The sequence below is a fragment of the Caballeronia humi genome, from assembly GCF_001544475.1.
GTDB classification, from domain to species: Bacteria; Pseudomonadota; Gammaproteobacteria; order Burkholderiales; family Burkholderiaceae; genus Caballeronia; species Caballeronia humi.
Genome location: NZ_FCNW02000002.1, coordinates 1 through 55445 on the forward strand (window position 1 = coordinate 1; position 55445 = coordinate 55445).

A 55445-nucleotide genomic window follows, 5' to 3' on the forward strand; every position below is an offset into this window, starting at 1 on the left:
AGGAACGGGGCTTGGCTCGCGGACCCACTGTGGCAACGCGCGGTACACCGGACCGGTGCAGCAGTCATACATCCGTCTTCGCGCTACGCGCTCAGACGTTGGGTGCACCGCGCAGGGAATCCAAGGTAACAGGAAGCGCAAGCACAAGATGGTTTTGGTGAACCCGACGTCGGAGCGAAGCGAGGACGGAGCCAGACGGAGTGCATACCACTCAGAGGAAGTGCGCGTTGTCACAGTGGGTCCGCGAGCCAAGCCCGGTTCTACCATGAGGGCGACACTTACTCTCCAGCGCCAATCCCAATCAAATGCTAGTGGTGGATTGTTAGTTTTGGCGGTTGGAAGCTGCTTTCTTTGCTTACTTTCTTTGCAGCAGCAAAGAAAGTGAGTCCCGCCCCGGACAGGGGCAGAGCCAATAGACCGAAAATAAAACAAGCTCCATAGGAGCCTAAGCGCATCAAATGAATTCAAGCCCTAACGCGCCAGCGTCGAACGGTCCAAACTAACTCGCCCCAAGCGCCAGCGAAATACGCCCTATGGTAGCCCCCACGCCCCCGCCCACGCCTACGCCTACGCCCTCGAGCGCCAGCGAATCCCTCACCTTCGATATCGAGCTGAAGCTCGTGCTAGAGGCGATCTACCTGCGTTACCAGCACGATTTCCGGCACTATTCGGTGAGTTCGCTGCGGCGCCGCCTGACGCAAGCCCTCTCGGACCTGTCGATCCCGACGCTCTCGCAGCTACAAGAGCGCATCCTCCGCGACCCGGCCCTGTTCGCGCGCCTGTTCCAGTACCTCACCGTACAAGTGAGCGAAATGTTCCGCGACCCGCAGTACTTCCGCGCGATCCGCGAGCAGGTCGTGCCGATCCTGCAGACGTATCCGTCGATCAAGGTCTGGATCGCGGGCTGCAGCAGCGGCGAGGAACTCTGGTCGCTGGCGGTCCTCTTCGCCGAGGAAAAGATCGCCGATCGCACCGTCCTCTATGCGACCGACATCAACGCCGATGCCCTGCGCCAGGCCGAAAACGGCATCTATTCGCTCGACCGCATGGCGAGCTTCAGCCAGAACTACCTCGCGGCGGGCGGCAAGCGCTCGCTTTCGGACTACTATCACGCAGCCTACGGCGCGGCGAAGTTCTCGCAGACGCTCAAGTCGCGCGTCGTGTTCGCCGACCACAGCCTCGCCACCGACAGCGTGTTCCTCGAAGCGCACCTCGTCTCGTGCCGCAACGTGCTGATCTATTTCGATCGCGCGCTGCAAGACCGCGCGCTCGGGCTCTTCAGCGATTCGCTCGTGCGGCGCGGCTTTCTCGGTCTTGGCAGCAAGGAAAGCCTGCGCTTTTCGAAACACGCGGGCAGCTTCACGGAATTCAACGCCCGCGAACGTCTCTACCAGAAGGTGTAGCAATGAGCACCGCGCCCGAAATACCTGACTTTGATGCCGCCTCGATCGAGGCGGTCGTGATCGGCGCGTCGGCGGGCGGCATCGAGGCGCTCAACCGGCTGCTGCCCGAACTGCCCGACGACTTCGGCGCCGCCGTGCTGATCGTCGTCCACATGCGCCCGGACGTGCCGAGCCTCCTGCCGGAACTCTTCGGCGCGCGCTGCCGGCTGCCCGTCGTCGAGCCGAACGACAAGGACGAGATCACGCACGGTACGATCTATCTCGCGCCGCCCGGCTATCACATGCTGGTCGAGCCGGACCGGTCGATCGCGCTGTCGATCGATCCGCCCGTACGCTTTTCGCGGCCGTCGGTGGACGTGCTGTTCGAATCGGCGGCGCTCGCGTATCGCAAGACGCTGCTCGGCGTCGTGCTCTCGGGTGCGAACGACGACGGCGCGCGCGGCGCGCTCGCGATCCGCGAGGCGGGCGGCCACTGCTGGGTGCAGGACCCCGCGACGGCGGGCGCCACCGCGATGCCGCGCGGCGCCATTGCAAACGGCGCCGCACACGAAATACTGACGCTCGATGACATGGCGGCGCGCTTCGCCGCCGGCATCGGACGCAAGCGAATTGGAGCCAACAGATGACGCAACCCATTCATGTTCTGATCGTCGACGACATCCGGAACAACATCACCGCGCTGGAAGCGTCGCTGGCACGGCCGGATTTGTCGGTGCTGAAGGCCGAATCGGGGCCGGCCGCGCTCGAGCTGCTGCTGAAGCACGAAGTGGCGCTCGCGATTCTCGACGTGAACATGCCTGGCATGGACGGCTTCGAACTCGCCGAGCTCATGCGCGGCAGCCCGCGCACGGCGCACGTGCCGATCATCTTCCTGACGGCGACCGCGCAGGACACCGGCCGCACGTTTCGCGGCTACGAAGCGGGCGCGGTGGACTTTCTCTACAAGCCGTTCGATTCGCGCATTCTCAATTCGAAGGTCGATGTCTTCATCCAGATCGAGCGCCAGAAACAGCAGCTCGCGACGCAACTCGCCACCGTGCAGCAACTGCTCGATGCCAACGAAATGCTGATGGCCGTGCTGGGCCACGACCTGCGCACGCCGCTTTCGGCGGTAATCGCATCGGCGGAATATCTGTCGCGCTTCGTGCAGGACGAGAACGTCGCGAACATCGGCACGCGCATCAAGTCGAGCGGCATGCGCATGGTGCGCATGGTCGATCAGTTGCTGAACCTCGCGCGGCTGCGCGGCGGGCGTGTGACGTTGCAGCCGCGCTCGGTGGAAATGATGACGCTCGCGCGCAATATCGTCGATGAATATGAGGCGCGTGTCGGCAAGGGACGCATCTACATCTTCCGAGACGGCGATACGGTTCTGCAAGGCGATGGCGATCTGCTCTCGCAGGTGCTGTCGAACCTGATCGGCAACGCGCTGCAGCACGGCCGCGAAGGCTCGGCGATCCAGGTGCGGCTCGACGGCGCCTCCGCCGACGAAGTCGCGATCTGCGTGCAGAACGCGGGCGAAATCCCGCCCGACGTGCTGCCGACGATCTTCGCGCCGTATCGCTCGGGACGTCCGCCGCAGGAATCGGGAGGCTTGGGTCTCGGTCTCTACATCACGCACGAGATCGCGCAGATGCACGGCGGCAACGTGCAGGTGCGCTCGACGGTCGAAGCCGGCACGACGTTCGAAGTCCGGTTGCCGCGCGCATTGCGACCGCGACCGGGACGCGCGGAGCCGGCGCAGCCTTTTCGTCTCAGTTGAAAGCGGGGGCGTTGCGCGCGGATCGCCGACCTTGACTAGAATGCGCGCTGAAAGCGATCAAGCAACGACTGAGGAGAAGCAAGATGCCCGGCCCCGATCTGGATGAAAAAATCGAAACGTATTACGTGCGCGTGCGAGGTGTCGTGCAGGGCGTCGGCTTCCGGCATTACACCGTGCGGCGCGCGCACGAGCTGGGCGTGCGCGGCTGGGTCGCGAATCTCGACGACGGCTCCGTCGAAGTAATGGTGCAGGGCGCGGCGAATCAGGTCGACCGGATGCTCGAATGGCTGCGCCGCGGGCCGCCGCACGCCCGCGTCACCGATTTCTTCAGCGAGGAGCGCTTCCTCGACAAGCGCTTTGAGCGCTTCGAGCAGCACTGAGCCTGCTGCGATAACGCCGTTAACGCGCTACGAGAAGGCTCTCCGCGAATCCCCAGGTATCGTCGCGCCATTGATGCGTGCAGCCGAAGCCCGCGTCGGCGGCAATCGGCGCGACTTCTTCCGCCGCGTACTTGTGGCTGCTCTCCGTCCAGATCGTCTCGCCTTCCCTGAACTCCACGCGCAAATCTGTCGCGCGCACGGTTACTGTCAGCGGGCGTTTCGCGCGCAAATGCATCTCGATGCTGCGCGCGTCCGGATTGAAGCGCGCGACGTGCTCGAACGCGTCGATCGGGAAGTCGCCGCCCAGTTCGCGATTGATCCGCGCGAGCAGATTCAGATTGAACGCGGCCGTGACGCCGATCGCGTCGTCGTAGGCGGCAATCAGCGTCGGCAGCGGCTTCAGCAGGTCAGTGCCGAGCAGGAGCGCGTCGCCGGGCTTGAGCATGCCGCGGATCGACTGCAGGAATTTCGTCGCCGCGAGCCGCGAGAAATTACCGATCGTGCTGCCGAGAAAGAGCACGAGCAGCACTTCGCCGTCGCGCCGCCTTGCGCTCACTTCGGCGAGGCCGGCCAGATAATCGCGCTCGTAGCCGACGATCGAAATCCGCTCGATATCGCCGAGTTCGCGGCGGCACAACTGCAAGGCGGTGCGCGAAATTTCAATCGGGTAGTAATCGGTGGGCTGCTTTTTACAAAGCGCTTCGAGGATGCGGCGCGTCTTGCGCCCGCTGCCGCTGCCGAGTTCGGCGACCTGTACATGTTTTGGCAAGGCCGCGACGATGTCGGCGGCGTGCGCCGTCAGCACGCGTTCCTCGGCGCGCGTGACGCCGTATTCGGGCAGTGCGGTGATCACTTCGAAGAGCGCGGAACCGACTTCGTCGTACAGATACATCGACGGCAGTTCCTTCTGCGGACGATGCGACAGACCGGCGTGAACGGCTTCGGCAAAGGCGTTGGTAAAGCGGGGAGAAAGTGCGGGCTGGGTCATGACGTCTCCATCGGGGCAGCGTTTTTATTCGGCCGGCGGGACACAGCGTGCGGCGCGACGAATTCGGGTGTTCGGACGCAAGCGCTCTTGCGTAGAGCGGTATCTGCCACGACGGCAGGCGGCAAAAGACAACCGATGAAGCAAGAAGCGGGCACGACTCTAAGTGTTCGAATGAAGAGAACGTTTAAAATGACGCACCCTCCGACCTTATTTCGGCCTCGCAACGCGCCATGAATCAACACGTCCTCGGGCGCGGCATCGCCTTGTCGGTGGCCGCTTCCGCGCTCTTCGCCCTGATGTCGGGCTATACGACCTGGCTAACGCCGCTCGACGGCCTCGACATCTTCGCGTGGCGCATCGTCTGGACCATGCCCGGCGCGGTTGCGCTCGTCGCGTGGCGAAGCCGCTGGCCGCAACTATGCACGCTTCTCGCCAAGCTTGCCCAAACGCCGCGCCTGCTCGCCGGCTTCGCCGTCGCGGCGGCGCTGCTCGGCGTGCAACTGTGGATTTTCCTCTGGGCGCCGTTGCATGGCCGCGCGCTCGACGTCTCGCTCGGCTATTTCCTGCTGCCGCTCGTGATGGTGCTGATCGGCCGCTTTCACTATCGCGAGCCGCTCGACGGGTTGCAGTGGGCAGGCGTCGCGTTCGCTACTGTCGGCGTTCTGCATGAACTTCTCGTGACGCGCGCGTTTTCGTGGCCGACGCTCGTCGTCGCGCTTGGTTATCCGCCGTACTTCATGCTGCGCAGGCGCTTGAACGCCGATCCGCTCGTGTCGTTCGCCGTCGAGATGATGCTGATCGCGCCGTTCGCGGTCGCGATGCTCGTCATGCGCGATTCGCTCGCGGTTGTCGAGGCGCGGCCGGTGCTGTGGCTGCTGCTGCCCGGCCTCGGCGCGCTGAGCACGGTCGCGCTCGGCTCATACCTGCGTTCGAGCCGTTATCTGCCGCTCGCGCTTTTCGGCATCCTCGGTTACGTGGAGCCGGTGTTGCTGGTAGGTGTCGCGGTGCTGCTGCTCGGTGAGCCGTTTTCGATGCAGCAGATCGGCACTTACGTGCCGATCTGGATCTCCGTCGCGCTGACGGCCGTGCATAGCGTGCGACTCGTCAAGCGCGAACGGCTTGAGCGCGCGGAGCGGCGCGTCTTGCCGATGACAGAGCAGCACGCAAGCGCCGAACACGAGAGCGGCGTTGCGCAAGTCGAGAAGGTGGATTGAATACAGCGCGTTTTTACATTCCGCTTCCGGCTTTTCCCCACATCGCTCGTGCTCAGTGCGTGTTGATAATGCCTCAGCCCCTCGCTGCGCATACGTTTGAGGCGTCTGGCTCGATGATTGCTTGAACCAGCGGTCACGTCCGTCGCGGGCGATCGTAAAAGTCGCGCGCGGCATGCCGTCTCACCTTGCTTCAGCCGATTAGATGACCGACTCGTCCACTCCCGAACCCGCGATGGCGCGTCTCGACGACGCGGACTCGCTCGATTTTCCACTGCCCGCGCTGCATCTGGACGAAGGCGTCGTGACCCGCCTGTCTCCGGTCGACGCTCGCTCTCCCGCGCCGCATCCCGCTTTCGACGCGTTCTTCCGCAGCCTGCTCGACGGCAGCACCGACTGCATCGAAGTGCTATGGCATGACGGCACGGTTGACTTCATCAACGCCCACGGCATCGAGCTGAGGGAAATCGACGACTCCACGCCGATGCGCGGCAAATCATGGATTTCGCTCTGGCCCGAGGAGGCGCGTGAGCGGGCGACGCATGCCGTCGATGCCGCGCTCGCCGGCCAGCACGCGCATTTCGAAGCGGCCTGCCCGACGTCGCGCGGCACGGTCAAGCACTGGGAAGTAACGGTGTCGCCGGTGCAGGATGCAGCGGATGGCGTCGAATGGATGGTGTCGGTATCGCGTGACATCACGCCGCGCGTGGTTGCCGAGCGCTCGCTCGACGCCGCACGGCAGAAGCGCGCGACGCGCGGCGGCGCGCATGCAGCGCTCGCGCAATCGGAGAAGATGGACGCGATCGGCAAGCTGACGGGCGGCGTCGCGCACGACTTCAACAACGTGCTGCAAGTGATCGGCGGCAATCTGCAACTCGCCTCGCAGCACGCTCACGACGACGAAACGCTGCTGCGGCGTCTCGAAAGCGCTCATGAGGCGGTCGAGCGCGGTGCGATGCTGTCGTCGCAATTGCTCGCGTTCGCGCGCCGGCAACCGCTGGAACCCGTCGCCATCGATGTCGGCAAGCTCCTCCATGCGAGCGCCGATGCGTTGAAGCGCACGCTCGGCGAGGCGATCGAACTCGACCTCGTGATCGCCGAAGGGCTTTGGAACGCGCTCGTCGACCGGCATCATTTGCAGAGCGTGCTCGTCAATCTCGTGGTCAACGCGCGCGAAGCAATGGACAGCGCCGGACGGCTCACTATCGAAGCTGCGAACTCGCTGCTCACCGTCGATTACTCGCGCGACGACGAACTCGTCGCGGGTGGCGAATACGTGCGCATCACCGTGTCGGACACTGGCAGCGGCATGACACCCGCCGTACTCGATCGCGCGTTCGAACCTTTTTTCACGACCAAGTCCGACGGACGCGGCACGGGCCTCGGCCTCAGCATGGCGTACGGTTTCCTGCGGCAGACGGGCGGCGCGATCAGCCTGCAAAGCGAGATCGAGCGTGGCACGACGGTCACGCTGCACCTGCCGCGCACGCTCGACGAAGAGGCGCCATGCACCGATACCGCGAGCGAGCCCGTGACCGGCGGCGACGAAACGATTCTCGTCGTCGAGGACGATCCGGACGTGCGCGCGACCGTCGTCGAGATGCTGGCGCAACTCGGCTATCGCGTGTTGCAGGCCGCCGACGCACAAAGCGCGCTGATCGTGCTGGACAGCGGTGCGCACGTCGACATGCTCTTTACCGACGTCGTAATGCCGGGGCCGGTGCGCAGTGTCGAACTGGCGCGGCGCGCGAAAGAGATGATTCCGTCGATCGAGGTGCTCTTCACGTCGGGCTATACCGAGGACGTGATCGTGCACAAGGGGCGGCTCGATCCAGGGCTCGCGCTGATCAGCAAGCCGTATCGGCGCGATGCGCTCGCGCGCAAGATCCGCGCGATGTTCCGCGACAAGATAGCGCCGCGCATCGAGATGCAAGAGGCAAAGGCGCTGCGCGTGCTGATCGTCGAAGACGACGTGAACACGCGCGACGCCACGCGCGAGCTGCTGCAACTGCTCGGCGCGGAGGTATCGGCGGCGGATCACGGGAAGGCCGCGCTCGCGCTCTTCGATACCCACGCGTTCGACGTCCTTCTCACCGATGTGCGGATGCCCGGTATGTCCGGCATCGAACTCGCGCGCGAGGCCAAGCGTTTGCGGCCTGAGTTGCGTGTGGTGTTCGCGTCGGGCTATGGGTTGAACATCGCGTCTGAAATCGATGCCGATATGGCTAACGTCGCGTTGTTGCCCAAGCCATTCGATCTCGATTCTTTAGAGAAAGCGGTATTTGCAAAGACCAACGACGCTTAAAGAAATCGCTAAAGCAAAAAGGGCAAGTCCGAAGACTCACCCTGACAAGCGCACATCAGCAATCGATGTGCGCGATGCGCGTGACGCTTGCTTTATTGCTTCTTTGCAGCGTCGATCTTCGCATCGGCGGCCGTCTTGTTAGCATCGTTCTGAGCCTCGACTTTCTGCTTGTCGGCCTTCGCTTGCGCTACGTTGGCATCTTCGGCGGCATCGTGCTTCTTCTTGTCGGCCTTGACCTGAGCGTCGTGCTTCTTCTTGTTGGCCTTGGTTTGCGCTTTAGCGGCATCGCCGCGAGCGTCGGATGCTTCCGCAGGCGTGGTCGCCTTCGCTACCTTTGCAGCTTTCTTGTCGGCGTCGGACTGTGCCGATGCCTTGTCTTCATTGGCCGACGCCTGCGCCTTGACGGCGTCGCTGTGTGCTTCGGCCTTCTTCTTGTTGGCCGTGGCTTGTGCTTCCTGACTTTCGCTGTTCGCCTTCAACTGAGCCTTGGTGGCATCCGTCGCGGGCGCGGCTGTTTGAGCGAATACCGTGGTAACGAGCATTGCGGATGCGAGAGCGGCGACGATTTTCTTCATGGTTATAGACTCCTTTGAAAGTGCACTGCATGGGTCAGTGCTGCCCGTAACAACGCTGCCCGGATGACAGGCGTTGACGCTTATCTGGTGACAAACAGTAACTAGTCGCGACCAAATGAAACCCTCGCAGGAGTGAAAGGGTTTCCTGTCTTTTTAGCGCGTCATAAGTACCGTATTTGCTGCAATGCGATGGGTACTTCAGGAAATAGTTTGGATGGCAAAGATATTTGGCTAGGGCTTAATGCTTTAAAGCGTGCCGACAACTAAAGGCATTGGTGCCGGACATCCAAATGTTTCCGCTGAAATGTGCCGTTACCAACTGCAGCAGATATTTCTTCGCGAGCCGCTTAACATCCGCTCCATGTCCCGGCGATCGATCGGGATCTGGAGAAGCTCATGAAACGCGCAGCACTTGTGGTGGTGATGGCCGGCAGCCTGGCGATGGCAGGACAAGCGTCCGCGCACGGCCACGGTGGCGGGGGCGGCGGCGACGGCGGCGCGATCGTGGGCGCGCTCATCGGCGGCGCGGTGCTGGGAGCGCTCGTCGGGTCGGTGGCGAACTCGGCGCCTGTGTATGCCGAACCGGCTCCTGTCTATGCGCAGCCCGTCTACGCCGCGCCGGCTTATGCGCAGCCGGTATATACCCAGCCGGTGTATGCGCAACCCGCGCCGCCGCCGCCGGGATATTGTTTCGATAACTATCGTCGCGCGTATGTGGCTTGTGGTCCGGCACCGCAACCGGGCTATGCGCCGGGCTGGTGACCGCCCTTACTTCAAGAGTGTGCGATGCGGCACGCTGATTGCGATCTAGTCGATACGGGCGTTGCGACGGCTTGGTTGCCACGCGCGATCGGCACACTCTGATGGAGACTGCAATGAAAGCGACCACAAAGAACATTCTGATTACAGCGATGGTGTTGGGCCTGTCCGGCGGTGCGTATGCGCAGGCGGGCGGCGGAGGAGCGGGCATGGGTGGGGCCGGCGGTGGCAATTCGGGCAGCACAGCCGCGCCGGCCGCGGGCATGGGTCAGGGCGGCGGCATGAACTCGGGCGGCGGCGGTTTGAATCAAGGCACTGGCAAGAACCAGGGAATGGGCGGCGCACCCGATGGATCGGCCGGGATGGGTTCGGGCAAGAGCGGGATGTCCAATGACATGAACAACGATTCATCGCAAGGGACGATGCAGCGGAAAGCGCCGAATGACTCGGGCACAAGCTCCGGCAGCGGCATGAAGAAGGCTTATTAGACGCCTGAAGTTTTCGCGCCTTGAAACGGGCGCGCCCGGATCGTTCGATCCGGGCGCGCTTTTTTTGGGCCTGCGCCAGGCTATTTGCCGTCGCCGGAAGGCGCGATCGGTTCGAAGCTCTTTGCGCGCAAGCTGACCTTCTCCGCGTAAGCCGACGATCCGCCATAATTTTTCAGCGCGACGTCGACATCGCCTTGCGCGGACTTGAGATAGCCGTGCAGGATCGCTGATCCCGTTTCGATGTTCGCCTCCGGGTCCGTCAAATCGACATTGTGCACAAGCCGCTTGTGCGCGGCCGGCACGACCTGCATCAGGCCAGTCGCGCCGTTGGCGCCCTTGGCCCTTTCCTTGAAGCGCGATTCGATGGAGATGATCGCGAGCAGCAGCGCGGGAGGCAGAGAATACTTCGATGCCGACGACATGACCGCCGCCGAAATCTGCTCGGCCTTCTCCCGCGCGACGCCGAACTTCTGCGAAATGACGCGCGAGATCTGATGACCGGTCTGCTCGTCCGCCGAGGGGCTTTGCGCGGCCTCCTGCGCGCCCGCGCCCTGCGTGAGGGCGAGCGAAAGAAGCGGCAGAAGGAGGATTCGGCGCATGTCGGTGAGCGGTTTTAGCAAAAACCGCATTGTACAGACAATAAAAATTCCTTGCAAATCATGAGTTTGCCGCTAATCGCCGCAATATGTTGAAGTAAGCGGACAACGGGTATGCGCGATGCTCAAGGTGAGTTCACCACACATCCCCGGAGAGTCACCATGTCGAACATCCGCCTTGCGGCCACCCGTTTGTCGATGGCCGCCTTGCTCGCCGCGAGCGCCGTCTGCGCTCAGGCGCAAACGGCCGGTACACCGTCGAACGGAAGCACCACCACGCGCGCCGCAACCAAAGCCGACTTAAAGAATCTCGAACAGAACGGCTACAAGCCGAAGGCATCCGATCCGCAATATCCGAACGACGTGCAGGCCGCCGAGAAGAAAGCGCAAGGCGGAGCGAGCGCGCCCGCGGCATCGAAATAAAGGATCGATGTAGCTAGCGCGCTTCGGTCCGACTCGCGGCCTTGCGTCCCGAGGCCGAGATGCCAGCTCCCGCTTCCGGCGAGAGACGGGCGAACATCGGCCAGGAGCAGAGCACGACCGCCGCCGTCACGAGAAACGCACACGCGAGTTGCCAGCGTTCGGCGTGCGCGCTGCCGGATAGCAGCATGGTGATCTGGATCGTTCCCGCCGCGACCGTCACGCCGACCGCCTTCATTAACTGCTGCGCCGTGCCCTGAAACGACGTCGCGGCGGCGAGTCTCGGGCGCGGTACGTCGGCGAAGGCAAGCGCGCCCATCGTCGCGAAGGAAAGCGAGCGGCTGAGGCCGCCGAGAAGCAGCAGCAGGAAAATCGCGGCGGCGGGCCACGCCTGCGACATCGTCGAGCAGACCGTGAGCACCACCGCGAACGACACGCTTCCCCCACACAACACCGCGCCCACCGAGAAGTGGCGCAGCGCGAGCGATGTCATCGGCCGCATGCAGAACGAGCCGAGCGCGCTCGCGAACGTGATGAGGCCGCTCGACGTCGCGCTGTAGCCGAAGCCCGCCTGCAAGGTCAGCGGCACGAGAAACGGCAGCGCTCCGGCGCCCGCGCGAAACAGGCTGCCGGCGATCGTCGCGGCATGGAAGGTAGGAATCGCGAGCAGCGAAAAGTCGACGGCCGGATTCTCCACGCGCTGGCAATGCCGCACCGCGAGCCAGAAGAGCAGCGCGCCGCACGCGACGCTCACCCACGGCAGCCCATCGGGCAGCACACCGCGTCCGGCGCTTTCGATGCCGATCATGAAGAGACTCAGCGACACGCCGACGAGCAGCATGCCGTGCACGTCGGGCGGTATCGCGGGCTCGGGCTCCGAGGGCGGCAGCAGGCGCCACGTCAGCAGCATCCCGAAGATGCCGACCGGCACGTTGACCCAGAAGATCGCGCGCCATGAGAGCGCGTCGGTCAGAAAACCGCCGAGCGGCGGGCCGAGCAATGGGCCGATCAGCGCGGGCATCGTGAGCCAGGTCGTCGCCTGGAGCAACTCTTCGCGCCGCACGCCGCGAAAGAGGATCAGCCGCCCGACGGGCACCATCATCGCGCCGCCCAACCCTTGCACGATGCGCGCGGCGATCAGCGTCGCGAGACTCGTCGATGCCGCGCACGCGATCGATGCGAGCGTGAATGTCGCGATCGCCCACATGAAGACGCGCCGCGCGCCGAAGCGGTCGGCGACCCAGCCGCTCGCCGGGATGAACACCGTCAGCGCGACGAGGTACGCGGTGATCGCGCTGCTCAGATGCACGGGATCGACGCCGAGATCGCGTGCCATCGACGGGATGGCCGTCGCGACGATCGTGCCGTCCATGTTCTGCATGAAGAGCGCGCTCGCGACGACGGCGGCGGTGAGGCGAAAGTTTCCTTGGGTTTTCACGCGTCTGGTCTTTGCGGGAAGACGGCCAGTCTAAAGCGAGCCGTACTAGAATGCCTGAACCTTTTTGCCTGAACGACACGACATGACACGTCCCGCCGTGCCGCGAGCGCCCGACACCCCGCCGACCGCCGATGGCATGCACGACCTGCGTGTGACGCGCTACGGCTTTCTGTTGCTCAACGACTTCTCGCTGATCGCGCTCGCAGCCGCCGTCGATCCGTTGCGCATCGCGAACATGATCATCGGACGCAAGGTGTACGAGTACGAGCTGATCGGCGTCGATCATGAAGTCACGCGGTCGAGCGACGGCATCCGCGTCGTTCCCGATACCGCGATGGCCGATGGCGGCGCGTACGATGCGGTCTTCGTCGTCGGTCCGAATCCGATTCCGAAGAAGGGCATCGGCGCGTTGCTCGACTGGCTGCGCTTGCAGGCGCGACACGGCGTGGCGCTCGGCGGACTGGATACGGGCAGTTACTTTCTCGCGCGCGCGGGGCTCCTGAACGGCTATCGATGCACGATTCACTGGGAAGATCAGGACGCCCTCGTCGAGCAGTTTCCGCGCCTGACGGTATCGAACCGTTTATACGAAGCCGATCGCGACCGCTATACGTGCAGCGGCGGCATAGCGCCGCTTGATCTGATGGTGCATCTGCTCGGCGCCGCGCCCGGCAGCCGGTCGCTCGCGGCGCGCGTGCTCGAACTGCTCGTCGCCGAACGGCGCAGTCACGAGCAGCGCCAGCGCACGTCGCTGCGCCAGTACATGGGCGCCGAGCACGCGAAGCTCGAAGAAGCGCTGCAGTACATGGAGAGCAACGTCGAAGAGGCATTGTCCGTGGCCGAGATCGCCGCGTATCTGGAGGTATCGCAGCGGCAGCTCGAACGCTGGTTCCAGGAGCGGCTCGGCAAGACGCCCGCGCAGGCGTACATCGAAATCCGGTTGCTGCGCGCGCGACAGTTGCTGTATCGCACGTCGAAGCCGCTCGAAGAGGTGTGCGCGCGCACCGGCTTCGCATCGACGACGCATTTCGCCACGCGCTATAAAGCGCAGTTCCAGATCTCCCCCAGCGCCGATCGCCGGCGCTATCAAAACGCGCTTTAGACGCTCCTCGGTAAAAACCCTCGCCGACGAATTCGCAAAGGACGGCGTCGAATCCGGAAATGTTCGGATTCGCCGAACTCCTACCATGGGCTCCAGTGAAATCACTTTCCAACAAGGAGCGAGCGAATGAAACTGGAAAACCTGATCCGCATCGAGAACGGCGAAAAAGTGCAGCACACGTTCTCGGATGCCGAATACGCGAATCGTCAGGCGAAGCTGCGCGATTTGATGGCGCGCGAGAACATCGACGCTGTGCTGTTCACGTCGTATCACAACATCAACTACTACGCGGACTTCCTGTACTGCTCGTTCGGGCGCAAGTACGGGGTCGTCGTGACGCAGAAGAAGGTGGTGTCGATCAGCGCGAATATCGATGGCGGGCAGCCGTGGCGGCGCACGGTCGGTGACTACAACGTCGTCTACACCGACTGGCAGCGCGACAATTTCTTTCGCGCTGTGCAGGGCGAGATCGAGAACAAAGGGCGCGTGGGTGTCGAGTTCGACCAGATGCCGGTCGACGTGCTCGCCAAGCTGAAGGCAGCGCTGCCCGACGCAGAGTTCGTCGATATCAGCGGAGAGACGATGCGCATGCGCATGATCAAGTCGGCGGAAGAGATCGAGGTCATCAAAAACGGCGCGGCTGTGTGCGATGTGGGCGGCGCAGCGCTTGCGGCTGCGGTGCACGAAGGCGTGCCGGAGCACGAGGTCGCGCTGGCCTCCACGCAGGCGATGGTGCGCGAGATCGCTCGCCGCTATCCGCATTCGGAACTGATGGACACGTGGACGTGGTTCCAGTCCGGCATCAACACCGACGGCGCGCACAACCCCGTCACGACGCGCAAGGTGCAAAAGGGCGACATCCTGAGCCTCAACTGCTTCTCGATGATCGCGGGCTACTACACGGCGCTCGAACGCACGATGTTCTTCGATCATTGTTCCGATGAGCATCTGCGCCTGTGGAAGATCAACGTGGAAGTGCACGAGGCGGGGCTCAAGCTGATCAAGCCGGGCGCGCGTTGCAGCGACATCGCGCACGAGCTGAACAAGATCTACGCCGAGTACGGCCTGCTGAAATACCGCACGTTCGGCTACGGCCATTCGTTCGGCGTGCTCTCGCATTACTACGGCCGCGAGGCGGGGCTCGAACTGCGCGAGGATATCGATACGGTGCTGGAAGAGAACATGGTCGTTTCGATGGAACCGATGATCATGCTGCCCCAAGGCCTGCCCGGTGCGGGCGGCTATCGCGAACACGACATCCTCGTGATCGGCAAGAAGGACGCGACCAACATCACGGGCTTTCCATACGGTCCTGAGAAAAACATCATTGCGGCCTGACGCTTCTCGAACGAACCAGTCTTGCGGCCGCGTAGGTCGCAAGACGAAACACACGCAGGAGAATCCATGTTTTCAGCGGCACAAACCATCGCGGGCTTCGACCCCGAACTCGCCGATGCGATGCGCCAGGAGCGGCATCGACAGGAGGAGCACATCGAGCTGATCGCGTCCGAGAACTACGCGAGTCCGCGCGTGCTCGAAGCGCAGGGCTCGGTGCTGACCAACAAGTACGCGGAAGGCTATCCGGGCAAGCGCTACTACGGCGGCTGCGAGCATGTGGACGTGGTCGAATCGCTCGCGATCGCGCGTGCGAAGCGCCTCTTCGCCGCCGATTACGCCAACGTCCAGCCGCACAGCGGATCGCAGGCGAACGCGGCGGTCTACATGGCGCTGCTCGCACCGGGCGACACGATCCTCGGCATGAGCCTCGCGCACGGCGGGCATTTGACGCACGGTGCGAAGGTATCGTTTTCCGGCAAGCTGTATCGCGCGGTGCAGTATGGCGTCGATACGGCGAGCGGGCTGATCGATTACGACGAAGTCCAGCGGCTTGCGCACGAACACAAGCCGAAGATGATCGTCGCGGGCTTCTCGGCGTATTCACGCGTGCTCGACTTCGCGCGCTTTCGGGCGATTGCGGATAGCGTCGGCGCGTATTTGTTCGTCGATATGGCGCACGTCGCGGGGCTCGTCGCGGCAGGGCTGTATCCGAACCCGGTGCCGTTCGCCGACGTCGTCACGACGACAACGCACAAGACCTTGCGCGGTCCGCGCGGCGGGTTGATCCTCGCGCGGTCGAACGAGGAGATCGAGAAGAAACTGAATGCGATGGTCTTCCCCGGCACCCAAGGCGGACCGTTGATGCACGTGATCGCGGCGAAGGCTGTCGCGTTCAAGGAAGCGCTCGGCGCGGAGTTCGTCGATTACCAGAAGGCGACGCTCGCGAACGCGCGCGCGATGGTGAAGGTGTTCATCGAGCACGGATACGACGTCGTATCGGGCGGCACGGACGATCACCTGTTCCTCGTGAGCCTGGTCGCGCGCGGCATCACGGGCAAGGATGCGGATGCCGCGCTCGGCCGTTCGCACATCACGGTCAACAAGAACACGGTGCCGAACGATCCGCAGTCGCCGTTCGTGACGAGCGGCATCCGCATCGGCACGCCGGCGATTACGACGCGCGGCTTCACAGAGGCCGATGCATCGCTTACGGCAAGGCTCATCTGCGACGTGCTCGACGATATCGGCAATGAGCATGTGCAGGCGCGCGTGCGGGAGGAGGTGTCGAGGCTGTGCGCGCGGTATCCGGTGTACGCGGGGGTTTAAGACTTACCGGCGGCGAAGGCTCGCGATACCATACGCCGATGCTCCGCTGCACGATGCGGCGGAGCGCCACCGCCGCTCAATAAAACGATGACGGACGACACAGGAACGGGGACACCATCGCTTACCCGCGCGCAGACGCTCACGCTCGCGGCAAGTCTATCCTTAGGCAGCGCGATCGCGCTGGGCCTGACGCGCTTCGCGTACGCGTTGCTCCTTCCCTCGATGAAGGCCGATCTCGGCTGGACCTTCGCCCAGGCGGGCGCGATGAATACAGCGAACGCGCTCGGGTATCTGCTCGGCGCGCTCGTGTTTCCGCTGTGCGCGCGACGCTGGCCGGCGGGAACGTGCTTCGTCGCGGGATGCGTGGTGACTGCGCTCGTGATGGCGGTGAGCGGCGTGATCTCCGATACGAGTGCGTTGCTTGCACAGCGCGTCGCGACCGGGGTCAGCAGCGCGTTCATCTTCATCGGCGGAGGTGTACTGGCGGCGCGGCTGGCCTCCTCGCATCCGCGCGATGCCGGGCTCGTGCTCGGCTTGTACTACGGCGGCGCGGGGTGGGGCATCGTGGTGTCGGCGTTGCTCGTGCCTTTCAGCATTGGTGGCGGCGTGCACGGGTGGCAGTGGGCGTGGTTTGCGCTGGCTGCGGCGTGTGCGGTGCTTTCGGTCGTGGCGATTGTCGCTGCGCGGCGGATCGAACGTGGTGGCGCGCAGATGCAGGCGAGTGCAGAACCCGCGCGAGGCGGTGCGGTGGACGCTCCGACGTGGCCGCGTTTCGCCTTTGCGCTCGGCGGGTACTTCTTCTTTGGCGTCGGCTATATCGGCTACATGACGTTCATCATCGCGCTCTTGCGCAACGGCGGGATGAGCGCTTCGGTCGTGACGGCGTTCTATGTGCTGCTCGGACTCGCAACGGTGGTCTCGGCGCGGCTCTGGTCTGGGCTGCTAAACCGCATGCGCGGCGGACAGGCGCTGGCCGTGCTCAACGGACTGCTCGCGTTCGCGACGGTAATGCCGGTGGTGTTCGCGTCGACGATGGTTGCGTTTCTTTCCGGAGCACTTTTCGGGGCGACGTTTTTGTCTGCGGTGGCATCGACCACAGCATTTGTGCGGCACAACTTTCCGCCCGCGCGGTGGGCTCAAGGGATCAGCGCTTTTACGATCGTGTTCGCGTTCGGGCAGATCGTCGGGCCGATGGTCATCGGGTATATCTCCGATGGCGCAGGGCTCGCGCGCGGGCTTCTGTATTCGTCGATATTGCTCGCGGTGGGGGCGGCGCTGGCGGGGGTGCAGAAAGGGTTGGCCGGGCGGTGAGGGGAAGGTAATCAATTCCTCCCAACGAATTAGGAGTTTTCCAGTACAACACGGCAGGTCAAGTCAATAGTCTCTCGGGCATTCCAAAGTCAGCCACGAGAGACATTGCGTGGGCGCATCAATGAAGCATTCCGGCAATGCGCAAGAATCGCGATCAAAAGAAAAAGAATGAAAGCCTCGTCCACGTCGAAAGCAAGTACTCTGGTTGTCCCCGCTGTTTGGTTCGTCGTGCGCGCATCATGCGCTGCGGCTGAGGCGGATACTCTAAAGCCCAACAGCATGCGGGGACAAGCCCACGCGCCCGGCGATGTCTCGCACATGGGATGCCGTATCGAGCCGCCTATGTATCCCGTAACAGAGCGCAAACGCGGCATCGGCGGGACGGTGGTCGTGAAGTTCGTCATTGATACGTCGGGCCGGCCCGATTCCATCACGATCGCCAAGAGCAGCGACAGTTTCGCACTCGACGAGGCAGCTCGAGACGCGGTCGCAAAAAGCGAATGCCGCCCCTATATCGAAGACGGTGTCGTGAAGCGAATAACGACGCAGGTGCCGTTCGTGTTCCAGCCGAACGACTCGGGACCTCCACTCTCGCCGGCACTTTCCGCGTCATCGATGAAAAACAAGATCGATGCGGCGGCGATGCAGAATGCCGGCATTGAACCGGGGTCCGCGAAGGCGGCCACGTTCGCGCGCTGGACGCAACGCGCGGACACCGACCCCGATATCGGCACGCTGCTCGGCGATGGCCCGGATCGTGCCGGCGCCATCATGCTCGATGCCTCACAGCGTGCGACATTCTTTGCGGGAGGCGTGCTGAGTATTTCGCCGGAAGGGCGCAGCATGCTTCTGGCGCTGACATTGAGGATGCGCGACACGACTCCGCCCGATTGCGGCCGAACGAAGACTGCACCGCTCGTGATGGCGGGCAACCTGCCGCTAGCCAAGATGTCCGACGCCGATTTCGCCAGCTATCTCGACATCACGTTCGATATCCTGAAGCAAGCAGCGTTACGCACGGGACCTGCGACCGTCACGGTCGAGCAGCGCGCTCGTGCGGACGAAGCCGTCGCGCAAACGCTGCGAGCACGGACGAAGAAGGAAAGCATTTCGGCGTCATGGGCCGATGCCGTGAAGGGTTCGGCTGAAGCGCAGTGCAAAAACGTCGGCGTCCATGCTCGCGCGCTGCTCGAAACACCGCAGCCGTTTCGCGACTGGTCATTAGTCGCTGAAACGCGCAAGGCGCAGGGCCTGCCGCCATCGGCGATGACGACTGCCGCGTGGGAGGGCTACGCCACCAAGGTTCAAAGGCGCGTGCGGCCGAATATCGTGTGGTCGGGCCCGTCGGCGGGCCGTGAGACATCTATCGCGGTAAGCTGCGCTCCGAATGGCACGGTGCTTTCTACGAGCATCGTGCGCAGCAGTGGCAATGCGGACTGGGATGCGGCTGCCCTGCGGGCGGTGCAACGGTCCAGCCCCATGCCGCTCGATATTGACGGGAAGGCGCCGCCTAAATTCACCATCAGCATGCGCCCCTCGCCATGAGCCACGATCGAACGAGGAGCCCTTTCTTGCGCTCCCCGCACCCTCACCCCAATCCCCCCAAAATCCGCGCCATCTCCTCCTCTCCGAACGCCCGCATCGTCACCGTGCGCACATTGCCCTGCTGCGCGAGCATCAGCCCCATACGCGTGACGGTCTCATCATCAGGTGCATCGACGGTGATCACGAGGTCATACGCACCGAGCGTCCACTTCAAGCTCGAAACGGTAATACCCATCGACTGCGCGGTTTCCGCGAACGCCTTCGCGCGCTTGATCGTGTCCTTCGCCGTGCGCGCACCTTGATCGGTCCAGTTCACCAGCTCGATATACGTAGCCATGCTGCCCTCCTCCTGACAAGCTTGATCCGTGCAACATCGCGTGATGCACGGGCCGCACTGCATTGCGTTCGCCACGTCGACGCGCTCGCGCAAGTCCTGGCTTGCGTCGTACGAATGAAACTCGGCCTACGCGATGAGACGCCAACCGGGCGCCGTCGACGACATGGCGACTTAAAGTATAGGAAGCGCAGTGGCGGGGCGCATCGTGATTTGCGCGCACGATGCACTCGCGAACCCAGGGAGCGAATCGTGCCTGCAATGACCGAATACCGCTTCTCCACCATCTGGTGCATCGACGCGCCGATAGACCGCGTCTGGAACGCCATCCACGATGCAAGAACGTGGCCCGAATGGTGGAAGAACGTCGAGCGCACCGTCGAACTGAGCAAAGGCGATCGCGATGGCATCGGCGCCGTGCATCGCTACGTGTGGAAGGGCGTGCTGCCGTATCGCGTCGTGCTCGACATGCGCGTCACGCGCGTCGAGCCGATGACCACGCTCGAAGGCGAGGCGAGCGGCATGGTCGAAGGCATCGGCCGGTGGCACTTCACGCCGCTCGAAAGCGGCACGCAGGTCCGCTACGACTGGCACGTTCGCACGCGACGCTGGTGGATGAACCTCCTTGCGCCGCTCGCGCGTCCGCTCTTTCGCTGGAATCACGACGCGATCATGCACGAAGGCGGCCTCGCGCTCGCGCGTCGCCTGAACGCGCGGCTCGTTTCGATCGAGCAGCGGTAGTTGGCTTCGCGGCAGCAAGTGGAGTAACGTTGACTCACACGCGTTCGATCCTCACATCACGAAAAAGGAGGCGGCCATGCCCGGCGAACCCGCAGAGTCTCAATGGCACGTGTTTGAATACGAAGGCTTCGAAATCCACGTGCTGCCGCAGATCAAGACGGCGCCCGAGCATGCCCCGCCGCGCACGAGCGAGCGCTTCGTGTATATCGGACACGTCTGCCGGCACGGCGCGAACGCCCGCGCCCCCGGCGAAGCGGTCCATTTTCACGCCGACGGCGACGACGAGTTCAAAACCGCCGCCGATGCCGTCGACGACGCTCGGCACGTCGGACGAAGCATCATCGACGGAACGCATCCGGATCTTTCGGTGCTGCCGCTCGTGTCGGCTCATCACCACCACGGCTGACACCCAAGCGATGAACCCGCTGACCGAACCGAGCTTCGAAAGCCTGAGCGCGATCACGCTTGCCACCCACGACATGCAGCGCGCAGTGCGTTTCTATCAGACGCTCGGCTTCAGGCTGCTGCACGGCGGTGCGCACGAGGCGTTCACGTCGTTCGCGGTGGGCGGGTCGTTCCTCAACATCATCGCGGAGACGCGCGGTCCTATCGAGTGGTGGGGGCGCGTGATCATCTACGTGTCAGACGTGGACGCGCTGTATCGCAACATGCTGGCGGCCGGCATCACGCCCGAATTCGCCCCGCGCGACGCACCCTGGCACGAGCGCTATTTCCACGTCACCGACCCCGACGGACACGAACTCAGCTTCGCGCATCCAATTTCTGACGACGCATAACGCCGGCACGAGTTTCGCTTGAGTCTCCTGTACGGGTAGTGCAAGGCATCGATCGCGATTCATATGACCGATGCCGCACAGACCCGAAACGCGACCGCGTCCATTCTTGAAGCACGCCTGAACCAACTGTTGCTATTTCGCCAAAGCGCACACAGCGGGTTCGATCAGGGCGTAGAGTTAAAGTGCTTTCTGAAGAGTGTGATGCGTCGCGGTAGGCGGTTCCGATCGGCGGAGCGCTGTTCTCCGCCATACCGCAGAACCGGCGAGATGGAGAGTTGAAATGAAAAGCACGAGCGAGCGGTCCCTTCGATACCAGGTCGAGAAATGGCTGTCACCTGGATCGGCCGCACGGGTTCACGTCACCGAATTCAGCCGTACGCGCTCGGGGCACAGGCGTTATGTGCGCGTCGAGACGTCGCAACCGGATGGTCGTCGAGCGCTTTTCTTCTTCCGTCACGACGACGGTTACTGGTGTGTGTTCCCGCCTGCGACCGACCGCGCGAAGATACGCGTCGAAAGGTTGGCCGCCTGATTTAAAACTTCAGGCCGTTGAGAAACTGAAACCACAACGCGCCCAGATGATGCCCATGCGGAGAAGCGGAAGTCTCACCCGCTTCTTTCGACGCAAGAGGCTCCTCCTTCTCTTCCTCCACTTCCGCATCCCTCGCGAGTTCCGCTTGCCGTGACGTGTGCAGCGCGATCGCGCTGTCGGCGATCTGACCGGCGGTCAGCGCATCGCATTGCTGTCCAAGCAGCACCCCGAAAACTACATCGCGGTTGTAGCCTTGCGTCGCAAAACGCATCGCGAGCGCGACACGTTGCGCATATTCAGCCTCTGCCGCCGCGCGAGCCGCAGCTTCGCGCTCCGCTTCCTTGGCAGCTTCCTGCTGCCTGCGCTCTTCGAAGCGACGCATCTCTTCAGCGAAGATCGAATCGTAGACGTGGCGCTGCTCCGGGTCGGAAAGGATCGCGTACGCCTCCTTGATCTCCAGGAACGCGGCGCGCGCGCTGTCTTCGCGGCCGACGTTGCGGTCAGGATGAGACCGCATCGCAGCTTTGCGGTAGGCGCGTTTGATTTCTTCGTCGGTGGCGTGCTCGTGCACGCCCAGCGTTTCGTATAGCGTTGCCATCGTTGCGTCGGACCCATGTTGACATCGCGGGTCATCGTAACACGCGAAAAATGCAGTTCCGCGACAGCCCTAGCGGCCGGTCATGCGTCGCACGCCGTCGATACCGAGCCGATCGAACACAGCGCGTGCCGCGGGCAACTGTCGCCGGATATGCAGCCGGATAGTGACGACCGCGATCACGAACAGCAAGACCGTGGCGGCGAGATATTCGCGGCGGTCGGGCAGCACGCCATAGCGCGTATGGACGAACACGAGCACGATCCACACGACAGCCGGCAAATGCAGCCCCCAGTGACGCTGCGCGAAGTGCCACGCGAGGCGCCGCACGGCGCGCCTCGATGCGCGGTCGAGCCGATCGTCGCTGCTCACTCGCCGCCGCCGTACAGGTCGAGGAATTTGAGCGTCACGCCGTTGGTCCAGCCGAAGCCGTCCTGCAGCGGATATTCGCCGCCGCCTCCGCCGCCCGTTCCCGTGCCTTCCACGATGTACTTCTCGACGAGCTTCTGCTGTTTCGCGTAGACGTTCTTCACATCGGCGAGGAAGCGCGTGCCGATCGGCTGCGCGAGTTCGGCGCGGCCATAGCGCTTGAGCCCCTCGACCGCGATCCAGTGCAGCGGCGCCCAGCCGTTAGGCGCGTCCCACTGCTGCGTCGTGTTGAACGTGGTCGTCGCGAGGCCGCCGGGCTTGAGCAGTTGCGCCTCGATCGTGCGCGCCGTCCGATGCGCGCGCTCGGGCCACGCCGCATTCGCGAAGAGCGGATAGAGCGCCGCCGCCGATACGTTGTCGCGCGGCTTGCCAAGCTGCCAGTCGTAGTCGCCGTAGTAGCCGTTCTTGTTCCAGAGATACTTGTTGATGCCATAGGCGCGCTTCGCCGCGCGTCCGATGTACTCGGCGACGCAGCCGAAGTCGCGCGCCTCGCCGCAGCCGCGCGCGATCGTCGTTTCGAGGTGGAACAAGAGGCTGTTCAGATCGACGGGGATGATCGACGTCGTGCGGATCGACGCGAGCGTCTGGTTGTCGCCGAACCAGCGCGAACTGAAGTCCCAGCCGCTTTCCGCGGCCGCGCGCAGGTCGCGATAGACCTCGTTCGGCGCACGGTTCGGCACGAGCTTCGCCGTGTTGACGTCTTCCAGATACGACTCGTCGCGCGGCGTGTCCGATGCGTCCCAGTAGCGGTTGAGCACCGTGCGGTCCGGCAGCATCACTGAGTTGCGAACGGCGTCGCCGGGCTTGAGCGTTCCTGCGCCCTGCATCCAGTACGCGTGTTCGCGGCGCATTTGCGGCAGGTACTTCTGATAGACACGTCCGCCTTCCTTTTGCGCCGCGAGTTCGACCATGTAGGAAAAGAACGGCGGCTGCGAACGGCTCACGTAATACGTGCGGTTGCCGTTTGGAATGTGGCCGATGGTATCGATCAGATAGGCGAAGTTGTCGAGCATGTTATCGACGAGATCTTCGCGGCCCGCTTCCTGAAGACCCAGCATCGTGAAATAGGTGTCCCAGTAGTAACCCTCGCGAAAACGTCCGCCCGGCACGACGTAGGGCTTCGGCATCGGGATCAGCGAGCTGTTGGGCGGCACGCTCATGCTCATGCGCGTGAGTTTCGGCCAGAGCCAGTCGATGTGCTCGCGCAGCGACTGGTTCGGCGGCGGCGTGATGACCTGATCGACCGGTGGCGTGAACCAGCGCGCGACGAAGTTCTTGAGCGAGAAACCCGGGTTGTTCTTCTGCTGCTCGTATAGCTGGAGGATGGCGGCGGGCTCGGCGTTGGGCGTCGCATCGACGAAGGTCTTCTGGTCGGGATAGATCTGCCCCGTCTGCACGGCGACGAAGAGATCCTTGTAGAGCACGCTCGGTGGCGGCGGTAACGTCTGGCCGACCTGGATGTCGGCATAAGCGGCGCTCGTGGCGGCGCCGATGAGCAGCAGTGCGCCAAGCGCGCGGGCAACGGCCCGCAGATTCACTTGATGATTCGTCGACACGACCATGTCTCCTCCTCTTCCTCGCAAAGGGGTTGATGAACCGGACTGGTCTCGCTCACGTCGACGCCTCGATCGGGCGGTCTGTGCAGCATCGCGCGCAAGCTTCGCACGAGCTCGATGCCCTGCGCAACCATTCGCTTCGGGCACGAGTCCTGCGCCGCTGCGGCGCATCAAAACGCCTACTGGAGCGCAAGCGTCTTGTGTGCCTCGGTCTGGAAGTCGGTCGGCGTGACGCCAGTCTGCTTGCGGAAATAGCGGCTGAAATACGCGATGTCGGAGAAGCCGAGCCCGTGCGCAATCTGCTTGATCGACATGCCTGAATACACGAGATCGCGCTGCGCCTCGCGCACGAGATGCTCGTTGATGATCGCAAGCGGCGAACTCGCCAGTTCCTCGCGACAGATGCGCCCGAGTTGCGCGGCCGTCGTCCCGAGCTTTTCCGCATAGAACTCGACCGGTCGATGCTCGCGGAAATGCGCGGCCACGAGTTCGCGAAAGCGCTTGATCTGCGCGCCGCGCCGCTCGGTCGTGGCGACGGCGGGCGTTCTGTCCGCGCGTTCGCTGAAGCGCGCGACATGCACGAAAAGTGCAATCAGCAGCGACATTCCCGCCGCGATGTGACCGCGATCGCTTGTGCGGAATTCGCGTTCCAGCAAGCCGAAAAGCGACATGAGCGCGCTCTCGTCGACGGCTTGCGCGGTAAGAGGAATGACCGCCGCGCGCTGCAAGACAGGAATCAGGCCGGGCGAAACGACGCTCGATATCGATTCGAGCGAACGCTGCGCCGCCGTGATCACAAGGCCGTCGACGTCTGGCGAAAACACGAAGCCATGCACCGTCTGCGCGGGCAAAAGCACGATACAGGGCGGCTCGATCGCGACCTTCGCGTTCTCGATCACCACCTGTCCGCTGCCGCCGCGAATATATAAAAACTGAAGCAGGGCGTCGTGGCGGTGCGCGTCGATGTGCCAGTCGTTCGGACGGCTGCGCTCGGGAATCCATTCGAAGTTGAACGCGTCGTACCAGGGCGGCCGCGCCGACTCGCCATACAGGCTGTAGTTAGGGATTTTCCTCATGTCGTCGCGCCTCCTCGCGTACAAATTGTCCTGTCGTCTGCGGTCTTTGTCCAATTTTTCGTGTGGCTCCGTCGATAGACTGGCTTTACATCAGGAGACGACACATGACTCAAGAAAACACTCACTGGCTCAACCTCGAATCGCGCGTTTGCGTCGTGACGGGCGCGGCGGGCGGCATCGGACGGGCGATCGGCGAGACGTTCGCGGCAGCCGGTGCGCGGCTCGCGCTGCTCGATCGCGATGAAGCGGGCTGCCACGACGCCGCTCAAGCGCTGCGCGCACGCGGCATTGAAGCGATCGCCATCGTTTGCGACATCAGCGATCCGCTGAGCGTGAACCAAGCGGTCGCGCAAGTGGAGCGCAAGCTCGGCCCCGCCGACGTGCTCGTCAACAACGCGGGCCTCCTGCGCGCGGGCGGCATCGAAGACATCGGACTCGATGCCTGGAATGCGATGCTCGCCGTCAATCTCACCGGTTACATGCTCTGCTCGCAGGCGTTCGCGCGCGGCATGCTCGCGCGCGGCTCGGGCAGCATCGTGCACGTGGCATCGGTGGCGGCGCACCATCCGCAAACCTACAGCGGCGCCTACAGCCCGAGCAAGGCCGCCATCGCGATGCTCTCGCGCCAGATCGCCGCCGAATGGGGCCCGCGCGGCGTGCGCAGCAACACGGTGTGCCCCGGCATGATCCGCACGCCGCTCTCGCAGGCGTTCTACGCGCAAGGCGATGTCGAAGCACGCCGCAGCGCGATGACGGCGAGCCGCCGCATCGGTCGCCCGGACGATATCGCCAACGTCGCAGCGTTCCTCGCGAGCGAGCGCGCCGCGTACGTGAACGGCGCGGAAATCGTGGTCGACGGCGGGCTCGAAAGCATGCTGATGGACCTTGTCCCGCGCCCCGGTTTCGGAGCGCCCGCCAAGGCCGCCTGAGGCTTTTTCAAGCCTTTCAAAAGCTCAAAGGAGTTTCACCATGACTACCGTAACGCGGTCGTCCGATGTCGCTTGCGATCTGCTCGTGATCGGTTCGGGAGCAGGCGGTTTATCGACTGCCGTCACAGCGAAGAAACAGGGGCTCGACGTGATCGTCGTCGAGAAGGAAGCGTTTTTTGGCGGCACGACCGCGTTCTCGGGCGGCGTGCTGTGGATTCCGGGCAACCGGCATGCGAAGGACGCGGGCATCGCCGATGACCACGAAGCCGCGCGCACCTACCTGCTCCACGAAACCGGCGCGCAATACGATGCGGCTGCCGTCGATGCGTTCCTCGATGCCGGCCCGCGGATGGTCGATTTCTTCGAGCGCGAGACCGACGTCAAATTCCTGCCTACGCTCTATCCCGACTATCACCCGGACGCGCCGGGCGGCGTCGATGTAGGCCGGTCGATCGTCGCCGCGCCGTTCGATGCGACCGCGCTCGGCGCCGATCTCGCGCGACTTCGCCCGCCGCTCAAGACGATCACGTTCATCGGCATGATGTTCAACTCGTCGAGCGCGGATCTCAAGCACTTCTTCAACGCGACGAAGTCGGTCGCTTCCGCGTGGTACGTCGCGAAGCGCCTCGCGAGTCATCTCAGGGAACTCGCGCTTTATCGTCGCGGCGTGCAGGTGACGAGCGGCAACGCACTCGCCGCGCGCCTCGCGAAATCCGCGCTCGATCTCGGCATCCCGATTCACACGAATTTCGGCGCGAAGGAACTGATCGTCGAGAAAGGGCGCGTGTGCGGCGCCATCGTAAGCGGCGCGCAAGGCGAGATGCGCATCACGGCGCGCCGTGCGGTGGTGCTCGCATGCGGCGGCTTCTCGCACGATGTCGCGCGCATCACGGCGGCGTATCCGCATCTGCAACGCGGCGGCGAGCACGCTTCGCCGGTGCCTCCCGGCAACACGGGCGACGGCGCGAAGATGGCCGAGCGCGTCGGCGGCCGTGTGTCGATCCGCTATCCGCAGCCTGCCGCGTGGATGCCGGTCTCGCGCGTGCCATTCAAGGACGGCAGGTTCGGCGTGTTCCCGCATCTGCTCGACCGCTACAAGCCGGGGATCATCGGCGTGACGCGCAACGGCCGCCGCTTCACCAACGAAGCGAACTCGTATCACGACGTGGGCGCGGCGATGATCGAAGCGTGCAAGCACGAACGCGAAACGGCGATGTGGCTAGTCTGCGATCACGCGACGATCCGCAAGTACGGCCTCGGCTTCGCGAAGCCCGCACCGTTGCCGCTCGGCGCTCATCTGCGCAGCGGGTATCTCGTGAAGGGCCGCACGCTCGCGGAACTTGCGCGCCACGCAGGAATCGATGCGGCCGCGCTCGAAGCCACCGTGCGCGAGTACAACGCAGGCGCGCAACGCAACGAAGACGCCCAGTTCGGACGCGGCACGACCTCATTCAACCGCTATCTCGGCGATGCATCGCACAAACCGAATCCGTGCGTCGCGCCGATCGGCAATGGCCCGTACTACGCGCTGAAAGTGGTGATGGGCGATCTCGGCACGTTCGACGGCATCGCGACCAACACCGCCGGTCAAGTGCTCAAGGGCGACGATCCGGTGCCCGGCCTCTACGCCGTCGGCAACGACCGCGCCAGCATCATGGGCGGCAACTATCCGGGCGCGGGCATCACGCTCGGGCCGATCATGACCTTCGGCTATCTCACCGCGCTGCATATCGCCGGGAAGGCACAGAAGCAAACGCATGTCGAATTGAGGAGCGCAGCATGAGCACGAAACCCTTCGTCGATCACCGCATCTACACGATCCGTCCGCGCGGCATGGCCGAGTTCATCGACGTGTTCGATCGCCTCGCGATGCCGATCCAGCTCAAGTATCTCGGCGCGCCGGTCGGCTTCTACATGAGTGATATCGGCGCGCTCAATCAGGTGGTGCATTTGTGGGGCTACGAGAGCATCGCCGATTACGACGAACGCCGCACCGCCCGCGATGCCGATCCCGAATGGCCCGCGTATTTGCAGGCATCGGCGCATCTGATCACAGCGCAGGAGAGCCGGATCATCAGGCGCGTGACGTTCAAGAGCCTTTCGGCTGCCGTGCGATAGACGCAGAAGCTATTGCCAGCACACCTCAAACACACGGAGACAACCGACATGAACCCGCTTGCCCGCACGCTCGACGTGCAGACTTTCATCGACGAACAGCGCTTCTCGCCGTATCAATGGACGATTTTGGTGCTGTGCTTTCTGGTCGTCGCGGCCGATGGCTTCGATACCGCCGCCGTCGGTTTCATCGCGCCATCGCTGATTGGCGACTGGGGCGTGAGCCGCGCGGCGCTCGGTCCTGTGATGAGCGCCGCGCTCGTCGGGCTCGGCATCGGCGCGCTTGCGGCGGGGCCTGTCGCGGACCGGCTCGGTCGCAAGACGGTGCTCGTGCTGTCGGTGTTTTTTTTCGGCGCGTGGAGCCTCGCGTCGGCGTATGCGGGATCGATCGAATCGCTGACCGCGCTGCGCTTTCTCACTGGACTCGGTCTCGGCGCCGCGATGCCCAACGCCGTCACGCTGATGTCGGAATATGCCCCGTCGCGCATCCGCTCGGTCGTGGTGAACACGATGTTCTGCGGGTTCTCGGTCGGCCTCTCGATCGGCGGATTGTGCGCGGCGTGGATGATCCCGCACTTTGGCTGGCCGAGCGTGCTGGTTGCAGGCGGCGTCGGGCCGCTCGTTTTGAGCGTGCTGCTCGTCTTGCTGCTGCCGGAGTCGGCGCAATTCATGGTGGTGCGAAGGCGCGCCGGGGATCGCATTGCGCGGGTTCTGCGCCGTATCGCCGCTGATCCGCGCCTTGCGAACTGCGCATTCACCGCCGCCGATCCGCGCGACAGCGTAGCCGATAAATCCGCGCTGTCGCTGGTCGTGTCGCGGCCCTACCGGTTCGGCACGGCGATGCTGTGGCTCGCGTATTTCATGGGCCTGATGATCTTCTACCTGCTCACAAATTGGCTGCCGACGCTCTTCAAGGACGCCGGCTTCAGCGCCGAACGCGCGGCGCTCACGACGTCGCTCTTTCCGCTCGGCGGCATCCTCGGCAACCTGTGTCTCGGCTGGATCATGGACCGCTTCAACGCGCGGCGCGTCAATGCGTGCGCTTACGTGCTCGCAGCGGCGCTCGTGCTGACCATCGGACGCGGTATCGGCGATCAGGTGTGGTTGAGCGTGCTGATCTTCCTCACCGGGACGGCGGTCACGAGCGCCGTTACCTCGATGTCCGCGCTCGCCGCCGCGTTCTATCCGACGCGCAGCCGTGCGACCGGCGTCGCGTGGATGCTCGGAATCGGACGGATGGGCGCGGTGGCCGGTGCGATGACGGGCGGCTTGATGATGAGCATGGGCTTGCAGTTCGGCGCGGTGTTCACGTTTCTCGCCGTACCCGCGTTGGTCGCTGCGTTCGCTTTGGGCGCTTTGAGCCGGCATGGCGCGGTTGCGCAGTCTGCAACAACTGTGATCGCTGCTGAGTAAAAAAAGAAGCCGGTCGCGAGACCGGCTTCGTCAGGTTTAACTATTGTCGAGCGGCTTGCGCGCCGTCTCCCTACTAGCGAGCATCGCCACCAGCGCAACCGCCGATGCTCCAACGAGATACCACGCCGGCGCCAGCTTGTTTCCGGTCGCCCCGATCAGCCACGTCGCGATGAACGGCGCCGTGCCGCCGAAGATCGCGTTCGCCGCGTTGAAGCAGAACGCGAAGCCGCTATAGCGAACGCGCGTCGGAAATATTTCCGAGAGGAAGCACGGCAGCGTGCCGTCGTTCATCGTGAGGAGCGCGCCGAACGCGATCTGGATCAGCACGATCGTCATGAAGCTCGCGCCCACCAGTCCCTTGAAGAGCGGCACGGTCAGCGCGGCAAAGAGGATCGATGCGCCGATCAGCATCGTCTTGCGCCCGACGCGGTCCGACAGCGCGCCCATGATGAACACGAAGCCGATGTACGCGGTGAGCGAGATAGTCGCCGCGATGAACGACATCGTTTCGCTCACGCCCATTTCGGTCGACAGATACGTCGGCATGTAGCTCAGGACGAGATAGAACGCGACCGCGTTGAGGCACGTGACGCCGAACGCGATCAGCATCTTGCCGCGATGCATCGAGAGCAGTTCACGGACCGGTGCGCGTGCCACCTGATGCGACGATTCGAGCGCCTTGAAGGTCGGCGACTCTTCGAGACGCACACGGATATAGCGGCCGATCAAACCGAACGGCGCGGCAAGCAGAAAGGGCAGGCGCCAGCCGAACGAGTGGAGCTGGTCGGACGTGAGCACCGCATGCATCACGGCGACGAAGATCGAGCCAAACAGCAGACCCGCTGCCGTGCTCGCCGGCACGATGCTCGTATAGATGCCGCGCTTGCCTTCCGGCGCGTACTCCGCGAGAAAGGCCGACGCGCCCGCATATTCTCCCGAGGCCGAGAAGCCCTGCACGAGCCGCACGACCAGCAGCAGGATCGGCGCGACGATGCCGACTTGCGCGTAGGTCGGCAGGAACGCGATGAGGAACGTCGAGCACGACATGATCAAAATCGACAGCGAGAGCGCGGTGCGTCGTCCGATCTTGTCGCCGAAATGTCCCCACACGATCCCGCCGAGCGGCCGCACGATGAACGAGATCGCGAACACGGCGTAAGCGGCGAGGAGGCCGGTGGCGGCATCGGATTGAGGAAAGAAGACGACGGCGATGATCGTCGCGAGATAGCCGTACGACGCATAGTCGAACCACTCGACGAAGTTGCCGATGAAACTCGCCATCGCGGCACGCTTCAAGATGCGCGGGTCGGTGGCGGACTGGGCTGCGTGATGCGGCGGCGCGATGCCGCCCGCCTGAATGCCAGCGCCCGAGGCGTGGCCGGAAACCGCTTTCGTTGAACTCATTCGTGCTCTCCAAACATGAATCGTGCGATTGCTACAGATTCGGCGGCGGCTCTTGGGCCACTTCGTCGGCCTGGCTGGGTGCCCTGCGGGTCGGGATCTAATGCGATTTGATACGGCTCATTTCATTTGCTCCTGTCGATTGGCGGATTCGATGGAGCAAATGGTAGAAGTTCGCAGGATCGGAAAATTTCCAGATTCGACGTGCGGCTTAAGGAAATCGTCGCGGAGGGTTTACCACGGGGGATTTGCTGGAGAAGCGGTGATCGCGGCCCTTCGGGTGCTCGGCCGAAGGGCTCGACGTTGAGTGAAGCGTCAAACGATATACGGCCCGTTGATCCGGCCTTCGAAAATGGCGATGTTCATCTGCCAGTCGTCGACGGTGCCGGGGCGCTGTCCGTCGACCGTCACCTGCACAGCGCGGCCGCCTCGCAGCAGTTTCATTTTCTCGGGCGCGAGCGTGGCTTCTTCGGCGGTGACGGGGAGGTCCTTGATGGTGAGGGCGCGTTCCATGACGATTCTCCTGAGATCGGTTGCGAGCACCACGTGTGCTCATCAAGGTTTTTGCAAGCCCTGTGCCAATCGTGCGGTTGCGCCAGAGGTCCGTGCGACAAGGCTCGGGCTCACGCGCTCGGACGTGGCCTCGTTTTAGTGTTGGATTCGATCGAACACGCCGCGCGATTGAGTTGGCCCCGGGACGACGCAATAGCGTTGTGTTCCGCGCAGCGTTGGTCTAACTTCGGTCGCTAACGAGGAGCAATCCATGAATCGGCAGAACGTGTTTTACGCGATAGCTGTTTGTGCTTGTCTGGCTGCATCGCAGGTACAGGCGGCGCAGAAATCGATCGCGGTCGTCAACTGCGCGCTGATCGACGATAACGCCGCTTACAACGACGCCGATGTCACGCGCATCCAGAACGCGCGTCTTGGCATGATCAGCGACGAACTGCGTGACCAGTTGAGCGCGCGCGACCTCTTTCGCGTTGCCGACAATGCGCCCGCCAGCGACCTGATCGCGGGGCTGCAGGCGTCGCAGGACTTCAATACGTGCAACGGCTGCGAGCTTCAGGTGGGACGCAAGCTCAACGTCGAGCGAATTGCCGTGTGCTGGGTGCAGAAGATCAGCAACCTGATTCTCAACATCAACTTGCGCGTCGAGGATGTCGCGACCGGAAAGGCCGTGTTCCAGCGCTCCGTCGATATTCGCGGCAACACGGATCTTTCGTGGCAGCGCGGCGTGAAGTCGCTCGTCGATCTGCTCGCCGCCGATGCCGACGCCACGCGTTGATCAGACCGAATTCGGGAGATTCTCCCGCCGTGCGCCATTGTCAAGCGAACGCCTGATGGGCTAACTTGGCTGTCGGGGCGCGCATCGCGGGACACGGCGCGAGCGTCGCCAGAAAAACGGCAAAAACAATACGCGGGAGACGAACATGCGTTTCAGACACAAGGCGGCCTGCATCGCTTCGATGACGGTCATTGCGAGCGTCGCGCAGGCGGCGACGCCGACGGCTTACGTAACGAGCGAAACGGCGGGCGTGGGCGTAATCGACCTCGACCAGATGACGCTCAAGCAGACCATTTCGCTCGGCAAGGACGGCCCGCGCGGGCTAAGCCTGAACGCGGACGGCACGAAGCTCTATGTGGCGAACAAGGCGACGGGCGACCTCTCGGAAATCGATACGTCCACGGGGAAGATCGTGCGGCGCGCGAAGATCGGCCAGAACCCCGAGTTCGTGCGTGTGTTCAAGGGCTACGCCTATGTGACGTACGAGCCGGGTGAGAGCGGCGGCCCTCCGGGCGCGCCGGGCGAGCCGCCGAAGGAGGAGCACGAGGACGAGAATTCGCCGCCGGCGGAGATCGCTATCGTCGATTTGAAGAGCCTGAAGGTCGTGCATTCGGTGAAGAGCGGGCATGAAACCGAGGGCGTCGAATTTTCTCCGGACGGCAAGGAACTGCTCGTGACCAATGAAGGCGACGATACGGTGTCGGTGTATCGCGTCGGGACCGGCAAGCCGTTGCGCACGGTGAAGCTTCTGAAAGGATCACGGCCGCGCGGGATCAAGGTTTCGCCTGATGGCAAGCAGTATGTGGTGACGCTCGAGAACGCGAACAAGTTCGTCGTGTTGAACGGGCGCGATTTGAAGACCGTCAAGACAGTAGATACGAAGACGGGGCCGTATGGCGTCGCGTTCGATCCGCAAGGGAAGCAGCTTCTGGTTGCGGCGTCACGCGACAAGACGCTGCAGGTGTTCGATGCCAAGACGTATGAGCATGTGAGCGACGTGCCCGTCGGGCAGCGGTGCTGGCACTTCAGCTTTACGCCCGATGGGTCGAAGTTGCTGCTCGCCTGCGGTCGGTCGAATGCCGTCTATGTGCTCGATGCCGCGAACTATCAAACGATCAAGCAGATCGGGGATTTGCCGCTGGCCTGGGGGATTGTCACTTATCCGGCTAGTGCGGGGTCGATTGGGAGTAAGTGACGGGTGGCGCCAGGGCTTCGATGAGACCTGAAGCCCTGGCGCATTGAATTCACAGCCAGGAATACCGCATCCCCACCCAAACCCCTCTTGGCGCCCCGAGACCCAAAAACTGCTCATTGGTCGTCGCCCCGCTATCGAACGTGTGATTCGGCCCGTTGAAGAAATTCTCCCCAAGAATGCCGAACGTCGAATACTTCTTGTTGAGCAGATTCTTCACCGTCCCGAACACTTGCAACTGCTTGGTCACGTTGTAGGTCGTATCGAGGTCGATCAAGAAGTACCCAGCGATCTTGCCGTTCGAATCCTGATTGTCCTCATCGCCGCGAGCAAAAATACTGTTCCGATAGGTCAGGTTCGTGCCGACATTCCACTTGGGCGTAGCCGCATAATCCAGCCGCAATTTGATCGTGTTGGACGGAATGCCAGGAATTCGATCGCCCGAATGCACGGTGATATTGCCGTCCGCATCGGCGCTCGAATTGCTCGCGCTGCTTTCCGTCCACGTCGATCGATACGTTGCGTTCACGTAGCTATAGCTCGCCGCAATCCCCAGCGGCCCATACTGCGTGCGCCCTGCGAGTTCCAGCCCCTGCCGTCGCGTCTTCCCTACGTTCTGAAAATACCCCAGCGTGCTGGCCGCGCCCTGACTGCTGACGAACTGAATGTCGTTGCTGAGATTCGTGCTGTAGACCGCCGCGCTCCACGTCGTCGCGTTGCCGATCCGTCCGCGCGCACCCACTTCGAATGTCTTCGAGATTACCGGCTGGAGATCCGGGTCCGCGATGAAATCGTTCGGCAGCGAGCACGGCGCGGCAGGATCGGCGCACGCGAGTTCGATCGCCGTCGGTGAGCGCATCCCTTCGTTATAAGTTGCGTAGGCGGTGAAGGCGGGCGTCGGATTCCAGTTGAAGCCGATCGCCGGGTTGAAGCGCGAGAACGTATGGTTGCCGTCGAGCAGCGGTTGCACGCCGCTCTCGTCGCCGATCACGGCCTTCGACCAGTTGTAGCGCCCCGCGAGCGTCATCGACCATTGCTCGTTGAACGAGAACGTGTTCTCGAAGTAGATGCCCCAGTTTTCGTTGCGCGTCTTCGCGTCGGTCTGTGGCTCGAATCCTCCGATGCCGACCGTCGCGCGCGTATCGGTAAAGAACGCCTGCTGCGCGGCCTGCGTGAAGTGCGAGTTCGCGAAGTCGCCGGCCGCGCCGATCACGAGCTGGTTGTCGTGCCCGAGGAGCTTGTTGAGCAGCGTGAGTTGCAGGCTGCCGCCGTAGCTGTCGGTCACGATCACCGACTGGTCGTTGAACGCCTGGATGTCGTCAATGACGCCATCGTCCCCGACTTCGCCGAAATTGTCGTTGACGTTGCTGCTCGTGTTCTTGTTGCGATAGTGGCGGTAGTACAGGTTGCCGCTCAGTTGCACGTTCGGCGAGAAGTAGTGGTCGCCGGAAAGCGTCAGATAGCCGACCTGGTTCTCGTTCGTATCGGGGAACGTGTACGCCTGATGGCGATTGTCGAGGAACGATCGCGGGATCGTCTGCGAGCCGTCGAGCGTGTTGTCGGCGGCGCCCATCGAAAGGGAAATCGTGGTGTCGGCGTCGGTGTAGCGCAGCTTGCCGAACGCCTGGCGCAGCTTGCTCGCGTTGTGGTCGGCCCAGCCGTTGTCGTTCGAGACGTTGGCGGTGAAGTAGTAATCGAGATTGCTGCCGATCACGCCGCCCTGTTCGATCTGCGCCGTCTTGCGCCCGAACGAACCGAAGCTCACTTCGGCATTGCCGCCCGGATTGCTGCGGCCGTTCTTCGTCGATACGACGACCGCGCCGCCGAGCGTATTGAGGCCGAACGTCGGATTCGAGCCGGGGATCAGCTGGATCGTGTTGATCGCGGCCTGTGGAATCAGGTCCCAGTTCACGACGTCGCCGAATGGCTCGTTCACGCGCACGCCATCGAGAAACACCGACAGCCCCTGCGGCGTACCGAGCAACGGCGACGCCGTGAAGCCGCGATAGTTGATGTCGGTCTGCGAGGAATTGCCCTGCGCGTCGTTGGTCGTGATGCTGACCGTGTTGTTCGACATGAAGTCGGTGATCGTCGGTGAATGCTGCTGCTCAATGTCGCGTCCGCGGATCGTCTGCACGTTCGCGGGCACTTTTTCGAGCGGCGTGCCGACGCCCAGCAGCGGCGTCGTGCCGACGACGATGATCGACGGCAACTCCTTCGTCACCACCGCTTCGGATGCGGGCTCCGCCTGCGCCCACGCGCTCGCCGTCAGACCCGCGAGCGCGCTGCCGAAGCAAAGCCGCAGCGCGGATCGGGGTTTGAACGGATGCGCGGGTGGCGCTTTGCGCGTCATGCTCTTCATCGTCGTCTCCAATGTCTTTTTTTTACGGCCTTGGGCCTTTGCTGTAAGCGTCGCACAAGCAAGCGCGCCGCGCCCCGGGAAGTTCTCCCGATCGCGCGGGGAAGCCTTCCCAAATGCGGTTCGATGAGCCCAATGCACCCGAGGCACCTGCGTAAAATGTATTCCGTGATGCCACCCGACTCCCTCCCATTGCGCGCGAAGCACCCGACGCGGCACGCCACCATTCGGCGCGATCTGCTGTGCGTTCTCGCGGTCACCGCGCTTGCGGGCGTGCTTTTCGCGCGCTTCGACTTCAGCGAATTCGCGTATCACTGGACGCGCAGCGCCGAGCGCTTTCAGCTCGACGAACTGCCCGGCACGCTCTTCGTGCTCGCGACCGGTTTCGCGTGGTTCGCGTGGCGGCGTTATCGCGAGTCGCAGCAGGAACTCGCGCGGCGGCGCACGCTGGAAGAGGAAGCCGAGCGGTTGCTTGCCGACAACCGCCGTCTTTCGATGCAGGCCCTCGACGCGCAGGAGGCAGAGCGCCGCCACCTTGCGCGCGAGTTGCACGATGAACTCGGCCAGTACCTGAACGCGATCTCGCTCGATGCGGGGCGTATCCGCGATCTCTCCGCGCAACGCGAGCCCGAGGTGCATCGCCTCGCGCTCGCGCTGATGCAAAGCGCGAATCATGTGTATCGCGAGATCGGAGGGATGATCCGGCGGCTGCGGCCAATCGGGCTCGACGAGTTCGGCTTGCCGACCGCGCTCGAACATTGCGTCGAAAGCTGGCGCGAGCGCTTGCCTCAGGCGAGCTTCACGCTGACCGTCGACGGCGATTTCTCGGAACTGACCGATGCGCTGAACATCACACTCTATCGGCTGGTGCAAGAGGGGCTGACGAACGTATCGAAGTTCGCGCGCGGGTCACGCGTGGAGATCTACTTGGTACGCGCGCCGGGCGATAAAGGCAGGGCAGGCGAAATCGTCGTGACGATGGCCGACGATGGTCCCGGCATGGACCTCGCGAAGCCGCGCCGGGGCCTGGGTTTGATCGGCATGCGCGAACGCGTCGAGGCGCTCGGCGGCGAGTTTCACATCTCGAGCACGCCGGGCGATGGCTTTCTCTTTTGCGCGCGCGTGTCCTCTCAGGCCGGCGATCCCGAGCCGAGCGAGCCGGCGAAGTCGGAGAACTGAAGGCCGAGGCGGGTCGCCATCTGCGCGAGTTGCACGCCGTTGTCGGCTCCAAATTTTTGCCGGATTACCGATTGATGATTCGCCACCGTCTTCTGGCTCAAGCCTAGCCTCTCCGCGATGCTCGGCAGCGTGTAGCCCTGCACGAGCAGACGCAGCACTTCGAACTCACGCGCGGAGAGTTGTCGTCCGGGCGGGCCTTCCTGGAATGTCGCACGCAACGCGAGCGCTTGTGAGATATCGGCACTGAGATAACACACGCGCCGCGCCACGGAGCGCACTGCTTCGACCAGCACATCGGGCGCGCTCGCCTTGGTCACATAGCCGCGCGCGCCGGCATCGAGCGCGCGTCGCACGAAGATCGCTTCCTCATGGACGCTGAAGATCAGCACGTGCGCATCGGGCTCGCGCGCGAGCATGCGCCGCATCGCTTCGATGCCGCTCGCGCCCGGCAACGCGAGATCCATCACGACGACGTCGGGCTGCAGCGCGCAGAAGCGCTGATACGCCTCGCCCGCGTTCGCGGCTTCACCGGCGACGCGCACATCGGGGCTCAATTCGAGCAGCCGCCGATAGCCCTCGCGCACGACGGCGTGATCGTCGACCAGCAGGACGGAGATATCGGCGGTCGTCATGTCGGGGCTCCTTGCGTGGGAGGATCGTCGTCGCCCGATGTCGCGAGGCGGCGCGAATTGGCATCGTTGCGAAAGAGGACGGGGTGCTCGTCGGGTGCGCGCGCGGCCGCTGCGTGCACGACCTTGATCACACTCTCGTGATGCGGTGACTTGTCGCAAACCGGATCGGCGTTCGCGGGGTCTTGCGTGAGCAGATACGCCTGGCAGCGGCAGCCGCCGAGGTCGATCGTCTTCTCGTCGCAACTGCGGCACGGCTCCTTCATCCAGTCGAAGCCGCGAAAGCGGTTGAACGCATCGCTCTCGTACCAGATGTCCTTGATCGGTGTATCGGTGACGTTCGGAAACGTGAGGCCCGGCAGCGAGCGTGCCGTGTGGCATGGCAGCGCGGCACCATCGGGCGCGATACCGAGGAACACCGAGCCCCAGCCGTTCATGCAGCGCTTCGGACGCCGTTCGAAATAATCGGGCACGACGAAGAAGATCTTGCACTTGTCGCCGATCTCGCGCCGATAGCGCTCGACCACCGCTTCCGCTTCTTTCAGTTGCTCGGCGGTCGGCATCAGTTGCGCGCGATTCGCATGCGCCCAGCCGTAGTACTGCGTGTTCGCGAGTTCGAGATATTCGGCCCCCATCGCGAGCGCCATGTCGATGATCCTGTCCACGTGCGGCAGGTTGTAGCGATGCAGCACGCAGTTGAGCACCATCGGAAAACCGTGCGCCTTGATCGCCTGCGCGACGCGGTTCTTCAGTTCGAACGTGCGCGTGCTGCTCAGAAAATCGTTGAGTTCCTGCGTCGAGTCCTGAAACGATAGCTGAATGTGATCGAGGCCCGCATCTTTGAGCGCATCGAGCCGCTTGTCGGTCAGGCCGATGCCCGACGTGATGAGGTTCGTATAGAACCCGAGCTTGCGCGCCTCGCCGACGAGTTCTTCCAGATCATCGCGTAATAGCGGCTCTCCGCCCGAGAAGCCGAGTTGCGCGGCACCGAGCGCACGCGCCTGGCGCAGCACATCCACCCATTGCGCGGTGCTCAATTCGCTCTTGTGATCGGTGTAATTCACCGGGTTGTAGCAGAACACGCAGTGCAGCGGACAGCGGTACGTCAGTTCCGCGAGCAGCCACAACGGCGGCGCGATGGCAGCAGGCTTCGCTTCGGCCAGCGGTTGCGATAAGTCGGTCATGCTCTCACTCCAGCCAGCCGCGCGATTGCGCGCCGGCAATGAACGCGCGCACGTCGGCATCGAGGCCGGTCGTGTTGAACGCCTGTTCGAGATCGGCCACGAGCGCGGGCACATCGCGCGTGCCGTCGCAGCGCAAGAGAATCTGCGCGGCGCTCTGGTTCAGCTTCACCATGCCTTCGGGATACAGCAGGACGTGCGCGTCCTGCGCCGGTTCCCATTGCAGGCGAAACAGGCCCTTCAGTTTCGGGCGGAGCGCGTTGTCGTCGGTCATTCCGGGAACGCCTTTTCGATGGAGTCGAGCATGGTCCAGAGGATGTCGAGCTTGAATTGCAGGATCTCCAGCGCGCGCTCCTGCTGCTCGCGTCGCTTGAAATGATCGAGCGTCACTTCGAGGCCGTGTTCGACGTCGCGTTGCGCAAGCGTGATGCGCGAGCGGAAATACGCGAGGCCGACGGGCTCGATCCAGGGATAGTGCTCGGGCCACGTCGATAGCCGGTCCTTGTGGATTTGCGGCGCGAACATCTCGGTCAGCGACGAGCAAACCGCTTCCTGCCACGGCGCGCGGCGCGCGAAGTTCACGTAAGCATCGACAGCGAAGCGCACGCCGGGCGCAACGTGTTTGAGCGACCACAGTTCGTCACGCGTGAGGCCGACCGCATCGCCCAGTCGCGCCCACGCTTCGATGCCGCCTTCCTGATCGCCGTAGCCGTCGTGATCGAGAATGCGCAGCACCCAGCGGCGGCGCGTCTCGCGATCGGGACAGTTCGAGATGACCGCGCCGTCTTTTAGCGGAATGTTGATCTGATAGTAGAAGCGGTTCGCGACCCAGCCGCGGATTTGTTCGCGCGAACAGCCGCCGCTATTCATCTTCACGTTGAACGGATGATGAATGTGGTACGCGGTGCCCTTCGCGCGCAGTTGCGCCTCGAATTCTTCGCGGGTCCAGGCGGGTTTCGCATCGTCCTTCATCGATAAATCTCCGTGCATGCTCATAGTTCGAACGCCATGCCGTCGCAGGCGACCTCGATGCCGTGCTCCGCCAGCACGCGCCGCTCGGGGCCATCCTCGACGAGGATCGGGTTCGTGTTGTTGATATGGATCAGGACTTTGCGCGCACCGGGCCGGTCGATCGAATCGAGCACTTCGATCATGCCGCCCGCGCCGCTTTGCGCGAGGTGGCCCATGTCGGCGCCGGTCTTCTTCGAGAGGCCCAAGCGGATCATTTCATCGTCGGTCCAGAGCGTGCCGTCGACGAGAATCAGGTCCGCGTTCGCCATCGCTTCATAGACGTGCGGCTCGATTGCGCCCAAACCTGGCGCATAGAACACGCGCTTGTTCGTCGTGGTATCCGTGAAGACGAGGCCGATGTTGTCGCCGCGTTCCGGCGCCTCGCGATGCGGCGAATACGGTGGCGCCTTGCTCGTGAGCGGCAGCGCTTCGATGCGCGTTTTTGGCAGCGCGGGGATCGCGAGCGGCCCGTCATCGAGTGCGATGCGGTGGCGTTCCACCTTGCAGTAGTGCGCGAGGATCGACGTGATCGGAAAACCGGTCGATAGGTCTTGCCAAACCGGATCGGTCACGTAGAGCGGCAAGGGTGTATCACGCTCGCGTAACATCAAAAGGCCGGTGACGTGGTCGATTTGCGCGTCGATCGTGAGTACGGCGGCGATGCCGGAATCGCGCGGCCGACGAGCGGGCTGGAGTTCGCGGTTCGCGGCGATCTGCGTGAGGATATCGGGGGAGGCGTTCACCAGAAGCCAGTCCGTGCCGTTGTCGCTGACGGCAATCGACGACTGCGTGCGTGGCGTCGCGTTCAGCGTGCCATTGCGCACGCCATCGCAATTGCGGCAGTTGCAGTTCCATTGCGGGAAGCCGCCGCCGGCCGATGAGCCCAGGACCTTGATTTTCATCATGGCAGCATCCTCCGCAACAACCCATCGCGATCGATGAACTGATGCTTCATCGCGCCAGCGAAATGCAGCGCGATCAGCACGATCATCGTCCACGCAATCACCTCATGAGCGGTGAAGAACAGGTGTCGCAACTGTGCATCCTCCCAGCCCCATTTAGGCAAATCGATTCCCCAAAAGCGCGTCCCGTACTTGTTGAATGACGATCCGAGATACCCGGTCAACGGCATCCCGACCATGCACACATATAAAAGAGCCTGCGTAGTGCTCGCGGCGGCGCGTTGCCACGTTTGCATCGGCGGCAGAGGCGGTCTACCGTAAGCCATGCGTACCATGATGCGGATCAGCACCAGCAGGAAAACCGTCAGTCCCAGCGACTTGTGGAAGTTGATCACCGTCGCCTTGAAGGGCAGTCCCTTCGGCAGCCCGACCATGTACAAGCCGATGCCCAGCATGGAGATGATGCAAAGCGCGATCAGCCAGTGCAGTACGATCAGCGGCAGCGCGAAGCGCGTTCCCGGCGCGGCGCTTTCCCGCGCATTGCGGATGGCGTCGGGCGACTGCGCAGCATTCATGTCAGGCTCCTTTGAAGGGGGTCCTTAAATCTGACGCCTGTTCCATTCTTCTCCCGCCGCTAGCTTTGCGCGATCAGCAATTCCCCTCGTCCGTCCACCGCCAGATCGCCCGCGTGTCGGTGCGGGAGCACGTGGGCATCGAGCGTCGAGAAGGGTGCGATTTCGCTTGCGAGCGAGCGAACGAGCAGCGACCAGAAGACCTGGAAGCCGTGACCGCCTGCTACGAACGTCGGCGGCAAGTGGTCTGGTTCGCGCGCGAGCAGCAGCGTGCCGCGCCGCATCCCGTACGCATAGTGTGCGCCGACGCGCCCCGCCACGCAGACCGTCCCCGCGACGATCCGCGATGCCGCGAAATCGCCCGCATCGCCGCCCACGATGACGAGGCCCCGCCGCATTCTGTCCGCAAGGCGCGCGCCAGCGTGGCCGTGGATCGTAAGCGTGCCGCCCGTCATGCCTTCCATGTCGCCGGGCAGGGCGCCGGCAGCGAAATCGCCCGCGTTGCCGGCGATGGTCAGCCGCCCGCCGCGCATCTCGCAGCCGGCGAAGCGGCTCGCGTCGCCATTAATGTGCAACTCGCCGCCCGACATGCCGAGGCCCGCGTAGTCGCCGCCCGCGCCTTGCACCGCAATTCGGCCTTCGGTCATGTACGCGCCGATGCGGTCCAGCCAGCGCGTCTCGCCTTCGATGACGAGTTTCAGGGCATCGCCATCCGAGCGCGTGATGTCGAAGAGATCACCGGCTTCGCACGTTTCGTTGCCTGCGAGAAGACGCAGTCGCGCGATATCGTCAGTCGATAGCGCGGCAAGTGCCGCAGGCAGCAATTTCGACGCATCCACGCGAAAGCCCGGCGCATTTTTTACCCGCAGCGTGGTCGTGCTCATGCGCGCCCCCCGCGGATACCCGCCGCCAGTTCGCGCAGATGGAAGTGATACGGCCCGAGCTTGCCGCCATAGTTGCCCGCCGAAATGCGCAGCACGCCCGCCGCGCGCCCGAGTGCGCACGCGGCCGCGATGCCCGCTGTCATCGCGGCGCCGATGTCGGCGTCAGTGAGGCCATCGATTACGATTTCCAGCACGCATGCGACGTCCGCCGTCAGTTCGCTCTTGCGCGACAAGCCGACGAGCGTCGGGCAGAACGCGTCGTTGGTCGAAGCCGTCGCGCCTTTGTACTTGGAGCCGATCTTCGACCCCGAGCGCACGACACCGCCCGGAAACGGCGTGATCACGTTCGGCAACGCGTGCATCGCGGTGACGGCGGCTTCGGCCGCGGCGAGCGCCGCGTCGATGCCTGTCGCGAGAAAGAGCAGGTTGCCGCCGCCGACCGCCTTCACCGTGACCGTGCTTTCCTCGCAAAGGAACTCGCCGTCCATCACCGGGACGCGCCAGTAGCGCGTGTCGCCGATCATCTTCGAGATCTGCCAGCCGTCGCCGAAAAAGCGCAGGCCGCCGCCGAGCGGCGCGTTGTCCGAAAGCGGCGCGCGACTCGTCGCCGGGTCGATGCCGCTGTAGACGGCGGTCGTCGGGCATGTGAGCACGCACTGGCCCACGCGCCGGATGACCTGCTTCGCCAGCTCCTTCGACGAAACCGCGAACATCAGCACCGAAATCCCAGGCCGTCCGTCGGGCGTTTCATCGGCGGAAAGATCGCGTTCGATGCCCGCCTCGCAGCCGCAGTCGATCACCGAGGTCGCGAAGCCGGTCAGCGAGAGCGCCGCGTTGCGCGCCCACTTCGGCGTGTGCGCGGTGATGACGAGGCGCGTCGCCTTCATCGCGAAGGCTTCCGCGAAGGTGTCGTCGATGAGCGTGCCGTTGATCTGCATGGCGCTCATGTCGTCGTCAGGCATTCGACCGGCAGCAGACGGCCGCCCCGGCAGCACGCGCAGATTTCGTCGTCGCTGATGGCGGCGTGCGCGAAGTTGCCGGTGAGATTCGCGTCGCTGTAGGCGCGCAGCGTCTTCTCGATGCCGCGATCGAAGTCGGGCGAGACGAAATGGATGCCGCCTGTGGGCGTGGCGACGAGCGTCCCGTCGCGCGCGACGAGTTGTCCGTCCTTGAACACGTAAGCGGGCGACGTGAACATGCGCTCGCGATCCGGCTCGTTGCGATATACGGCGATATCCGCCGCCGCGCCCGCGCCCAACTGCCCGCGATCCTTCAGGCCGAGCAGGCGCGCGGGCCCGGCGCGCGTGATGATCGCGATCTCGTAGAGCGACAGTTCGCGTTTCAGTTCAGGCAGCGCGCTCGCGACCTTCGCTTCCGGATGCAGGCAGTCGAGCTGCTCGTCGCGAAAAGTCTTGTCCATCAGCAGCCGAATCAGATGCGGATAACTCGTGAACGGGCCGCCGTTCGGATGATCGGTCGTCATCGAGACGCGCCACGGATCGTCGACGAGCAGGAAGATTTCGAGCCCGATGATCCATTGCAGCGCGTTCACGTAACTCTGCTCGCGATAGCGGAACGGCACGACGCCGCAACCCGCATCGCATTCGATATCGCCGACGATCCACTTGCGCGGATTGCCGAGCGGCGCGTTCTTGAACTGCATCATCGTGTCGCCGGACGCAGTCACGGTCTGCCCGAAGATGATCTGCCCGACGTCGATCGAGACGTTTGGCCGCGCGTTCACTGCCTCGGCAATCGCGCGTGCGCCCGACGAAAACTTGCGTGGGCCTTCGGTGCCGTAGCTGTGGAACTGGATGTGCGTGAGGTGGATCGGGAGACCGTCGGCGGCGTCCATCGTCGCGATCGTCGAGTCGATGTTGCCGGGTACGCCGAGGTTGCTCGCGTGAACGTGCAGCGGATGCGGCACGCGCAGTTCGGTCAGCGCGCGCGACAACGTGCGCAGCACATCGCGCGGCGTGATGCCGTAGTGAACGTGCGCTTCGTCCACGTCGAGCGAGCGCTGGTTGAACTTGAACGCCGAGATGCCGCCGGGATTCACCACCTTCACGCCGAGCGCCTTGCTCGCGTTGATCGTCCAGCCGACGTAGTCGCGCAGCCGCTCGAAGCCGTCGCGCGCGGCGAGCATCTGCAGCAGCAGTTCGTCGTTGCCGAGCATGACGTACGCGCCGTGATCGATGATCGGCGTGTCGCCCATTTCGAGGTGCGTGTGGCGCGCGTTGGACGGCATCATCGCGGGCTCGAAGGCGGCCGTGTAGCCCATCTCGGCGTAACGGTAGCCGGTGGCGAGCGTGCCCGGCGTGCAGACGCCGCACGACGGCAGCCGCAGATAGCTGCCTTCGGACTCGCGTTCGCGTGCGGGATCGTTGCGGTGATCTTCGGGCAGCAGCAAGCGCGAGAGATTGGTCTTGCCGCCGCCGATGTGCGAATGCAGGTCGATGCCGCCCGCCATCACGATCATGCCGGTGGCGTCGTAATCGTCGTCGACGGGGGCGTTCTGCGCGTTATCGACGATGCGGCCGTCGCGAAAATGCACGTCGCGGCGCTCGCCGTTCACGCCGTTCGCGGGATCGTAGACGATGCCGCCCCTGAGCCGCGCGAGGCTCATCGCTGGCTCCTTTTGCCGAGCGCTTCGGCTATCGATGCGACCGTCGGCAACGCAACGTTGCGCGCGGCGCGCAAGGGCGCGACCACCGTCGCGTCGACGCGAAAAAGATGACCGCCGCTGTCGATGCCGGGCGTCGCCACGGGAATAAACACGGTCGGCGCGGTGCGTGTGCCGAGAGATTCGGCCAGCGCGGGATGGCCGAGCACGATCGCTGGAACGTCGTCGGAAAGCGCCGAGGGCAGCGGCTCCGGCCCGAAGCTCGCGACCCATAGCAGCGCGTCGGCTTCGACATGCTCGAGCAACGTAGCCGTGCGATAGCGGTACGGATCGTGATCGAGCGGCGCGGTCATCGATACATGCGTGCGCAGCGGAAAGCCCGAAAGCCATGTCACCGCCTGGTTGACGGTGAGCGCGCCGTCGTCGCCGGTGAGCGCGAGACTGCCCGCGCGCGTCGTGCGGTTTACGGCCTTGACGATGCGGTTCAGCGCCTCGATCAGCAAAGCGGCATGCGGCCCCGGAAGCGCCGAAGGCTCATAGACGAACACCGTGTAACGCGCGGCGGCCACGCGGTCCGCGAGTACCGAGAGCGCGTCATTGCCGATGGCGCGTCCATCGAGCAGCGCGGACCATTGCGCGAGGACATCGAACGGATCTGCGTCTTCCAGCACTGACTCGACGCTCGCTGTCGGCAAGGCGTGCGCGGCCGGATCGACTTCGCACGCGAGAAAGCTCAACGAAACGGAACGCTCGATCCCGCCGAGCGCGCGCTCGTAAAACCGCGGATACCGCCGCGACGGCTCGCAGCCGAACACCACGAGCAAATCGGCGCGCGAGCGCACTTCGGAGAGCGTCGTGAAAAACGAGCCGCGATCCTGCAGCGCGAGCGTCGATGCCGCCAGCGCGTCGCCGTGCAGGTGATCGACGATCGCCCCGCAACGCGCGGCCAGCTCATACAGTGCGCGGGCGCCGGCTACGTCGGTCGCGAGGCCGCCGAACAAGGGCCGCCGCGCGCGCGACAGGATCTCCGCGGCACGCGCGAGCGCCGACTCTTGATCGGTGGCCGCGCCGTCGATCGTCGGCGGGCACGTTGCATCCGCGGCGCCGAAGCGCGCAATCGAGTGCGTGAGACGCGGGCAGTCGGTGTTCGGTGCGGCGAGGCTGTCGTCGCCTTGCAAGTCTATCGAGATGTCGTCGCATAGTAGCGGACAGAACGGGCAGGTCCAGTCTCCGGTGGTTGAACCGCGCGTCGAGGCGGATGAAAGAGGCGACGCGGGCGCGACAGCGGCGCCCGGGTGGCTGGCACTCGGCGAGAGGGATGACGGATCATGCATGGCGCCCCTTTGAGCAAGGTCCGTGCCGATTCGTAGACCGCCGTCGTTGCGCGATATGAACGACCATTCATACGAAAAGCCGCACAGGTTGTGCGTTGTTCTGGAACACAGTGTCACCCGGCGGACACGTGTGCAACACCGCCTTGCAGACGCATGACAGCCATGACGCGCCGCACCACTTGGCACGGATATTGTGTGAGCCGCCGGTGACCGATAAACCTGCAGCATCTCCGACGGCGACCTTCTCTTGACCAAAATCTTCGTATTCGAGTATCTGACCGGCGGCGGCATCGACCCGGAACTGGCGGGCGCGGGCAGCCTCGCGGATCTGAGCGCGCTGGTCGTCGAGGGCCGCGTGATGCGCGATGCGCTCGTCGCGGACCTGCGCGACATCGACGGCGTGGAGGTCTCGTTCGCGAGCTCGCGCTTTGAAAAAGTCGACGCGAACCACGCGCACCACGTCGCCGAACCGAACGAGCCGATGACACGCTTCGTCGCGCGCGTGGCCCGCGAGCACGACTACGCCTGGATCGTCGCGCCGGAATGCGACGGCCTGCTGCTGCGTCTTTACGATGCGGTCGGCGCGGCGCGCTGGCTCGGCTGCGCGAAGGAGTCGATCCGCGTTACGTCGAGCAAGGGCGCGACGGCCGCGTGCCTCGCGGCGCGCGGCATCGCGGCGACACCCGCACTGGAGCCGCACGGCGACGATGCGCCGCCGGGCGCGCGCTGGGTCGTCAAGCCCGACGACGGCGCGGGCGGCCTCGACACCTACGTCTACGACGACCTCGGCCACGCATCCGCCGAATACGATGCGCGCGCGGCGGCGGGTCGCAATCCGGTGCTGCAGCGCTGGATCGAGGGCGAATCGCTCAGCCTTTCGCTGATCTGCGGCCCGCGCGGCCCCGAGCTTTTGAGCATCAATCGCCAGCGGATCGGCCTGCCCGAGGAAGCGGCCGACGGGCATCACGAACGCGTCGTCGAATTCAGCGGCGTGGACATCGACCGCATCGACCGGCGCAGCGTGCAAGGGCGCACGCTGGATGCGCTCGCGCAACGCGTCGTCGCGGCGCTGCCGGGGCTGCGCGGCTTTGTCGGCATCGATCTCGTGTGGCATCCCGAGCGTGGGCCGGTCGTGATCGAGGTCAATCCGCGGCTGACCGTGGCCTACGCTGGCCAGTCGGCGCGGCTGAAGCGCAACCTCGCGCGCGACTTGCTGGCCGCCCACGGCGTCGCCGGTTTCGAGAGCGAGGCGCAGCCGCGTTTTCGGGCGTTCGGAGGCTTGTCATGAGCGAAGCGCGGCTGGCGGCCGATGCCCCGGTCGTCGGCTGGGACGTCGGCGGGGCGCACGTGAAAGTGTCGATGGCGAATCGCGCGGGCGTGCTCGCCGATGTCGCGCAATGGGCATGTCCGCTGTGGCAGGGGCTTTCGCATCTGGAGCGCGCGCTCGACGCCGTGTTCGAACGCTGGCCGCGCGCGAGCGAGCCCGCCGCGCGCCACGCGGTCACGATGACGGGCGAGATGGTCGATCTCTTCGCCGACCGCGCCGAGGGCGTGCGCGTCCTCGCGAGCACGCTCGCGCAGCGGCTCGGGCCGCGCACGCTGTTCTACGCGGGCGCGTCGGGCTGGCTCGCGCGCTCGGCGTGCGCGGACGGCTGGCGCAAGGTCGCCTCCGCGAACTGGCACGCGAGCGCCCGCTGGGTCGCGACGCGCGTGCGTGATGCGCTCTTCATCGACATCGGCAGCACGACGACGGACATCGTGCCGATCGTCGGCGGCGGCGTCGCGGCGCGTGGGTCGAACGACGCCGAACGGCTCGTGACCGGCGAACTCGTGTATCAGGGCGTGGTGCGCACGCCGCTTTGCGGAATCGCGCATCGCATCGCGTTTCGCGGCGAGACGACGGGCGTGATGAACGAATGGTTCGCGACGAGCGCGGACGTGTATCGTCTGACGGACGAACTGTGGCCGCCGCACGACCAGCATCCGAGTGCCGACAACGGCCCGAAGACCAAGCCCGCGAGCCGCGCGCGCATCGCCCGGATGATCGGCCGCGACGCTGCAGATGCGAGCGACGTCGAATGGCGCTCCTTCGCCGACGAGTGGCGCCGCGAGCAGTTGCGCACGATCGGCGCGAGTCTTGCGCTCGTGTGCGCGGCGCATCCGGCGCTCGCGACGGCGCCGATCGTCGGCGCGGGATGCGGGCGATTTCTCGCGGCGGCGCTCGCGCGGCAGGACGCGCGCAGCTATGTCGATTTTGCGATGCTGGCGGGAGCGGACACGAACGCGGAATTGGGCGAGTGGGTCGCGACGTGCGCGCCGAGTGTCGCGGTGGGATTGCTCGCGGCATCGGCGACGTCGGCGGAGCGGCCCGGCGCAGGGGAAACGATGGCCGCCTGAGCGAGCGGGCGAGAGCGGACAAGGCAGTCAAACGAACGAGGACACGTCATGTGGGTGGTGAAGATCGGGGGCAGCCTGAGTCACGACCCGGCGCTGCGCGAGTGGCTGACGCAGCTTTGGGAAGTGGGCGGCGGACGGGTGGTGATCGTGCCGGGCGGCGGCGATTTTGCGGACGCGGTCCGGCAGTATCAGATCGAATGGCGCTTCGACGACCTCGCCGCCCACAACATGTGCCTGCTCGCGATGGCGCAGTACGCGATCCTGATGCAGGGCGTGCTGCCCGAACTCGTGCTTGCATCGAGCGAGGAGCGTATCCGCGGCGCGTTGCGCGACGGCCAGGTCGCCGTGTGGGTGCCGACCGGCCTCATGCGCGTCACGCCCGATTCCACCACCAACTGGGACACCACCTCCGACAGCCTCGCCGCGATGCTCTCCACGACGCTCAATGCCGAGCGCCTGATGGTCGTGAAATCATGTCCTGTCGATGCCAGCGCGCCGCTCGAAACGCTGGCGGCGAGCGGCGTGATCGACGCACGGTTCGTGAGTCATGTGAAGGACGCGAACTACGTCGTCGAGTTGTTCAGCAAGGACGATATCGGGCTGATGCGCGACCGCTTGCTGAACGTGCCTGTGGTTTGATGTAGCGCTAAGCCGCGTGTGTTGCGTGATGCAGCGCATCGGCCCATTGCGCCACGCGCTTCGGATCGAGCCGTCCCGCGCGTCCTTCGGCTTCGTCGCAGAGCGCCGTGCGAAAGCCCGCGATATCCGGCGCCAGCGCGCGAATCTGCGCGAGTTGCGCCCAGCCCAGCGAACCTGCCACGCACGTCATCGAACCGCGCGCACCCGCGGCGCCGAGGCAGCGCGCGAGCGTCGGCGCATCGACGCAATCGAAGAGCGTGCGGCCGTCCTTGCTCGCCGTATCGAACACGATGCCCGCGAAGCCCAGCCGCCCCGCGAGCGCGGCGAGTTCCGCGTCCGCGCCGTCATCGGACAGCAGTACCGGCACCACCGACGCCGGCAGGCTCGCCAGCAGCGCAAGACAACGCGCTGCGTCCGGCCCGGGATTCACGCCGACCTTCACGTAGTCCACGCCCGCGTTGCTCACGTCGATCACGCGCGCGGTGATTTCGTCGAAGGCATTGGTCGGCAGGTCGCCGATCGTCGCGCTGATCGGCTTCACCGGATACTGCGCCCGCAGCGCGCGCACGATGCGGCCGATCTCATCCAGTGCCACGCCGCCCAGCGCGCCCGCGCCGGGCTCCTTCAGGTCGATCAGTTCGGCGCCGGCATGCGCGGCGTCGAGCGCTTCAGCGGACGAGCGGACGCTCGCGAGCAAGGCGGTCATGGTGTCTCCGTTACGGCGGTTACTGCGGGTGGGAAGGGTCGCTGCGAAACTTTGCGATGGCCTCGTTGAGCCAGGTCCAGGCGATGCGCTCGACGTCGCCGGCGGTTTTATCGATGGCGATCTGAAGGTATGCCATCTCGCTGTCGACTTTTTCAGGCGGCAGCATGAAAAGCCGGCTCACGAGAATTGCGCCTTCCACGACGGCGGACTGCGCGCGATTGAATCCCGGAAACGGTGCGTGCGTCTCGCGATGCACGCATTTCATATGAAGCACGGGACGCTGCTCGTCGTCGAGCAGTTCGTCGAGACGCAACTCCATGTGCGCGAGCGATCCATCGAGCCGCACGCTCTCGACGCGGCTTGCGCGCAGCGTCGGCCATTCGCGCGATGCGCCTGTCACGCAGCCCGCGAAGACGCGGACGTCGGTCGTGAAGTTGATCACGGCGGCGCGGGTGGCGAGGATGTTGTCGAGCGTCGTCGAAGGACGAAAGGGCGCGAGGATGGCGATGTCGTCCTCGAAGCGGACGCCCATCGGTGCGATGTGGGGCCGGCCATCGCGCGCCGCGGTCGTGACGATCGTTTCGAAAATCATGGCGGGGAACGCTGGTCTTGGCGACAGGCTCAGAGCCGGCAGGTTGTACTACCAGAACAACGGTCCCGCACGGCAGCCGCTCATCGCGGCTCGTGCGGGATTAACGGGTGGCGATATACATCGTGATTTCAAAACCAAAACGCATATCGGTGAAGCTAGGGGTGGTCCATTGCATACACGTCCTCCTCGTTGGTGGTTCAACCGTGCCCTTGCGCTTCATTTCAAGCACGCGGGCATCGATCAGTACGCAAGGCTCATGCCACGCGCCTGATCACACATGCGGAATGGAACGGCCGGACAGTTCCGCAAACGAGTGTCGCGAAAACGCAGCAAAGTGTTCCACTGCATCCTAGGCAATTACCCGCGCTAAAAGGATCGCTTAAGTCCGCACAAGTAATTCGTGAATTCTCTTCGAGAGAGACGGCAACTACTCTGAGGTCTCAGCGCAGGCACTCACTGCCTGACGCAACCGCCGACCACTCTCGAGGAACCGCAATGAACGACTTCAGCAAAGCCGCCGTCGAAGCAGTGCGCAACCCGCAAGACCCGCGTTCGCGGTATGCGGCAGGTGTCATGAAGTATCGCGAGATGGGCTACTGGCAGCCCGACTACACGCCGAAGGACACCGACGTCATCGCGCTCTTTCGTATCACGCCGCAACCCGGTGTCGAGCCGGAGGAAGCGGCTGCGGCGGTAGCAGGCGAATCGTCAACGGCGACGTGGACTGTCGTCTGGACCGACCGCCTGACCGCTTGCGACATGTACCGCGCGAAGGCGTATCGCGTGGAGCCGGTGCCCGCGTCGGCCACGGGCGAGCCGCAGTTCTTCGCTTACATCGCTTATGAACTCGATCTGTTCGAAGAGGGGTCGGTCGCGAACCTGACGGCATCGATCATCGGCAACGTGTTCGGGTTCAAGCCGTTGAAGGCGCTGAGGCTCGAGGACATGCGCATACCGGTCGCTTACCTGAAGACGTTTCAGGGACCGCCGACAGGAATCATCGTCGAGCGCGAACGGCTCGATAAATACGGCCGGCCGCTGCTCGGCGCGACGGTCAAGCCTAAGCTCGGGCTCTCGGGAAAGAACTACGGGCGCGTCGTGTATGAAGGCCTGAAAGGCGGCCTCGATTTCCTGAAGGACGACGAGAACATCAATTCGCAGGCGTTCATGCACTGGCGCGACCGCTTCCTCTTCGCGATGGAAGCCGTGGCCCGCGCGCAAGCCGAGACGGGCGAAGTGAAGGGCCACTATCTGAACGTGACGGCCGGCACGATGGAGGACATGTACGAGCGCGCCGAATTCGCGAAGCAGCTTGGCTCGTGCATCGTGATGATCGACCTCGTGGTGGGATGGACGGCGATCCAGTCGATGTCGAAGTGGGCGCGGCGCAACGACATGATCCTGCATCTGCATCGCGCGGGGCACGGGACTTATACGCGGCAGCGCAATCACGGCATCTCGTTCCGCGTGATCGCGAAGTGGCTGCGGATGGCCGGTGTCGATCATGCGCATGCTGGGACGGCGGTCGGTAAGCTCGAAGGCGATCCGCTCTCGGTACAGGGCTACTACAACGTGTGCCGCGATGCGCGCAATGACGTCGATTTGTCGCGGGGGCTTTTCTTCGATCAACCTTGGGCCGGATTGCGAAAGGTGATGCCAGTGGCTTCGGGCGGCATTCACGCGGGGCAGATGCATCAACTGCTCGATCTGTTCGGCGATGACTGCATCCTGCAGTTCGGCGGCGGGACGATTGGGCATCCGGGAGGCATCCAGGCTGGCGCGGTGGCGAATCGCGTGGCGCTCGAAGCCATGGTCAAGGCGCGCAATGAAGGACGCGATATCGCTAACGAAGGGCCGGAGATTCTTGAGGCCGCAGCGAGGTGGTGCACGCCGTTGAAGCAGGCGCTCGATACATGGCGCGATGTCACTTTCAACTATGCGTCGACGGATACGCCGGACTTTGCTGTGACGCCGACGGCGGCCTAGAGCTAACCCATTCCAAAGGACCAAGATCATGCGCATAACCCAAGGCACTTTCTCCTTCCTCCCGGAACTGACTGACGAAGAAATCACGAAGCAGATCGACTATGCCCTGGCCCAGGGCTGGGCCTGCTCCGTGGAGTTCACCGACGATCCGCACCCACGCAACACGTATTGGGAAATGTGGGGCCTCCCGATGTTCGACCTTCATGACGCCGCAGGCGTGCTGCAGGAAGTCAACGCCTGCCGCACCACGTATCCGCAGCACTACATCAAGGTCAACGCATTCGATTCCGTGCGCACCTTCGAAACGATGCGCCTCTCCTTCATCGTCAATCGCCCCGATGCGGAACCCGGCTTCCGCCTCGAACGCCAGGACGGCCCGGGCCGTGTGCAGCACTACACGATCAAGAGCTATGCGAGCGACCGGCCCGCTGGCGAACGTTACGCGGAGCGATGAACAATGTCCGCCGAAGCCATTCTCGACCCGCCTGTCATCGAATCAACCGATACGCCGAGCGTCGATCTCGTCGCGCTCTTTCGCGAATCCGGGATCGGTGAAGTACTCGCCGAACTCGACCGCGATCTCGTCGGCCTCGTGCCAGTGAAGACGCGCATCCGCGAAATCGCCGCGCATCTGCTCGTGGAGCGGGCGCGCGAAACGATTGGTATCGCGAGCGGTGCGCCGACGCTGCACATGTGTTTCTCCGGCAACCCCGGCACCGGCAAGACGACCGTCGCGCTGCGCATGGCCGAAGTATTGCACCGGCTCGGCTATATCCGGCGCAATCATCTGGTGTCGGTGACGCGCGACGATCTCGTCGGCCAGTACATCGGCCACACGGCGCCCAAAACGCGCGACGTGCTCAAGCGTGCGATGGGCGGCGTGCTCTTCATCGATGAAGCGTATTACCTGTATCGCCCGGAGAACGAGCGCGACTATGGGCAGGAAGCCATCGAGATTCTGCTGCAGACGATGGAGAACCAGCGCGGCGATCTCGTCGTGATCCTTGCAGGCTACGAGTCGCGCATGGACACGTTCTTCAAGAGCAATCCGGGCTTTCGGTCACGCATCGCGCATCACATCACGTTCCCCGATTACGACGCGGCCGAACTGCTCCTGATCGCCGAACGCATGCTCGATTCGATGCACTACCGGCTCGATCACGCATCGCGCGATGCGTTCGAAGATTATCTCGCGCGCCGCATCGCGCAACCGAACTTCGCGAACGCGCGCTCGGTACGCAATGCGCTCGACCGCGCGCGGCTGCGGCAGGCGAACCGCCTCTTCGCCGATGCCTTGCACGGCGGCGCGCCGACCGGCAGCGCGGCGCTCACGCTCATCGCGGCGAGCGACATCCTCGCGAGCCGCATCTTCGCCGATTCATCCGATACGCCGCCACCCGATCCGATTCGATAGACCTCTCAGGAGAGTGCCATGCAGGACGGACGAACGACCCTTTCGAAATTCCTCATCGACACGCTCGACCGCAAGCCCGGACCGGAATCCGCAAGCGGCTTGTCGGCGCTTCTCATCGACGTGGCCGCGTCGATCAAGACCATCTCCGCCGCGCTCACGAAGGGCGCGCTCGGTGGCAACTACGGGTCCGCAGAAACACACAACACGCACGGCGAGGAGCAGAAGAAGCTCGACCTCGCGACCAACGAGATTTTCCTGCAGCACTGCGAGTGGGACGGCTTGCTCGCGGGCATGGTGTCGGAGGAAATGGAAGGCGTCTACGCGATCCCCGACGCGTATCCGCGCGGCGAATACCTGCTTGCATTCGATCCCCTCGATGGGTCGTCGAACATCGACATCAACGGCGTGGTCGGTTCGATCTTCTCCGTGCTGCGCGTGAATGGCACGGCGGGCGATGCAGCTTTTCTGCGTCCGGGCCGCGAGCAAGTGGCAGCGGGCTACGCAATATACGGCCCCTCGACGATGCTCGTGCTCTCCGTCGGCAACGGTACACACGGCTTCACGCTGGAGCGCGACGTCGGCAACTTCGTGCTGACGCATTCCGATATCCGCATCCCCGAGGATTCGTGCGAGTTCGCGATCAACGCATCGAACGAGCGCTTCTGGGAGCCGCCGGTGCGCCGCTATGTGCAGGAATGCAAGGACGGCAAGAGCGGTTGCCGACAGCGCGACTTCAACATGCGCTGGATAGCGTCGATGGTCGCGGAAGTCCATCGCATCCTCATGCGCGGAGGCGTATTCATGTATCCGCGCGACTTCAAGACGCCCGCGATGCAGGGACGCCTGCGCATGCTTTACGAAGCGAGCCCGATGAGCTTTCTCGTCGAGCAGGCGGGCGGCATGTCGATCACCGGACGCGAACGCATTCTTGATGTGAAGCCGCAGGCATTGCATGAGCGCGTGCCGGTGATTCTTGGATCGAAGAATGAAGTGGCGCGCATCGGGAGATATCACGGCGAATACGATCGCGGCGAGGACAAGCCGTATACGTCGCCGCTTTTTAATGAGCGGTCGTTGTTCTTGCCTGATCCGGTGTGAGGCTGCAAATAGCGCAAAACAAATTTGAACTAGCAACTTCGTTGCATGGGACCGGAGTGAGCGCTGAAGCGCCAACACCGGTCGACAAGGGAGAGACAAGCGCATGTCAGTCAAACATCCGATCATCGCCGTGACCGGCTCCAGCGGCGCGGGCACCACCACCGTCATGAAGAGCTTCACGCACATCTTCAGACGCGAACGCATCAACGCGCAGATCGTCGAAGGCGATGCGTTTCATCGCTATGATCGCCTCGGCATGCGCGAGGCGATGAAGCAAAGCGAACGCGACGGCCTCGTCAACTTCAGCCACTTCGGCCCTGAAGCAAATCTGCTCGCGGAACTCGAACAACTGTTCGCGAGTTACGGGGAAGCCGGCACCGGGAAATTGCGCCGCTACATCCACGACGACGCCGAAGCCGCGCACTACAAGCAGGACGCGGGCACGTTCACGCCATGGGAAGACATCGCGGAAGGCACCGACCTGATGTTCTATGAAGGCCTGCACGGCGCTGCCGTCACGGGCGACGTGGACATCGCGCGTCATGCGGACCTGCTCGTCGGCGTCGTGCCGATCATCAATCTCGAGTGGATTCA

General features: G+C 64.0%; 58 protein-coding genes (1 of these 58 running past the window's edge). 33 read left to right on the forward strand and 25 right to left on the reverse strand.

Annotation, left to right across the window (positions count from 1 at the left end; all coding sequences use genetic code 11):
* Positions 1-533 precede the first annotated feature (533 nt).
* The 4 genes from AWB65_RS02835 (at position 534) to AWB65_RS02850 (ending at position 3545) form a co-directional block, all read left to right on the forward strand.
* Positions 534-1403 (forward strand): CheR family methyltransferase, encoded by an 870-nt coding sequence (locus AWB65_RS02835; RefSeq protein WP_235007482.1) that lies wholly within the window; start codon positions 534-536, stop codon positions 1401-1403.
* Positions 1404-1405: 2 nt separating this feature from the next.
* A complete protein-coding gene (locus AWB65_RS02840) occupies positions 1406-2029 on the forward strand; it encodes a chemotaxis protein CheB (protein ID WP_087665709.1) in 624 nt (207 codons plus the stop codon).
* Entirely contained in the window at positions 2026-3165 is a 1140-nt protein-coding gene (locus AWB65_RS02845) for a hybrid sensor histidine kinase/response regulator (protein ID WP_087665710.1), read from the forward strand. The genes AWB65_RS02840 and AWB65_RS02845 overlap by 4 nt, the downstream gene beginning before the upstream one ends.
* 83 nt (positions 3166-3248) lie before the next feature.
* Positions 3249-3545, forward strand: a complete 297-nt coding sequence (locus AWB65_RS02850; protein ID WP_087665711.1) for an acylphosphatase — start codon at positions 3249-3251, stop codon at positions 3543-3545.
* 19 nt (positions 3546-3564) lie between these two features.
* Here the strand turns inward: AWB65_RS02850 and egtD are convergent, their stop codons facing one another.
* On the reverse strand, positions 3565-4533 hold the full coding sequence (gene egtD, locus AWB65_RS02855; protein ID WP_087665712.1) for an L-histidine N(alpha)-methyltransferase: 969 nt from the start codon (positions 4531-4533) through the stop codon (positions 3565-3567).
* A 230-nt stretch (positions 4534-4763) separates the two neighbouring features.
* Between egtD and rarD the strand changes: the two genes are divergently transcribed.
* Positions 4764-5747 (forward strand): EamA family transporter RarD, encoded by a 984-nt coding sequence (gene rarD, locus AWB65_RS02860; RefSeq protein WP_087665713.1) that lies wholly within the window; start codon positions 4764-4766, stop codon positions 5745-5747.
* 202 nt (positions 5748-5949) lie between these two features.
* On the forward strand, positions 5950-8049 hold the full coding sequence (locus tag AWB65_RS02865) for a response regulator (protein WP_087665714.1): 2100 nt from the start codon (positions 5950-5952) through the stop codon (positions 8047-8049).
* Between the two features lie 92 nt (positions 8050-8141).
* Here AWB65_RS02865 and AWB65_RS02870 read toward each other — a convergent pair whose 3' ends face one another.
* Complete coding sequence (locus AWB65_RS02870; RefSeq protein ID WP_087665715.1) at positions 8142-8624, reverse strand: hypothetical protein; 483 nt, start codon at positions 8622-8624, stop codon at positions 8142-8144.
* Positions 8625-9020: 396 nt separating this feature from the next.
* Between AWB65_RS02870 and AWB65_RS02875 the strand changes: the two genes are divergently transcribed.
* Together AWB65_RS02875 and AWB65_RS02880 are read left to right on the forward strand one after the other, a co-directional pair.
* Entirely contained in the window at positions 9021-9386 is a 366-nt protein-coding gene (locus AWB65_RS02875) for a hypothetical protein (RefSeq protein ID WP_087665716.1), read from the forward strand.
* A 113-nt stretch (positions 9387-9499) separates the two neighbouring features.
* On the forward strand, positions 9500-9871 hold the full coding sequence (locus AWB65_RS02880) for a hypothetical protein (protein WP_087665717.1): 372 nt from the start codon (positions 9500-9502) through the stop codon (positions 9869-9871).
* Between the two features lie 80 nt (positions 9872-9951).
* Here the strand turns inward: AWB65_RS02880 and AWB65_RS02885 are convergent, their stop codons facing one another.
* Entirely contained in the window at positions 9952-10470 is a 519-nt protein-coding gene (locus AWB65_RS02885) for a transglycosylase SLT domain-containing protein (protein WP_087666016.1), read from the reverse strand.
* A gap of 159 nt (positions 10471-10629) precedes the next feature.
* Here AWB65_RS02885 and AWB65_RS02890 point away from each other — a divergent pair, with 159 nt between their 5' ends.
* Positions 10630-10890 (forward strand): DUF4148 domain-containing protein, encoded by a 261-nt coding sequence (locus tag AWB65_RS02890; RefSeq protein ID WP_235007483.1) that lies wholly within the window; start codon positions 10630-10632, stop codon positions 10888-10890.
* A gap of 13 nt (positions 10891-10903) precedes the next feature.
* Here the strand turns inward: AWB65_RS02890 and AWB65_RS02895 are convergent, their stop codons facing one another.
* A complete protein-coding gene (locus tag AWB65_RS02895) occupies positions 10904-12325 on the reverse strand; it encodes an MFS transporter (RefSeq protein WP_235007484.1) in 1422 nt (473 codons plus the stop codon).
* Between the two features lie 136 nt (positions 12326-12461).
* On the opposite strand from AWB65_RS02895, the gene AWB65_RS02900 reads away from it, so the two are divergent.
* The 5 genes from AWB65_RS02900 to AWB65_RS02920 all read left to right on the forward strand — a co-directional run bounded on the left by AWB65_RS02900 (position 12462) and on the right by AWB65_RS02920 (position 18947).
* Complete coding sequence (locus AWB65_RS02900) at positions 12462-13427, forward strand: GlxA family transcriptional regulator (RefSeq protein ID WP_087666019.1); 966 nt, start codon at positions 12462-12464, stop codon at positions 13425-13427.
* A gap of 126 nt (positions 13428-13553) precedes the next feature.
* Entirely contained in the window at positions 13554-14765 is a 1212-nt protein-coding gene (locus AWB65_RS02905; RefSeq protein WP_087665718.1) for a M24 family metallopeptidase, read from the forward strand.
* 66 nt (positions 14766-14831) lie between these two features.
* Positions 14832-16091 (forward strand): serine hydroxymethyltransferase, encoded by a 1260-nt coding sequence (glyA, locus tag AWB65_RS02910; RefSeq protein ID WP_087665719.1) that lies wholly within the window; start codon positions 14832-14834, stop codon positions 16089-16091.
* Between the two features lie 87 nt (positions 16092-16178).
* The gene (locus AWB65_RS02915) at positions 16179-17402 is read left to right on the forward strand and encodes a YbfB/YjiJ family MFS transporter (RefSeq protein WP_087665720.1); all 1224 of its coding nucleotides are present in this window, start codon (positions 16179-16181) and stop codon (positions 17400-17402) included.
* 342 nt (positions 17403-17744) lie between these two features.
* Positions 17745-18947, forward strand: a complete 1203-nt coding sequence (locus AWB65_RS02920) for a TonB family protein (protein ID WP_159907511.1) — start codon at positions 17745-17747, stop codon at positions 18945-18947.
* A 43-nt stretch (positions 18948-18990) separates the two neighbouring features.
* On the opposite strand, the gene AWB65_RS02925 is transcribed toward AWB65_RS02920, so the two are convergent.
* Complete coding sequence (locus tag AWB65_RS02925; protein ID WP_087654490.1) at positions 18991-19284, reverse strand: GYD domain-containing protein; 294 nt, start codon at positions 19282-19284, stop codon at positions 18991-18993.
* 258 nt (positions 19285-19542) lie between these two features.
* Between AWB65_RS02925 and AWB65_RS02930 the strand changes: the two genes are divergently transcribed.
* From AWB65_RS02930 to AWB65_RS36815, 4 genes are all read left to right on the forward strand, one after another.
* Positions 19543-20022, forward strand: a complete 480-nt coding sequence (locus AWB65_RS02930) for an SRPBCC family protein (protein WP_087665722.1) — start codon at positions 19543-19545, stop codon at positions 20020-20022.
* Positions 20023-20098: 76 nt separating this feature from the next.
* On the forward strand, positions 20099-20428 hold the full coding sequence (locus AWB65_RS02935) for a hypothetical protein (RefSeq protein WP_087665723.1): 330 nt from the start codon (positions 20099-20101) through the stop codon (positions 20426-20428).
* 10 nt (positions 20429-20438) lie between these two features.
* Positions 20439-20819 carry a VOC family protein gene (locus AWB65_RS02940; RefSeq protein ID WP_087665724.1) on the forward strand — a complete coding sequence of 127 codons (381 nt, stop codon included), beginning with the start codon at positions 20439-20441 and terminating at the stop codon, positions 20817-20819.
* Positions 20820-21099: 280 nt separating this feature from the next.
* Positions 21100-21351, forward strand: a complete 252-nt coding sequence (locus AWB65_RS36815; protein ID WP_087654486.1) for a hypothetical protein — start codon at positions 21100-21102, stop codon at positions 21349-21351.
* 1 nt (position 21352) lies between these two features.
* Here AWB65_RS36815 and AWB65_RS02955 read toward each other — a convergent pair whose 3' ends face one another.
* From AWB65_RS02955 to AWB65_RS02970, 4 genes are all read right to left on the reverse strand, one after another.
* Complete coding sequence (locus tag AWB65_RS02955; protein ID WP_087665726.1) at positions 21353-21949, reverse strand: J domain-containing protein; 597 nt, start codon at positions 21947-21949, stop codon at positions 21353-21355.
* A gap of 69 nt (positions 21950-22018) precedes the next feature.
* Positions 22019-22318, reverse strand: a complete 300-nt coding sequence (locus tag AWB65_RS02960; protein ID WP_087665727.1) for a hypothetical protein — start codon at positions 22316-22318, stop codon at positions 22019-22021.
* Positions 22315-23877, reverse strand: a complete 1563-nt coding sequence (gene treA, locus AWB65_RS02965; protein WP_235007501.1) for an alpha,alpha-trehalase TreA — start codon at positions 23875-23877, stop codon at positions 22315-22317. Before treA ends, AWB65_RS02960 begins: the two co-directional genes overlap by 4 nt.
* A gap of 233 nt (positions 23878-24110) precedes the next feature.
* Positions 24111-25007 (reverse strand): helix-turn-helix domain-containing protein, encoded by an 897-nt coding sequence (locus AWB65_RS02970; protein ID WP_087665729.1) that lies wholly within the window; start codon positions 25005-25007, stop codon positions 24111-24113.
* Between the two features lie 104 nt (positions 25008-25111).
* Here AWB65_RS02970 and AWB65_RS02975 point away from each other — a divergent pair, with 104 nt between their 5' ends.
* The 4 genes from AWB65_RS02975 to AWB65_RS02990 are packed head-to-tail and all read left to right on the forward strand — an operon-like array spanning position 25112 to position 29464.
* Entirely contained in the window at positions 25112-25936 is an 825-nt protein-coding gene (locus tag AWB65_RS02975) for an SDR family NAD(P)-dependent oxidoreductase (protein ID WP_087665730.1), read from the forward strand.
* Between the two features lie 40 nt (positions 25937-25976).
* Positions 25977-27719 (forward strand): FAD-dependent oxidoreductase, encoded by a 1743-nt coding sequence (locus AWB65_RS02980; RefSeq protein WP_087665731.1) that lies wholly within the window; start codon positions 25977-25979, stop codon positions 27717-27719.
* A complete protein-coding gene (locus AWB65_RS02985; RefSeq protein WP_087654480.1) occupies positions 27716-28054 on the forward strand; it encodes an NIPSNAP family protein in 339 nt (112 codons plus the stop codon). The genes AWB65_RS02980 and AWB65_RS02985 overlap by 4 nt, the downstream gene beginning before the upstream one ends.
* A 48-nt stretch (positions 28055-28102) precedes the next feature.
* Positions 28103-29464, forward strand: a complete 1362-nt coding sequence (locus AWB65_RS02990) for an MFS transporter (RefSeq protein ID WP_087665732.1) — start codon at positions 28103-28105, stop codon at positions 29462-29464.
* 36 nt (positions 29465-29500) lie between these two features.
* On the opposite strand, the gene AWB65_RS02995 is transcribed toward AWB65_RS02990, so the two are convergent.
* Both AWB65_RS02995 and AWB65_RS03000 read right to left on the reverse strand, forming a co-directional pair.
* The gene (locus tag AWB65_RS02995; protein ID WP_235007502.1) at positions 29501-30745 is read right to left on the reverse strand and encodes an MFS transporter; all 1245 of its coding nucleotides are present in this window, start codon (positions 30743-30745) and stop codon (positions 29501-29503) included.
* Between the two features lie 435 nt (positions 30746-31180).
* Entirely contained in the window at positions 31181-31378 is a 198-nt protein-coding gene (locus AWB65_RS03000; protein WP_087665733.1) for a hypothetical protein, read from the reverse strand.
* 250 nt (positions 31379-31628) lie between these two features.
* Between AWB65_RS03000 and AWB65_RS03005 the strand changes: the two genes are divergently transcribed.
* Positions 31629-32153 (forward strand): DUF3280 domain-containing protein, encoded by a 525-nt coding sequence (locus tag AWB65_RS03005; protein ID WP_087665734.1) that lies wholly within the window; start codon positions 31629-31631, stop codon positions 32151-32153.
* A 145-nt stretch (positions 32154-32298) separates the two neighbouring features.
* A complete protein-coding gene (locus AWB65_RS03010) occupies positions 32299-33348 on the forward strand; it encodes a beta-propeller fold lactonase family protein (protein WP_087665735.1) in 1050 nt (349 codons plus the stop codon).
* A 49-nt stretch (positions 33349-33397) separates the two neighbouring features.
* Here AWB65_RS03010 and AWB65_RS03015 read toward each other — a convergent pair whose 3' ends face one another.
* Complete coding sequence (locus tag AWB65_RS03015; protein WP_087665736.1) at positions 33398-35707, reverse strand: TonB-dependent receptor; 2310 nt, start codon at positions 35705-35707, stop codon at positions 33398-33400.
* A gap of 168 nt (positions 35708-35875) precedes the next feature.
* Between AWB65_RS03015 and AWB65_RS03020 the strand changes: the two genes are divergently transcribed.
* A complete protein-coding gene (locus tag AWB65_RS03020) occupies positions 35876-36883 on the forward strand; it encodes a histidine kinase (protein ID WP_087666020.1) in 1008 nt (335 codons plus the stop codon).
* On the opposite strand, the gene AWB65_RS03025 is transcribed toward AWB65_RS03020, so the two are convergent.
* Genes AWB65_RS03025 through AWB65_RS03070 form a run of 10 tightly spaced genes read right to left on the reverse strand, consistent with a single transcriptional unit; the run spans position 36835 to position 46019 of the window.
* Complete coding sequence (locus AWB65_RS03025) at positions 36835-37515, reverse strand: response regulator (protein ID WP_087665737.1); 681 nt, start codon at positions 37513-37515, stop codon at positions 36835-36837. The two genes, AWB65_RS03020 and AWB65_RS03025, sit on opposite strands and share 49 nt — an antisense overlap.
* Positions 37512-38696 carry a pyrroloquinoline quinone biosynthesis protein PqqE gene (pqqE, locus tag AWB65_RS03030; protein WP_087665738.1) on the reverse strand — a complete coding sequence of 395 codons (1185 nt, stop codon included), beginning with the start codon at positions 38694-38696 and terminating at the stop codon, positions 37512-37514. Before pqqE ends, AWB65_RS03025 begins: the two co-directional genes overlap by 4 nt.
* 4 nt (positions 38697-38700) lie before the next feature.
* Positions 38701-38967, reverse strand: a complete 267-nt coding sequence (pqqD, locus tag AWB65_RS03035) for a pyrroloquinoline quinone biosynthesis peptide chaperone PqqD (RefSeq protein WP_087665739.1) — start codon at positions 38965-38967, stop codon at positions 38701-38703.
* Positions 38964-39665 carry a pyrroloquinoline-quinone synthase PqqC gene (gene pqqC, locus AWB65_RS03040; protein WP_235007486.1) on the reverse strand — a complete coding sequence of 234 codons (702 nt, stop codon included), beginning with the start codon at positions 39663-39665 and terminating at the stop codon, positions 38964-38966. The genes pqqD and pqqC overlap by 4 nt, the downstream gene beginning before the upstream one ends.
* A gap of 20 nt (positions 39666-39685) precedes the next feature.
* Entirely contained in the window at positions 39686-40606 is a 921-nt protein-coding gene (pqqB, locus tag AWB65_RS03045; protein WP_087666021.1) for a pyrroloquinoline quinone biosynthesis protein PqqB, read from the reverse strand.
* The gene (locus AWB65_RS03050; RefSeq protein ID WP_087665741.1) at positions 40606-41181 is read right to left on the reverse strand and encodes a cytochrome b; all 576 of its coding nucleotides are present in this window, start codon (positions 41179-41181) and stop codon (positions 40606-40608) included. The genes pqqB and AWB65_RS03050 overlap by 1 nt, the downstream gene beginning before the upstream one ends.
* A 59-nt stretch (positions 41182-41240) precedes the next feature.
* Complete coding sequence (locus tag AWB65_RS03055; RefSeq protein WP_087665742.1) at positions 41241-42062, reverse strand: formylmethanofuran dehydrogenase subunit C; 822 nt, start codon at positions 42060-42062, stop codon at positions 41241-41243.
* Positions 42059-43000 carry a formylmethanofuran--tetrahydromethanopterin N-formyltransferase gene (gene fhcD, locus AWB65_RS03060; RefSeq protein ID WP_200821661.1) on the reverse strand — a complete coding sequence of 314 codons (942 nt, stop codon included), beginning with the start codon at positions 42998-43000 and terminating at the stop codon, positions 42059-42061. Before fhcD ends, AWB65_RS03055 begins: the two co-directional genes overlap by 4 nt.
* A gap of 5 nt (positions 43001-43005) precedes the next feature.
* Positions 43006-44688, reverse strand: coding sequence for a formylmethanofuran dehydrogenase subunit A (locus AWB65_RS03065; protein WP_087665744.1), 1683 nt, complete (start codon positions 44686-44688; stop codon positions 43006-43008).
* A complete protein-coding gene (locus tag AWB65_RS03070) occupies positions 44685-46019 on the reverse strand; it encodes a molybdopterin-binding domain-containing protein (RefSeq protein ID WP_087665745.1) in 1335 nt (444 codons plus the stop codon). Before AWB65_RS03070 ends, AWB65_RS03065 begins: the two co-directional genes overlap by 4 nt.
* 247 nt (positions 46020-46266) lie before the next feature.
* Between AWB65_RS03070 and AWB65_RS03075 the strand changes: the two genes are divergently transcribed.
* The 3 genes from AWB65_RS03075 to AWB65_RS03085 are packed head-to-tail and all read left to right on the forward strand — an operon-like array spanning position 46267 to position 49055.
* Positions 46267-47307, forward strand: a complete 1041-nt coding sequence (locus AWB65_RS03075; protein ID WP_087665746.1) for an ATP-grasp domain-containing protein — start codon at positions 46267-46269, stop codon at positions 47305-47307.
* Entirely contained in the window at positions 47304-48416 is a 1113-nt protein-coding gene (locus tag AWB65_RS03080) for a hydantoinase/oxoprolinase family protein (RefSeq protein ID WP_087665747.1), read from the forward strand. The genes AWB65_RS03075 and AWB65_RS03080 overlap by 4 nt, the downstream gene beginning before the upstream one ends.
* A gap of 48 nt (positions 48417-48464) precedes the next feature.
* Positions 48465-49055, forward strand: coding sequence for an amino acid kinase family protein (locus AWB65_RS03085; protein WP_087665748.1), 591 nt, complete (start codon positions 48465-48467; stop codon positions 49053-49055).
* Positions 49056-49062: 7 nt separating this feature from the next.
* Here the strand turns inward: AWB65_RS03085 and AWB65_RS03090 are convergent, their stop codons facing one another.
* The 3 genes from AWB65_RS03090 to pqqA all read right to left on the reverse strand — a co-directional run bounded on the left by AWB65_RS03090 (position 49063) and on the right by pqqA (position 50528).
* Positions 49063-49761 carry a (5-formylfuran-3-yl)methyl phosphate synthase gene (locus AWB65_RS03090; protein ID WP_087665749.1) on the reverse strand — a complete coding sequence of 233 codons (699 nt, stop codon included), beginning with the start codon at positions 49759-49761 and terminating at the stop codon, positions 49063-49065.
* Positions 49762-49780: 19 nt separating this feature from the next.
* Positions 49781-50353, reverse strand: a complete 573-nt coding sequence (locus AWB65_RS03095) for a DUF447 domain-containing protein (protein ID WP_087665750.1) — start codon at positions 50351-50353, stop codon at positions 49781-49783.
* A 100-nt stretch (positions 50354-50453) separates the two neighbouring features.
* Positions 50454-50528 (reverse strand): pyrroloquinoline quinone precursor peptide PqqA, encoded by a 75-nt coding sequence (gene pqqA / locus AWB65_RS37605; protein ID WP_008354335.1) that lies wholly within the window; start codon positions 50526-50528, stop codon positions 50454-50456.
* A gap of 320 nt (positions 50529-50848) precedes the next feature.
* Here pqqA and AWB65_RS03105 point away from each other — a divergent pair, with 320 nt between their 5' ends.
* The 5 genes from AWB65_RS03105 to AWB65_RS03125 all read left to right on the forward strand — a co-directional run.
* Positions 50849-52339 carry a ribulose-bisphosphate carboxylase large subunit gene (locus AWB65_RS03105; protein WP_087665751.1) on the forward strand — a complete coding sequence of 497 codons (1491 nt, stop codon included), beginning with the start codon at positions 50849-50851 and terminating at the stop codon, positions 52337-52339.
* Between the two features lie 28 nt (positions 52340-52367).
* Positions 52368-52793, forward strand: a complete 426-nt coding sequence (locus AWB65_RS03110; protein WP_087665752.1) for a ribulose bisphosphate carboxylase small subunit — start codon at positions 52368-52370, stop codon at positions 52791-52793.
* A gap of 3 nt (positions 52794-52796) precedes the next feature.
* Positions 52797-53753: a CbbX protein gene (gene cbbX, locus AWB65_RS03115; RefSeq protein WP_087665753.1), complete on the forward strand. Its 957-nt coding sequence runs from the start codon at positions 52797-52799 to the stop codon at positions 53751-53753.
* A gap of 18 nt (positions 53754-53771) precedes the next feature.
* Positions 53772-54851 (forward strand): class 1 fructose-bisphosphatase, encoded by a 1080-nt coding sequence (locus tag AWB65_RS03120; protein WP_087665754.1) that lies wholly within the window; start codon positions 53772-53774, stop codon positions 54849-54851.
* 103 nt (positions 54852-54954) lie between these two features.
* Positions 54955-55445, forward strand: the 5' portion of a protein-coding gene (locus AWB65_RS03125) for a phosphoribulokinase (RefSeq protein WP_087665755.1). It continues 382 nt past the right edge of the window; the window shows 491 of its 873 coding nt (coding positions 1-491); its start codon is at positions 54955-54957; its stop codon lies off the right edge, out of view.

Excerpts from the sequence above, each read along its gene's own strand:
- AWB65_RS02835 (WP_235007482.1), top strand. The coding sequence starts at position 534 with ATGGTAGCCCCCACGCCCCCGCCCACGCCTACGCCTACGCCCTCGAGC.
- AWB65_RS02840 (WP_087665709.1), top strand. The coding sequence starts at position 1,406 with ATGAGCACCGCGCCCGAAATACCTGACTTTGATGCCGCCTCGATCGAG.
- AWB65_RS02845 (WP_087665710.1), top strand. The coding sequence starts at position 2,026 with ATGACGCAACCCATTCATGTTCTGATCGTCGACGACATCCGGAACAAC.
- AWB65_RS02850 (WP_087665711.1), top strand. The coding sequence starts at position 3,249 with ATGCCCGGCCCCGATCTGGATGAAAAAATCGAAACGTATTACGTGCGC.
- egtD (WP_087665712.1), bottom strand. The coding sequence starts at position 4,533 with ATGACCCAGCCCGCACTTTCTCCCCGCTTTACCAACGCCTTTGCCGAA.
- rarD (WP_087665713.1), top strand. The coding sequence starts at position 4,764 with ATGAATCAACACGTCCTCGGGCGCGGCATCGCCTTGTCGGTGGCCGCT.
- AWB65_RS02865 (WP_087665714.1), top strand. The coding sequence starts at position 5,950 with ATGACCGACTCGTCCACTCCCGAACCCGCGATGGCGCGTCTCGACGAC.
- AWB65_RS02870 (WP_087665715.1), bottom strand. The coding sequence starts at position 8,624 with ATGAAGAAAATCGTCGCCGCTCTCGCATCCGCAATGCTCGTTACCACG.
- AWB65_RS02875 (WP_087665716.1), top strand. The coding sequence starts at position 9,021 with ATGAAACGCGCAGCACTTGTGGTGGTGATGGCCGGCAGCCTGGCGATG.
- AWB65_RS02880 (WP_087665717.1), top strand. The coding sequence starts at position 9,500 with ATGAAAGCGACCACAAAGAACATTCTGATTACAGCGATGGTGTTGGGC.
- AWB65_RS02885 (WP_087666016.1), bottom strand. The coding sequence starts at position 10,470 with ATGCGCCGAATCCTCCTTCTGCCGCTTCTTTCGCTCGCCCTCACGCAG.
- AWB65_RS02890 (WP_235007483.1), top strand. The coding sequence starts at position 10,630 with ATGTCGAACATCCGCCTTGCGGCCACCCGTTTGTCGATGGCCGCCTTG.
- AWB65_RS02900 (WP_087666019.1), top strand. The coding sequence starts at position 12,462 with ATGCACGACCTGCGTGTGACGCGCTACGGCTTTCTGTTGCTCAACGAC.
- AWB65_RS02905 (WP_087665718.1), top strand. The coding sequence starts at position 13,554 with ATGAAACTGGAAAACCTGATCCGCATCGAGAACGGCGAAAAAGTGCAG.
- glyA (WP_087665719.1), top strand. The coding sequence starts at position 14,832 with ATGTTTTCAGCGGCACAAACCATCGCGGGCTTCGACCCCGAACTCGCC.
- AWB65_RS02915 (WP_087665720.1), top strand. The coding sequence starts at position 16,179 with ATGACGGACGACACAGGAACGGGGACACCATCGCTTACCCGCGCGCAG.
- AWB65_RS02920 (WP_159907511.1), top strand. The coding sequence starts at position 17,745 with ATGTATCCCGTAACAGAGCGCAAACGCGGCATCGGCGGGACGGTGGTC.
- AWB65_RS02925 (WP_087654490.1), bottom strand. The coding sequence starts at position 19,284 with ATGGCTACGTATATCGAGCTGGTGAACTGGACCGATCAAGGTGCGCGC.
- AWB65_RS02930 (WP_087665722.1), top strand. The coding sequence starts at position 19,543 with ATGACCGAATACCGCTTCTCCACCATCTGGTGCATCGACGCGCCGATA.
- AWB65_RS02935 (WP_087665723.1), top strand. The coding sequence starts at position 20,099 with ATGCCCGGCGAACCCGCAGAGTCTCAATGGCACGTGTTTGAATACGAA.
- AWB65_RS02940 (WP_087665724.1), top strand. The coding sequence starts at position 20,439 with ATGAACCCGCTGACCGAACCGAGCTTCGAAAGCCTGAGCGCGATCACG.
- AWB65_RS36815 (WP_087654486.1), top strand. The coding sequence starts at position 21,100 with ATGAAAAGCACGAGCGAGCGGTCCCTTCGATACCAGGTCGAGAAATGG.
- AWB65_RS02955 (WP_087665726.1), bottom strand. The coding sequence starts at position 21,949 with ATGGCAACGCTATACGAAACGCTGGGCGTGCACGAGCACGCCACCGAC.
- AWB65_RS02970 (WP_087665729.1), bottom strand. The coding sequence starts at position 25,007 with ATGAGGAAAATCCCTAACTACAGCCTGTATGGCGAGTCGGCGCGGCCG.
- AWB65_RS02975 (WP_087665730.1), top strand. The coding sequence starts at position 25,112 with ATGACTCAAGAAAACACTCACTGGCTCAACCTCGAATCGCGCGTTTGC.
- AWB65_RS02980 (WP_087665731.1), top strand. The coding sequence starts at position 25,977 with ATGACTACCGTAACGCGGTCGTCCGATGTCGCTTGCGATCTGCTCGTG.
- AWB65_RS02985 (WP_087654480.1), top strand. The coding sequence starts at position 27,716 with ATGAGCACGAAACCCTTCGTCGATCACCGCATCTACACGATCCGTCCG.
- AWB65_RS02990 (WP_087665732.1), top strand. The coding sequence starts at position 28,103 with ATGAACCCGCTTGCCCGCACGCTCGACGTGCAGACTTTCATCGACGAA.
- AWB65_RS02995 (WP_235007502.1), bottom strand. The coding sequence starts at position 30,745 with ATGGCGAGTTTCATCGGCAACTTCGTCGAGTGGTTCGACTATGCGTCG.
- AWB65_RS03000 (WP_087665733.1), bottom strand. The coding sequence starts at position 31,378 with ATGGAACGCGCCCTCACCATCAAGGACCTCCCCGTCACCGCCGAAGAA.
- AWB65_RS03005 (WP_087665734.1), top strand. The coding sequence starts at position 31,629 with ATGAATCGGCAGAACGTGTTTTACGCGATAGCTGTTTGTGCTTGTCTG.
- AWB65_RS03010 (WP_087665735.1), top strand. The coding sequence starts at position 32,299 with ATGCGTTTCAGACACAAGGCGGCCTGCATCGCTTCGATGACGGTCATT.
- AWB65_RS03015 (WP_087665736.1), bottom strand. The coding sequence starts at position 35,707 with ATGAAGAGCATGACGCGCAAAGCGCCACCCGCGCATCCGTTCAAACCC.
- AWB65_RS03020 (WP_087666020.1), top strand. The coding sequence starts at position 35,876 with ATGCCACCCGACTCCCTCCCATTGCGCGCGAAGCACCCGACGCGGCAC.
- AWB65_RS03025 (WP_087665737.1), bottom strand. The coding sequence starts at position 37,515 with ATGACGACCGCCGATATCTCCGTCCTGCTGGTCGACGATCACGCCGTC.
- pqqE (WP_087665738.1), bottom strand. The coding sequence starts at position 38,696 with ATGACCGACTTATCGCAACCGCTGGCCGAAGCGAAGCCTGCTGCCATC.
- pqqD (WP_087665739.1), bottom strand. The coding sequence starts at position 38,967 with ATGACCGACGACAACGCGCTCCGCCCGAAACTGAAGGGCCTGTTTCGC.
- pqqC (WP_235007486.1), bottom strand. The coding sequence starts at position 39,665 with ATGAAGGACGATGCGAAACCCGCCTGGACCCGCGAAGAATTCGAGGCG.
- pqqB (WP_087666021.1), bottom strand. The coding sequence starts at position 40,606 with ATGAAAATCAAGGTCCTGGGCTCATCGGCCGGCGGCGGCTTCCCGCAA.
- AWB65_RS03050 (WP_087665741.1), bottom strand. The coding sequence starts at position 41,181 with ATGAATGCTGCGCAGTCGCCCGACGCCATCCGCAATGCGCGGGAAAGC.
- AWB65_RS03055 (WP_087665742.1), bottom strand. The coding sequence starts at position 42,062 with ATGAGCACGACCACGCTGCGGGTAAAAAATGCGCCGGGCTTTCGCGTG.
- fhcD (WP_200821661.1), bottom strand. The coding sequence starts at position 43,000 with ATGCAGATCAACGGCACGCTCATCGACGACACCTTCGCGGAAGCCTTC.
- AWB65_RS03065 (WP_087665744.1), bottom strand. The coding sequence starts at position 44,688 with ATGAGCCTCGCGCGGCTCAGGGGCGGCATCGTCTACGATCCCGCGAAC.
- AWB65_RS03070 (WP_087665745.1), bottom strand. The coding sequence starts at position 46,019 with ATGCATGATCCGTCATCCCTCTCGCCGAGTGCCAGCCACCCGGGCGCC.
- AWB65_RS03080 (WP_087665747.1), top strand. The coding sequence starts at position 47,304 with ATGAGCGAAGCGCGGCTGGCGGCCGATGCCCCGGTCGTCGGCTGGGAC.
- AWB65_RS03085 (WP_087665748.1), top strand. The coding sequence starts at position 48,465 with ATGTGGGTGGTGAAGATCGGGGGCAGCCTGAGTCACGACCCGGCGCTG.
- AWB65_RS03090 (WP_087665749.1), bottom strand. The coding sequence starts at position 49,761 with ATGACCGCCTTGCTCGCGAGCGTCCGCTCGTCCGCTGAAGCGCTCGAC.
- AWB65_RS03095 (WP_087665750.1), bottom strand. The coding sequence starts at position 50,353 with ATGATTTTCGAAACGATCGTCACGACCGCGGCGCGCGATGGCCGGCCC.
- AWB65_RS03105 (WP_087665751.1), top strand. The coding sequence starts at position 50,849 with ATGAACGACTTCAGCAAAGCCGCCGTCGAAGCAGTGCGCAACCCGCAA.
- AWB65_RS03110 (WP_087665752.1), top strand. The coding sequence starts at position 52,368 with ATGCGCATAACCCAAGGCACTTTCTCCTTCCTCCCGGAACTGACTGAC.
- cbbX (WP_087665753.1), top strand. The coding sequence starts at position 52,797 with ATGTCCGCCGAAGCCATTCTCGACCCGCCTGTCATCGAATCAACCGAT.
- AWB65_RS03120 (WP_087665754.1), top strand. The coding sequence starts at position 53,772 with ATGCAGGACGGACGAACGACCCTTTCGAAATTCCTCATCGACACGCTC.